This is a genomic window from Paenibacillus pectinilyticus, from assembly GCF_001700435.1.
Classification (GTDB): Bacteria; Bacillota; Bacilli; order Paenibacillales; family NBRC-103111; genus Paenibacillus_E; species Paenibacillus_E pectinilyticus.
In genome coordinates this window covers 95,862-153,532 of record NZ_LYPC01000025.1, presented here as the reverse complement: position 1 = coordinate 153,532, position 57,671 = coordinate 95,862, and the positions used below count along the sequence as shown (strand labels likewise).

The following is a 57,671-nucleotide window of genomic DNA, read 5'->3' as shown; positions in this document are numbered from 1 at the left end:
GTAGAAGGGCGTCATCTTCGATTCTACCCATTGATTGTAATATAGCAGTCCTTCATGCAAAACAATGCTTAGAAGCGCCCCTAGGAGCACAAGCGGCGTCCAGTAGTGGGTAGCGACCGCTGCCCCCAACAAGATCAGTCCGTACTCGTAAAGCAAATTAGCACTGAAGCGCGCTTGCTTCTTCGGCAGCTTAGACATCGTCAGCTCCGTGAAACCGATCATCGCCGGGAACGCTAGCAGCGTCCAGCCTGCCGTGAAATCGGTGTTGAACAAGGTTTGCCACGGTAAACCCAGATCACTGCCACCCGACATCGGCACTAATAGGAACAACGGAACAGGCCAAAAGCCTTGCAGTTGCTGCCCGCCAATCATTTGGCCGCGCTTCCCCTCAAGGAATAATGGCGTAGCCATGCGAGCTCCTTGGAATCCAACCAACACGCCTTCCAAGAGATGCAGCACTGCAACAATAACAAGGAGCGATGGGATATCCGCAGTTGCTATGGTGTTGATAATGCTATAGGACTCCCGCAGGCTTGCATCGTTTGGCAGCCAAGCAAGTATCACTTGCGCAATCCCTAGAATGCCTACCGCATAAGCCAAACATAAAAACCGAATACGCAATATCATGAGAATAATCGTCACGACCCACAAGATCATCACAACATCCGCTTGTAACGTAACACCCACGAACAGGAGCAGCACAGAAGCTCCCAATCCGCCTACCCATCCCCAAAGCACGACACGCCAGGTTTCACTCAACAACGAATGCAGCCGCGTATGAAATAACTTCCGTTCCATTTGGATCTGCTTCCTGTAATGCAACACGATAAACAAAACACCTATATAGTAGAAAGGATTCGTAAACAGCTGTCCCACAGCTAACAGCCCTCTGTCCAAAAATTGAAACCACACATCCATACGAATCTAGGCTCCTTGAAATAGAAATAGGAAGGCCGCCTAAGCAACCTTCCTACACTATTTCGACTGCGGAAGCTTATTTCCTGCCGCTCCCGCACAATTTCCATTAACTTACGGTCGTTATTTCCCAAGTTGCTTCTGAATTTGATACACAGCTGCTTTCAGTTGGGAGTCATTCTTCGGATCACGAATTTGCGTTAAAATCGCTTTTTCGATTTTGGCCGCCGTATCCGTATCCACATCGCCTGTCACCGGAAGATCGTTCGTCCGTTGGAACGCCTTGACGGCTAATGTCGTTTTATCACTGAAGTATCCATCTGTACGCTCTGTATTGAAGCCAAGTCCAGTCAGCATCAGTTGCAAGTTCTTCACATCATCACTAGTCGTGTCTTGTTTCAATACATCTTTCTTCGTCAGCGGCGCAGCTTTGAAGTACGCAGGCTGCTCGACAGCAATATCTGGCGTAATCCCTTTTTTATGAATCCAGTTGCCATTTGGCGTCAGCCATTTGTACACCGTCATCTTAATGTTGCTGCCATCGCCCATTTCTTTCTCGAACGTGACTTGAACCGTCCCTTTGCCATAGGATGTTTCCCCAACAATTTTACTGCCTACAGCCTCTTGGAACGCACCTGCCAAAATCTCAGAGGCACTCGCGCTTCCTTTATTAATCAGCACCGTGACTGGATAGTTCTTGCCTTTCCCTGTCGAAGGTGTCGGCTCCCGCTTCCCGTCGCGATTCTCAACTTGAACGATTGGTGTCCCGCTCTTCACGAACGGATTGACGATATCGACAACGACATTCAGCAGACCGCCCGGATCATTACGTACGTCGATGACAAGTCCCTTCATCCCTTTGGCCTCCAGGTTTTTCAACTCTTCCGCAAAGCGGACAGCCGTATTCGAAGAGAATTGACGAATCTCAATTTTACCAATTTGATCCTGCAGCATCTCGCCATAGACCGTTTCTACATCGATATTATCTCTGACAACGATCACTTGCACCGGATCACCTGTGCCTTGGCGCAGTAAATCCAGCTTCGCTTGCGTACCCTTCGGACCGCGGATCTTCATCACCGCTTGATTCAGCGTGAGCCCGTCCAATTTGTCTCCGTTAACAGAAACGACGACATCTTTGGATTGAATGCCCGCTTTCTCAGCTGGTGAGCCTTTAATCGGAGAAACAATGATGAATTTGCCATCCTCAAGCGAAACCTCGGCACCAATCCCTTGAAAAGAGGATGAAATGCTTTCATCGAACTGCTTCGCTTCTTTTTGATCCATATATACGGAGAACGGATCTTCTAACGATTCCAACATCCCGTTAATCGCACCGTTCACCAGTTGATCATGATCAGGCTGTTTCAAATACTTACTCTCAATAAGTTGAAACGTTGTCGCGATTTTGCTCAAATCCTTGCTAGAAAGCCCAGATGTAGCAGATACTGACGTTGCCGAAGTACCCGAGGTCTGCTCCTTGCGCCCCCATGTGAAGGATGGATCAACCAGCGTGAGCGTAACAATACTACTCGCGAACATGGCTAACAAAACGAATACAATGACCGTACGACCTTTAAATTGCAAAGCGTGTTACACCACCTTTTTCCTAAAACCTAATTTGAGTCGGCCTGCTTATAGTATATGACAAGCCCTTCCTCTTTTATTACTAAGTTGTCCTATCGCAAGAACGGTTTAGGATCGGTAGGCACTTCATTTTTCCTGACTTCAAAATGCAAGTGATTGCCGGTTGCCTGACCTGTCGAGCCTACGCCGGCGATTTTATCACCGCGTTTCACGACATCACCGACTTTGACATAGATCCCGTCATTCATGATATGGCCGTACAGCGTCCAAAGCCCATTTCCATGGTCAATAATGACGCAGTTCCCGTAGCCATTCATCCAGGACGCATAGATGACGGAGCCATTCTCCGCCGCTAGAATCGGTGTTCCTTTGGGAGCACCTAAGTCGATACCTTTATGGTTCTCTGGTTTGCCCGTGACAGGGTTAATCCGGAAAACAAAATCCGACGTGATCGGCGCTTGCACCGTCAACGGATAGCCGAGCTTACCGCCTGCGTACGTAAACGGTGACTTCGTATTGCTCGCCGCCCGCTTCTTCGCTTGCAAATCCGCTTCTTGCTTCGCGAGCATCGTAATCTGCTTATCGCTCTCTTCCGAAATGTCTTCAAGCTCTCTCTCCTGCTTGGCCAGTGAAGCAATCTTCACTTCCTTCGCCTTTTCCTTCGCTTGCAGATCATCCCTTAGTGCATCCGCTTCCGCATAAAGCGCCTTCACACTATCAAGCTGCTTCTCTGTTTCGGCCTTCTTCTGCGTAACCATTTCTTTATCTTTTTTATTCGACTCTAGTATCTCTTTATCTTGATTCACGATCGATTTCAAAGCTTCAATCCGATTTAAAAAATCGGAGAAGCTTGTTGCGCTCAGCACCACGTCCATGTAGGACACAAATCCATTCATATACATCAAGCGAACACGTGATTTCAACATATTGTCGCGACTATCCACGCGTGCGGCAGCTTCATCCAATTGCTTCGCATTCGCTTCCAAATTATCGGACACTTGGTCAATTTGCTCGTTGAGCTGCGTTAGCTTTTTACTAGCTTCATTGACCTGATTAACAAGAGAATTCATGTCTTTGGTCGTCTGATCCTTCTCAGATTGCACCTTCGTGATCTGGTTCTGAGCATTATTCGCCTTCTGCTGCGCTTCTGCCTTTTGTTTCTTAAGCTGCGTCAACTGCTGATCGATCTTGTCCGTTGCCGACGCCGCGTAGCTCGCTGCATTAGGCACAGTAAGCGCCATCGCCATTCCGAGTGTCAACACTACTGGTAGAATCTTCTTCTTCAAGCATGTAGCCTCCCCATCTTCAACTGATGATGCCCCCATGTATGGTTTGAATCTATTACGTTCTATGTCTATAAATCTATGAATCTTTGAAAATGAAAAAATAAAAAGAAGATGAAAACGAGGCATAGGAACACTCTGCCCCAGTTTCATTCACTTCATATCTAAGCTGGTTATACAAGTTTCCTCTATACGCGAAGGAATTTCCTTACCGAAATGAGGGAACCCCATACCCCTATTACAATGCCCAAGCCGATAAGGAGAACCGTCATCGTTGGGGCAATATGTTCGAACGGCGTAAGCTGAATCATCATCAAATTCAAGTTTAACGAGCTGATATGGAGCAATTTCCAATAGCCCGCAAGAATAATCGCTGTTGGGACAGCCGAGCCAATAAATCCGAGCAGCGCACCTTCAATGAAGAATGGCCAACGGATGAAAGAATTCGTCGCTCCGACGAGCTTCATAATTGAAATTTCACGTTTTCTAGCTAAAATTGTAATCTTGATCGTATTCGCAATAAGGAATACCGCTGTAAAAGACAGCAAAACAACAATGCCAATGCCGATCCAGCGAGCAATCTTCGTCACTTTAAACAGGGCTTCAACTGTTCCCTTACCATAATTCACTTTGTAAATCGGCTTAGGATCCTTGCCCACATTTAACGCTGAGATCTGATCAGCTACAATCGCTACATTCCGCGGATCGTCTACTTCAACCGTAAACGCATCGTTCAGAGGATTGTTATCGCCTTCAAATCCATCTAAGAGCGCCTTTCCGCTATCGCCAAGCTTCTGACGTAAGTAGACTAGACCGTCGGCCTTCGAAACGAATTTAATCGTTTTGACCTCAGGGATCGCTTGTATCTGCGTTTGTAACTGGTCGATTTGGTCCTGTACGGTATTTACCTCAAGGTACACGTTGATCTCGACTTGCTGTTCAATTTGAGTAGCCACATCATTGACATTTAATGTAATAAGGACGAAAAGACCGAGAATAAACAAGGAGATAGCGATGGAGCTAATCGACGCGAACGTCATCCAGCCATTGCGCACGACATTTTTCAGACCTTCACGCAAATGCCGTGTAACTGTGCTAATCTTCATAGCCATATTCCCCCCGTAATTGATCGCGAGCAATAAGGCCGTTCTCAATCGCAATAACGCGCTTACGCATCGTATTTACGATTTCTTTGTTATGCGTAGCCATGACAATGGTCGTACCGCGGAAATTAATTTCCTCCATCAATTTCATAATTCCCCATGATGTTTCCGGATCCAAATTTCCTGTCGGTTCATCGGCGATAATGACGGATGGGTTGTTGATTATTGCCCGGGCAATAGCAACGCGCTGCTGTTCGCCCCCGGATAACTGCGACGGGAGTGAGTTAGCCTTATCTTTTAGCTTAACGAGCTCGAGCACTTCCATGGTCCGTTTCTTGATTTGCTTCTTCGGAGCTTCAATAACTTCCATAGCAAATGCGATATTTTCAAAAATAGTTAATTTCGGAAGTAAACGATAATCTTGGAAAATAACACCGATATTTCGACGCACGTAGGGAATTTTACGTTGTTTGAGCTTTTCTAAATTGAAACCATTTACGAAAATCTGACCTTTGGTTGGTCGTTCTTCTCTATACATCAACTTCATGAAAGTAGATTTCCCTGCGCCGGAAGGTCCAACAACATAGACAAATTCATTACGGTCCACTTTTACATTAATTCCTCTTAATGCATGCGTTCCGTTGGCGTATGTTTTCCATACGTCCTGCATTTCGATCACAATATCACATCCTAATTATATAGATAGCCTATATCCATTCGACACAAAAGGTGAAATTCCTGCTAAATCCTCTTTGAAAATCGTGGAGAATACCGTCATTATACCATGGTTCGTACATTTTTTAGCCGAAAAAGGATTATGTACTAAATTGGCAGGGAACTTGATACATATAAGGAGACAGGCCGTATCTCATTCGTATGTAAAGGAGTGGCTGTTCATGACACGCCCATTCAAGAACCTAATCCTCTCATCTTCGGTCGTACTCGGCCTGTTGGGCACGTGCGGTATTGCCCTCTATATGTACGGGATGCAGACCACTTTTTCGCCTAATGTGACCATTGGGGGTTGGCGAGTCGGCGGCATGTCCTATGCCACATTTCAGACCGAATTGGAGCAACGGTTGCAGCAGCTCTCTGCTTTTCCCATTCTGATGCAAACCTCCTATGCTGAAATTCCAAACAAACAGCTACCCTTGGGGCAGCTAGGTGTTCGTTATGACAAGGATGCTCTCAACCAATCACTTGCACCGCTGACTAGTGGCTCCCCCTTCGAGCGGATAAAAGCACGCTGGGAGCTTCGCAATGCTCATATTCCATTGAACGTTTCCGTAGACCCGAACAAGTTAACGGCCACGGTAAAAACAACCTGGAACGATCTCTACGCGAAACAACCCGTTGCCGCGAAGCGACTCCTTAAACAGGATCAGGTCACCTACGAACCCGAGAAGAATGCCTTACGGATTGATACCGTGCATCTGCAGGAGCAACTGCAAGGTGTCGCGCCTACACTGGGTACCCTCACACATGCCGCGCCTATTCATTTGTCCCTACCTGTGTTCGAGCAGAGTCCGACTGTTACAATGGCAACCTTGAAGCAGCAAGGCATCGATGGCAAAATTTCTGAATTTACGACCTCGTTCCCTTCATCTGGGGAAGGACGGGTTCACAATATACGCGTAACGGCTTCCACCATTCAAGACTATTTAATGGCACCAGGTGACACTTTCGATTACAGTAAAATCATCGAGCAAACCGAAGCCAAGTTCGGCTATAAGGAAGCACCTGTTATTCTAAATGGCACCCTCGTTCCCGGGATCGGCGGCGGCATCTGCCAAGTGTCTACGACGCTGTATAACGCTGTCCTGCGCAGCGGTCTGGAAATTGTCGAACGGCGGAATCACTCGCTTCCTGTGAGTTATGTGCCGCTCGGACAGGATGCGACTTTCGCGAACGGCTACATTAACTTCAAATTCCGTAATACAACAGGAAGCTATGTGTGGATTCAGACGATCACAACGGATTCTGCAGTGACGGTGAAGCTTTTTGGGCATCAGACCCCTGCCATTACCTATGATGTGAACTCCAACATTGTGGAAACTATTCAACCACCTGTTACCTATGTGAACAATCCAAGCCTGCGCCTAGGCACAGAGCGCCCGATCAGCAAGGGCAAGGTTGGGTATAAAGTCGAAACCTATAGAACGAAACGAGAGAACGGGATCATCGTCAGCCGAGAATTAATCTCCAAGGACCAATATTCGCCGGTGCCTACCGTCATTGCCGCCAACCGCAGCGATATCAAATCTCCTGCTCCTGCACCAAAGCAGCCCATGGTCGAAGATGGCGTGAGTACACTAGCTGCCCAATGATACCTGATAAATGTGATGAAAAAGTGAAGGTCATGTGACTGTAGTTACTACGTCATTATGACTTTTTTCTTTTATGATAAGACTATCAAAAGAGCAATGAAGGAGGCACAACGATGAGTAAAGCGGATTATTTCAACGAATTAAACTATCGCCTGCGCGGACTTCCTGAAAAGGAACGCCAAAATATACTAAAAGTTTACGAAGAATTATTTCAAAAAGCCGTTGAAAATGGGAAGCATGAAGACGAGGTTGCCCTCTCTCTTGGCTACCCGCGGGTACCGAACTGGGATGCACAGAAAGAAACTCCCTCCGCACCACCTGTACCACCTGCACCTCCCGTGCAAGAGAAAGCTTTTAAAAGCACACCAAACCTAATGAAAGAAGACTCAAAACCACCTACGGGTGCGGCTAGTGATCTTCATGTCGATACGGAAGAAGAAGTGCCAGTGAACACGTACGTTAAGCAGCCTGAGCCCTCCATGGGGCCCAAGATTCCTGCACCAGCTCCTGACGCGTGGGAACCGCCAACTTATACGCAAGCGCCAAACCCGAATTACCCGCCTGTGTATAACGCACCCTATCCCAACCCTTATCCCACTAAGCCTGACACGGGAATTAAAGCGATTATTATCTCCATTATGCTAGGTTTCTTTAATCTCTTGTTCGTCCTCGGGCCTTGGTTAGGTATTTGCGCGGCTTTAATTGGCTTCTTCGTAGCAGGCTTCGCGCTTCTGATCGCCCCTGTTATTGGCGTGCTTACTAGTCTAGCCGGAACGACGGGCAGTGACTTTCAGTTCATCTCCTTTTCCCTGCTAGCCTGCTTCGGCTTAGGGATCATTATAACGACGCTTAGCTCGTGGTTGCTCAAAATGTTTTTCAAACTCAGCCGGGCGTACATCCAATTCAATGCCAAGCTGATTAAGGGGGTTTAAGCCATGCAACGTAAAGTGAAATTCTTCTTGGTAACTGGCTTTATCTGCCTTGCTGTTGGCTTGATTGGTGCTGCCGTTTCCTTCCAATCCTTGGATTTGGACGCAGGCGCTGCGAACATTGATATTGAGAAAAAGATTGCCGCCGCCAGTATCGATACCCTGATCATTGAAAATGATATTTCTGGTGTTACGTTCGTTCGAAGCGATTCCGATGAAATTAGCGTGCATTTGAAAGGTGCCTCCCTCGACAAGGATGCGAAGAACTGCACCGTCGAAGCAACGACAGAAGGATCTAATGTGTGGCGAGTCGATGTGTGCAAGAACAATAAAAATCGCGTCCATTTTGGCTTTGATCTTACTCAGCTAAAAAGCTTACTAAGCGGTCAACGTTTCGGTCTGCGTACGGAAGTTAGCCTCCCAGATAAGCTGTTTAAGGCGGTTACGGTTTCGACAGATACAGGAGGCATTACCTTCAAAGATGTGAAAGCTGAAAAGCTCACCGCAACGACGGATACGGGTAGTATCACAATTGACCATTATGAAGGCAAGCAACTCACACTTCAAACCGACACTGGCGGCGTACACGTAAACGATGGGCAAGGTAATATAAAAATCAAAACCGATACAGGTGGTATCACGGCATCTCTTCGTGATGTTGGTGATACAGTTTCACTGCAAGCCGACACAGGCAGCATTCGCCTTCAGGTAGACCCTTCTATTACGGATACCAGCTTTGATCTAAGCTCAGATACAGGAAGCGCCAGCCTTCAAATCCCAGGCGTGACGGTTGAAAAGACAGGTCATAATTCGGCTAAAGGCTCCATCGGCACTGGCAGCAAAAAAATCACAGCACGCACAGATACAGGTTATGTCGAGGTGAAAACGCGCTAGAGAAACTAGTTCGTGAGGATCTCAAAAGAAAAAACGGCTTCATTCGCATCGTTGCGAGTGAGCCGTTTTGCTATGTCAAAAAGGTCTGAATTTTATCCAGCAGCCGATTCCAATCGATCGGTTTCGTATCGAAATCATCGCATCCTGCCTCGAAGGCCATCTGCCGATCTGTTGCCATCGCATGAGCCGTGAGCGCGATAATCGGAATACCGCGCGTCTCTGGCGCTGCTTTAAGCAAACGGGTGGCCTGCCACCCGTCCATAACAGGCAAGCTCATATCCATAAGGATAAGGCTCGGCGCTTCCAATCTGGCTGCATCGACGCCTTGCTGACCGTCCACAGCCATGATGACTTCAAAGCCTTTACGCAATAAACGGCGGGATAACATGTCGCGGTTCATTTCGTTATCTTCGACCAATAAAATCTTATGCATCCTCGTTCGCTTCCTCTTTGCTCCGGATATAAGCCTGCCCTTCGTGGCTCGTGTCATGCAGTGAACCTGCCATCAGGCTGCGGATTTCTTGCAGCAGCGTCTCTCGCTTAAAGCTTCCTTTTTGGATAATGTTTTTCACATAGCCGTTCAGCCGCAAACGATCCTCTGACGAAATGTCCTTCGCCGTCACGACAACAATCGGAATCCATCGCCATGCTTCGCGCTTACGCAGCTCCGTCACGAACTCGAAGCCATCCATACCCGGCATCATTAAATCAAGCAGGATCAATTGCGGCAGCGCTTGTGACATCGTGTTCAAGGCTGCGCGCCCATCCTTTGCTTTGGTAACCTTAAAGCCTTCTCTCTCCAACATTTGGGTCATCATATGACTGGTTGTCAGATCATCTTCAATGACGAGGACCGCGTTATTTTGCCGTTCAGGGATGTGCTTATCCAACACAGAAATCAACTTCTCGATATACACCGGCTTTGTCAAAAACTCTGCCGCACCAAGAGAATAACCCATATTCTTATCATCGGTCATCGACATCATGATAACGGGAATGCCGGAGAGCACCGGATCATTCTTGAGCGTGGTCAGAACAGCCCAGCCGTCCATACCCGGCATGAGTACATCCAAAGAGATCAATGTCGGGCGCAGCTCTCTGGCGAGTCGAATGCCTTCTTCCCCATTTTGAGCCAGAGCAACGGTACAGCCTTCTTTACTCAGGAAACGCTGCATTAACTGCAGCACAGCAGGGTCATCATCAATGACCAAAACCGTACGGTTCATCTCTACTGTGGCTGGATCACTTTCCATGGGAGCCGTGTCATTGCTCTCCTCTGTTCGTTGTTCCTGCAAGGGTAACCATGCCGTAAACGTGGTACCTTTCCCATAGACACTATCGACAGTTATATGACCGCCCATCATTTGACACAGCCTCTGAGAGATCGCAAGTCCAAGCCCTGTGCCGCCGTACTTCCTCGTGGTTGAAGAATCCGCCTGCTTAAACGCTTGAAACAAATGAGCCATTTGCTCAGATGTCATACCGATACCGGTATCGCGAATGCTAAAGCTAATGCCAGATTGCCGATTGACCATTTCATAGCCAGCGGTAAGCCAGATCGTTCCATCTTTCGTAAACTTGCCAGCATTGCTCAACAAATTGAACAGCACCTGCATCAGCTTCGTAATGTCCGTTCTTATCTCTCCCTCAGGGAAGACGAGCTCCAAACGATTACCCCCAGACTCCACGAGTGGAGTGACCGTCGTCAGTACATCGCGAATCAACGTTGGAATATCACACACTTCCAAATATAGATCCATCTTACCCGCTTCGATCTTAGACAGATCCAGAATGTCATTGATCAGGGTTAATAGATGCTTGCCAGCGTTATGAATCTTACTCAAATCGTCTGCAAAAGCCGGCTCATTCATATCTTCCGCATCTTCCTTGAGCATCTCGCTATATCCAATGATGGCGTTCAGCGGTGTTCGCAGCTCATGGCTCATATTCGCAAGAAACTGGCTTTTGATCTGGTTGGCTTCAATCGCTTCATCGCGCGCTTTGGATAGCTCTGCCGTCCGTTCTTTCACTAATTCTTCCAGCCCATCGTTTAACTGTCGCAGCTCTTGATTCACGTAATATATTTCCCGCGTTTTCTGCTCGGCAATTAATTCGGCTTCCTTCCGCGCCTTCTTCTCCCGTGCCAGCTGCCTGCGAAGTACATCTATTTCTTGCACTTCTTCCATCTATTTCACGTCCGCACTCGTTAGGATAAACCGGGCTGCGGTTCCTTCCTCCAAATTCTCGCGCACCATGGTAATTGGCTCGCCATAATACTGAATGCACCCATTGATCAGCCCTTCAGCCAGATCTGCAAAAGGCCGTGAAGACCGATACGTCATGATGAGCGTTCCAGCTACCGATGTATCATATTCGAATGCAGGCAGCTCCGCGCCAGGGTAAAGTTTACGAACCTCTACGTGAATGTAACTGTCTACTTTTTTCAAAAAGCTGAATACTGTGCTGTTCTCTTGCAGAAATTGCGGGTGGAGTTCAATGAGCTGTGTGAATAAATATTCACCGAAAGTAATGATCAAGTCTGTCACGGGAATGCTTGTCCGTTGGCTTAGCTGTACGATGAGCTGAATCATTTCATGATGATCATAGGTACCTACTGAGGTATAACTACCGCCTGAAGGCAGGTCAGAGCTTTCTATGATGTGATCCACAACACCAAGAGAAAATTTATTTTCGACCATTTCGAGAAAAGAGGTAAATACCATGCCTTTCATACCAACACGCTCCCATTTCTATTTTGAAATCATGTTCTCTTGAATGATATTCAGGAAAGCATCCACAACTCGGGGGTCAAAATGAAGGCCCCGCTGCTTCTGAATTTCCGTCAACGCTTCCTCTGTCGTCCACGCTCGTTTATAAGGCCGTTCATGCGTCAACGCATCATAGAAGTCAGCGATGGCCACAATGCGACCTGCCAGTGGAATATCTTCGCCACTCAGTCCGTTCGGGTACCCGGTGCCATCCCATTTCTCATGGTGTGTCAAAGCAATCGTATGCGCCAATTGTAGATCAGGGAACTGACTCCCTTCAAGAATGCTAGCCCCGATCGTGGTGTGCGTCTTCATGTGCTCGAATTCTTCTGGCGTGAACCTGCCCGGTTTCAATAAAATATCATCCGGAATGCCGAGCTTCCCCAAATCATGTAAAGGCGTGGCCCGCTCGATGAGCTCTGCCTCATGCTCTGGCAGCCCTAGTGACACAGCAATTGCCTTCGCCATTTGACCTACACGCTGCGTGTGCTGTCCCGTCTGATCATCTCGAAATTCAGAGGTACGCCCCAGTAATTGCAAGATTTCCAGCTTGGCCTTCTCCAGCTTAGCTGTCCGTTCCTGTACGCGCTGCTCTAAGAGTTGATTCTGCTCTTGCATCTGCTTGTGATAGAAGCGTGTCTTCAGTAAGTTATTGATTCGTAACACGACTTCCGATTTATCCAAAGGCTTCGTAAGAAAATCATGCGCGCCCAGATGCAGCGCTTCCTTCTTAGCCTCCTGCGTGACATCGGCTGTTAGTACTAAGATCGGTAGAAAGTGACTCTCCTCCACCCGCTCCCGGAGCAGCTTCAGCGCTGCGAATCCATCCATTTCAGGCATATGTAAATCTAGTAAAATGATATCCGGCTTAACCTCGTAAAAAAGCGACTCTAGTTGTTTGGGATCCGTTGTGCAGGTTAAATTCACAAAACCCGCACGACTCAGTATTCGCTCTAACAAGCTGATATTGTATTCTTGATCGTCGATAATTAGAAAATTAGCGCTTTGCAGCCAACCTTTTTCCATCTCTGCACCTCATTCCAATCCTTGCTCTTAACGCGTCTTGTATATGTAGTATTTTACCATATATATCATGCTGCGTGATGTTGAAATGTCGATTTGCGGTAATAAAATAGACGAAAACAAACGTAATCTTACTTAAATTGTAATATTTTGTCGAACGCACCCGAATACGACAAAAAAGCTCTACCCACACATCTTAGAGATGATGGGAAGAGCTTCTTCTTGGAGTAATTATCTATGCCAATATCATATAACCTATTTACTTTTTTCTAAAAAGTCCTGCAGCCACGCCTGCGATTCTGCCAGCACTTGCTCCGCACGGCCTATGGCCTCGCTCACTTGATTGCTCGCTGTACCGCCGTAGACATTACGCGCATTCACGACTTGCTCAGGTTGAAGTACCGCATAAATATCGGACTCGAACAGCGTGGAGAACGTTTTGAACTCCTCGATGCTCATATCGAGCAGGTATTTTTTGTTCTGGATGCAATACAGAACCGTCTTGCCGATGACTTCGTGCGCTTGGCGGAACGGAAGACCTTTGTTCACCAGGTAGTCCGCGATATCCGTCGCGTTCGAGAAATCCTGGTTCACGGCTTGGCGCATGCGCTCCGTGTTCACTTTCATCGTGGACACCATCGGTGCAAACAATTGCAGCGCACCTTGCAGGGTACGGACCGTATCAAACATGCCTTCTTTGTCTTCCTGCATGTCCTTGTTGTACGCCAACGGCAGCGACTTAAGTACGGTCATCAGACCGAACAAGTTGCCATAGACGCGGCCTGTCTTACCACGGACGAGCTCCGCTACGTCCGGGTTCTTCTTCTGCGGCATGATCGAGCTGCCGGTACAGAACGCATCATCGAGTTCGATGAACGCGAACTCGGTCGAAGACCAGAGCACCATTTCCTCGCTGAAGCGAGAAAGGTGCATCATGATCATGGACGCGTTCGAGAGGAACTCCAGGATGAAATCGCGGTCGCTGACCGCGTCTAAGGAGTTCTCGTACACGCGTCCGAACCCGAGCTGCTCCGCCACGAAATGGCGGTCGATCGGGAAGGTCGTGCCCGCGAGCGCGCCAGCGCCGAGCGGCAGCATGTCTACGCGCTTGTAGCTGTCCTGCAAGCGCTCAAGGTCACGCTGGAACATGCTGACGTAGGCCATCAGATGGTGCGCGAACAAGATTGGCTGTGCACGCTGCAGATGCGTATACCCTGGGATAATCGTATCGAGATTAGCCTTTGCCTTCTCAAGCAGCGCTTCTTGCAGCTTGATCAGCAAGCCAACGAACTCAACCACGCGCTTGCGCAGGTAGAGATGCATGTCTGTCGCTACCTGATCGTTACGGCTGCGACCCGTGTGCAGCTTACCGCCAACAGGTCCGATCAGGTCAATCAGGGTTTTCTCGATATTCATATGAATATCTTCATTCTGAATCGTGTACTCTAGCTCGCCACGGCGAATCATAGCTTGTACTTGCAGCAAGCCGTCTTTAATTTTCTCCACATCATCTGCAGGAAGAATCCCACATTTGCCCAGCATCGTCACGTGCGCCAAGCTGCCTTCAATATCTTCCTCGGCAAGCTCTTTGTCGAATGTAATGGATGCGGTATATTCTTCGACCAATTGGTCGGTTTGTTTTGTGAAACGTCCACCCCAAAGCTTAGACACCGTGCATGACCCCTCTCGTATTAACCTACCTCACAGCTGTCGACTATAAGTCAGGCTTATGAGCAAATAAACACTTTCAACATGCTTATCAGACACCTCAACCACACAGATAAAACAAATTCTCTGCCGTCCTTCTTGAACGGACCCTTTTGTCCAGCTATATAGTGACGTATCCTGTGAAACATCTTTATTCTTTATTTGGACAGCCCAAAGGCTTTCCACGAAGGGAAAGCCCACGGCTGAGCAGCTATACAATTACTTTTTCGCGTTTTGTTCCACGCCGGAACCGACTTTCAAGCGCAGCGCATTCAAGCGGATAAAGCCTGTTGCATCGCCTTGATCGTAAGCCTTCGTTGGATCAGCTTCCATTGTTGCGATATCCGGGTTGTATAGGGATACTGGGCTTTTCACGCCAGCGCCCATTACGTTACCTTTGTACAGTTTCAAACGAACCGTACCCGATACGTTCTTTTGGCTCTCGGACACAAGCGCTTGAATTGCTAGACGCTCAGGCGCAAACCAGAAGCCGTTGTATACAAGGGATGCATATTTCGTGATTAAAGAATCACGAAGGTGCATAACGTCGCGGTCCATCGTGAGGGATTCCATTTTACGGTGAGCGGTGAAAAGAATTGTACCGCCCGGAGTCTCGTACACGCCGCGGCTCTTCATGCCGACGAAACGGTTCTCAACCATGTCTACACGGCCAATCCCGTGTTTGCCACCGATCTCGTTCAATGTTTCCATCACTTCTAGTGGGGAAAGCTTCGTTCCGTTGATCGCTACGCAATCACCAGCCGCGAACTCAAGCTCGATGTACTCCGCTTGATCTGGTGCATCTTCTGGCGCAACGCTCAGCACGTACATGCCTTTGTTGTCGTCAGCTGCTGCATCGAACCAAGGATCTTCCAACATGCCGCTCTCGAAGGAGATATGCAGCAAGTTGCGGTCAGTCGAATAAGGCTTCGCTGCGGATGCCGTTACCGGAATGTTATGCTTCTCCGCGTAAGCGATCATCTCTGCGCGCCCTGGGAACTCCTCGCGGAACTGCTCCAAACGCCAAGGCGCGATTACGGACAGCTCAGGCGCAAGCGCCGCTGCTGTAAGTTCGAAACGCACTTGGTCGTTCCCTTTACCCGTTGCACCGTGTGCAATGGCTGTTGCGCCTTCAGCGCGAGCGATCTCAACCATACGCTTCGCGATCAAAGGACGCGCAATGCTCGTGCCGAGCAGGTATTGCCCTTCATAGAGCGCACCCGCTTGGAACATCGGGTTGATGAAATCTTTCGCGAACTCAGCGCGAAGGTCGTCGATGTAGATTTTGGAAGCGCCGGTTGCAAGGGCTTTTTCTTCCAAGCCGTCCAACTCATCCTTTTGCCCAATATCCGCTGTGAATGCAATGATTTCTGCGTCGTAAGTTTCTTTTAACCATTTGAGGATAACTGATGTATCCAAGCCGCCTGAATAAGCGAGTACGATTTTTTCCTTAGCCATGTCTACTCTTCGCTCCGTTTCTACACTCTCAATTGAAATTTATATCATTGTCGCGGCCATGATGGCCTTTTGCGCATGAAGACGATTCTCTGCTTGGTCGAAAATAATGGAATGCGCGCCGTCTATGACGCCTTCGCTCACTTCTTCCCCGCGGTGTGCAGGCAAGCAGTGCATGAATAGGTAATCCTGCTTCGCATATTTCACCAAAGCTTCATTGACTTGATAGTTTTTGAACGCGATTTCCCGCTCTTTCTGCTCCGCTTCTTGCCCCATGCTCGCCCATACATCGGTATAGATGATGTCGGCATTTTCAATCGCTTCGCGCGGATCACGCGTAACAAGCAGGCTTCCGCCTGTTTCAGCCGCATTTTCCTTGGATTGACGAATCACTTCTTTCCCAGCCTCATAGCCCTCTGGCGAAGCAATCGCGAAATCCATCCCAAGCTTGCTAGCTCCCATCATCAGGGAGTGTACCATGTTGTTGCCATCGCCGATATAAGCGACTTTGATGCCTTTCAAGCGGCCTTTTTTCTCCAAAACGGTCTGATAATCAGCCATTACTTGGCAAGGGTGTGCATGGTCAGTCAAGCCGTTAATGACAGGCACTGTCGCTCCGCGCGCCAAGTCGATCACCTTGCGGTGCTCGTAAGTACGAATCATGATTCCGTCTAAGTAACGGGAAAGGGTTTGAGCGGTATCCCATACCGTCTCTCCGCGGCCCAGCTGTAAATCATTTTTGCTCAGGAACAGCGCTTGCCCGCCTAATTGGTACATCCCCACTTCGAAGGAAACACGCGTACGCGTGGAGGACTTCTCGAAAATCATGCCCAGCGTTTTGCCCGCTAGCACAGCATGCGGCTCTCTCGCCTTCTGCTTGCGTTTCAACTCAATCGCATATTGAATCAGGTATTCCAATTCTTCTGCTGTATAATCAACCAAAGCAAGAAAATCCTTGCCCTTCAACTGGGCAGCCAGTTCTTCCTTGACCGTGCTATTCATGTGATCCAACCTCTCTACTGTTAACTTCGGTTAGACGCCGCTGATCGTGGATGCCTTCTGGGAGAGGACACCGCACACGACTTCTAACGCCTGATCCAAATCTTCTTGCGGTATCGTTAACGCCGGCACCAAACGAATCACGTTAGGTCCTGCTGGAATAACTAACACGCCTTGCTTGTGGATCTCGCTAATGATTTCGGCACTTGGCTGTGCACATTCAATACCAATGAGCAGGCCAATGCCACGAATGCTTTTCACTAACGGATTGCCCGCCAGCTTGCTTTCCAACTTCTTAACCGTGTACTCACCAAGCTCAGCCGCACGTTCCGATAAGTGGTTATCAAGAATGGTGCTTAACGTCGCATGAGCCGCTGCGGTTGCAATCGGAGTCCCACCGAACGTTGAACCGTGACTGCCTGCGCTGAACGCTTCAGCCAAGTAGCCTTTGCTCAGCATAGCACCAATCGGGAAGCCACCGCCAAGACCTTTGGCCAATGTGAAAATGTCCGGCTCTACGCCATAATGCTCGTAGGCAAATAGTTTACCCGTACGGCCTACACCCGTCTGGATTTCATCCGCGATCAAGAGCAGATTATGCTCTTTGCACAGCTCAGCAAGCTGCTTCACGAATGTTGGATCCGCCGGCAATACACCGCCTTCGCCTTGTACGAATTCCAGCATAACGGCACACGTACGATCGTTCACGAGGCTGCGAACGGACTCGATATCGTTATAGTCCGCATATACGAAGCCTTCAGGAAGCGGAAGGAAACCTTCCTTTACTTTGTCCTGACCGGTAGCGGTTAATGTAGCAATCGTGCGCCCATGGAAGGACATGTTGAACGTGATAATCTCGTAGCGCCCGTTGTTCAGCACTTTTTGCGAGTAGCGGCGTGCGATTTTGATCGCCGCCTCATTCGCTTCCGCACCTGTGGAACAGAAAAACACAGCATCCGCACAGCTATTGTCTGTCAACAAACCAGCCAACTTTTCCTGATTCGGAATATGAAATAAGTTACCCACATGCCAAAGTTGATCCAATTGCTCGATCAATTTCTCTTTAACTCCTTGTGGTGCATGCCCAAGCGCTGCTACAGCGATTCCGCTCATCATGTCGATGTATTCCTTGCCTGTGTCATCCCACAGTCGGCTGCCTTCACCTTTCACTAGCGTAATCGGATATCTGGCGTAGGTTGGAAACAACGAGCTTTTTCCTTGTTCTGTCATGTACATTCCCGTTGCCAAGAACTTATAAAAAGGTATAAAACAAATATTAGATTATAAGTTTTGTTTGCTTCCTGTTTCAATGTGTCCGATTTTGCCAAAGCTACTCTCGTTTGGTATGACACTCCACAGGCGTAAATTCGGATGCAACGCGTCCTACATATTAGCGTTAACAAGTAAGTGTTAGATCGCTAATTGTAACCCGTAATTCGCAAGATTGATCGAAGCATTCAAGTCCCTATCTATACGTAATCCACAAGAGCAGTTGTAAGTTCGCTCAGATAGTTTTAAGTTTTTCTTCAATGCTCCACAACGGGAACATAATTTAGAAGAAGGATACCACCTATCAGCTTCCACAAGTTCAATTCCATACTTCTCACACTTGTAGAATAACTTTACTTTAAAGTCATGCAACTTCTGCTCTGCTATAGCTTTAGATAGATGCTTGTTCTTCATCATTCCGCTTACATTCAAATTTTCAATAACTACCTTCAACGGTTTGGTTTTCACTATTGAATTTGTTACTTGGTGAATTTGATTGTTACGAATGTTAGCTAACTTCCGATGTAGCAAACGTATTTGTTTTTCCTGTTTTATAATGTTGCTCGTCTTGACGAAACGGCTTCCCTCCTTATTATTCTGATATTTACGGGAAACGCTCCGTTGCAACCTGCCAAGGCGTTTCTTTGTCTTGCGTACTGTCTTGGTCTTATTTATGTTTTCATGCTTGATACCATCTGAGCGAACGGCAAATTCCTTTACACCAACGTCAATGCCAAGTACTACATTCGTAAGTTCAACCTTAGTAAGCCTCTCTTCAAATCCCACAGACAAGTACCAGTACTTTCCATCAAAGCTCACTCGCGGCTGAGTGTAATTTGTGTTCATTGGAAGTGATTCCACCGTTTCTACCCAGCCTACTTTCTCAATCAACACAAGATCATCTTTGATTTTCAATTTTACATTGTCATTGTAAAAAGCAGGTTTAGACTTTCGTTTACTCTTAAACTGTGGGAAACTCGCTTGTTTCTTGAAAAAACGTTTAAACGCATCACATGCATCTTTTACTGCTTGCTTTACAACATTATTAGACACTTCATATAGCCAAAAATATTCTTCTGTCTGCTTTAAGACTGTTAGTTCTTTTCTCAATTCTCCATCAAATAAGAATTTTCCACTTTTCTCATAATTTTCTCGCTGTCTTGATAAGGTCCAGTTGTAAGCCCACCTTGCCGTACCAACGGATTTCCAAAGTTGATGCTGTTGTTCTGGCGTTGGCAACAGCCTAACTTTCTTCGCTAGAATCATCAACAAGCAACTCCTTTATGGGGGATTACCGTACAATGCGCGTGCCAATGCCCTCGCCTTTCAAAACCTTGCTCAACACGTTCGGTTCCGAACCATTCACGATAACCACTTCTTGCACTTGCCCTTGTATACAAGCAATCGCTGCACGAACCTTCGGGATCATGCCGCCATAGATGTCGCCACTTGTGATCATTTCTTCAATCTCTGCTACGCTGACGACAGGGAGCACTTGCTTCTCGCCATCCACGACCTTCATGATGCCGGGAACGTCTGTCACAACAACCATCTGCTCCACACCGAGGAGGTGAGAAGCTACAGCGCCAGCCGCCGTATCGGCGTTAATATTGTACCGTTGTCCGCCATCTGCGCCAAGACCAACCGGCGCAATAACCGGAATGTAGCCCATGCCAACAATGCCTTGAATCAGCTCCGCGTTCACCTTCGTCACATCGCCTACAAGACCAACTTCATGACTGTTTGCTACAGGCTTCGCTTCGATCAAATGTCCATCCACACCGGACAAACCAAGTGCTTTCGCACCCGTTAGCTGAATCCGGCGTACGATTTCTTTATTAATCTGACCGGATAGCACCATCTCGACCACGTCGAGCACCGCCTCCGAAGTTACGCGCAAGCCATTCACGAAACCAGACTCAATGCCTAACTTCCCTAACGTGTCCGATATCGCAGGACCGCCGCCATGCACGATCACGGTGACGATGCCTTCCTCCTGAAGCTGACGCATATCTTCAAAAAAACTTGTGGGCAGCGCCGCAAGCGTGCTGCCTCCGCATTTCATCACAAAGCAATTGTTCTTCACTGCTGTTTTCCCCCTTACGTCCGATATGCCGCATTGATGCGCACATAATCATAGGTCAAATCGCAGCCCCAGCCCGTTGCTTTGCCTTCGCCCATATGTAAATTCACGTGAATTTGAATCGTATCTGTTTTCAAATAAGCCAGTGCCGCTTCCTCGTCGAACTTCACGGGACGCGACTGCTCCAAAACTGCGATATCGCCCAGGCGAATATCGACCGTGTTCACGTTCACCGGCTGCCCGGAGTAACCGACAGCCGCAATGATCCGGCCCCAGTTCGCGTCAGCACCGTATACAGCTGATTTCACGAGGCTCGATCCGATGATCGACTTCACGATCTTACGCGCTGCATCGTCGCTCTCCGCGCCGATAACCGTCGTCTCGATCAGCTTCGTCGCGCCTTCGCCGTCGCGAGCAATCGCTTTGGCGAGGTATTCGCCAACGTATTGGAACCCTGCCGCGAAAGCTTCCCAATCCGGGTGCCCCGGATGCAAGGATTCGCCGCCAGCAAGCCCGCTTGCCATCACCACGACCATGTCGTTGGTGCTTGTATCTCCGTCAACAGTGATCATGTTGAACGTGTTATCTGTAATCCTGCTTAGCAACAACTGCAGGTATTCGCTCTCAATCGCAACGTCGGTTGTCATGAAACCGAGCATCGTCGCCATGTTCGGGTGAATCATCCCCGAACCTTTGGCCGCTCCGGCAATGTGCACCTCTTTGCCGCCAACTACAACACGGACGCACGTCATCTTCTGCACGAGATCCGTTGTCAGGATCGACTGGCAGAAGTCTTCGCCGCCGTCCAGCTTTAACTTCGCAGGCAGTTGCTCGATGCCGCTCAGCACTTTGCCCATCGGCAGAAGCTCGCCGATGACGCCTGTGCTCGTCACGCCGACGTGGTGCTCTTCCACGCCAAGTGCCTTCGCACTTGCCGCGCGCATCGCGCGAGCGTCGTCTTCGCCTTGCTGGCCCGTGCACGCGTTGGCGTTGCCGCTGTTCACGATCATCGCCTGCAGCTTGCCGCTGTGGGCGATGCTTTCTTGCGTCACGCGCAGTGGCGCCGCTTGGAACGCATTCAGCGTGTACACGCCTGCCGCTGATGCTGGTACATCACAAAGGATCGCGCCAAGATCGTAGCGCTCCGTTTTCTTTAATCCGCAGTGCAGTCCGCCTGCACGAAAGCCCTTCGGTGTTGTTACTGTGCCCTCTGGCACAACAGTAAAGCTAACTTGATCCGACATGGTCGTTCTCTCACCTATCCTTATCTTCTAATTATGGATATACCGGTGCGAACAACAAACCTGTCGTCTCGTCCCAGCCTTGCATAATATTTAAATTCTGAATCGCTTGGCCTGCAGCGCCTTTCACGACATTGTCGATGACCGACACGATCGTTACACGCTTTGTGCGCTCATCCACAGCGAAGCCGATATCGCAGTAATTCGAGCCTGTTACTTCTTTCGTTGAAGGATATTTCCCTAGCGGGCGAATCCGCACGAATTTGCGGCCTTCATAGTACTGGCGATACTTCTCGATGAACTCCTCAGCCGTATGCTCACCCGTTAGCGTTGCATACATCGTCGCCATAATCCCACGCGTCATTGGCACAAGGTGCGTCGTGAACGTCGTCACAACCGGTTTCCCTGCAATGCGGCTCAGCGCTTGCTCAATTTCCGGGATGTGTTGGTGCTTATTTATTTTGTAAGCCGAGAAATTCTCATTCACTTCGGAGTAGTGCGCGCCTAAGCTCAAACCACGACCCGAACCGGATACACCGGATTTGGCATCAATAATAATCGTCGACGGATCGATCCATCCCGCTTCAACCGCAGGAATAAGACCTAGCAACGATGCTGTTGGATAACAGCCTGGGTTAGCGATCAGATCGCTGCCCTTTACTTCGTCGCCGAACACTTCGGAAAGACCATAGATCGAACGAGCCAAAGCTTCTTCCGAAGCGGCAGGTTTTTTGTACCATTTTTCATAGTCGCTAGCGGACTTCAATCTCAAATCCCCCGAAATATCAATAACTTTCAGGCCCGCAGCCAATAGCTTAGGTGAAAGTTCTGCACTTACGCCAGCTGGTGTTGCCAAGAACACAACGTCTGCTTTGCCAGCAATCAGCTCAACATCGAGGACATCAAGGATATCCACAACGATTTCCTGCAAATGTGGAAAATGCTCCGCCAAAGGCGCTCCCGCATTCGATGTTGATATCACGGATGTGATGTGAACGAGTGGATGCGCCTGCAAAAGACGAATCAACTCCGCACCACCGTATCCTGTAGCTCCAATAATAGCCGCTCTTATACTTTGATTCATATCCATGCCCTCCCGATGTTCCGAAAATATATGTATTATTATACATTCGTATACATAATAATTCAACGAATTTTTTTGCAAGTCGCGTGCGGCCAAAATCGCTTCCCAGCAAGTCATTTCAAGGCTTTTATCCGCATAAATCGACGAATTTATAGTTATCTGAATAGTCAGACTACATTGTCTTATATACACAATATGCATCAATTTTACGCAAGACGTGCATAAAAGTGTAGTAAGCACTTCCGCATCCACTTCAGCTCAACTTCATCATTATCCCAAATTCAAGAGTGCGAAGGCAAATTCTGTTAGTACCTTTCTAGTTATGCACATACGAATGTGCGCAGTGTGGATAAATTAGGAGATTATGCACACTTTGCCAACAACTTATCCACAATTTGAAAAACCATCAGGAAAAAGTGCTCCCAATGGTCTTATAAGTTCTTCTGATTTTGGATTCTCACTAACCAATCCCAGCCGCTCGTGCCCCTAACTTCTGACTCCTTGCCCCTGCTCTTAAAAACTCCAACCAACCCGTATCACGCGTGACGCTTGAACCCTTCGCCCAACACCTCATTCGTTTCGCTCAAAATAACAAAAGCCTGCGGATCCACCGATTGCACCAGTGTTTTCAACCGACTAACTTCATTCTGCTTCACGACCACCATCATGACGGTACGAGATTCCCCCGTAAACCCGCCAGATCCGCTAAGTTCCGTTAAGCCGCGATCCAAATCGTATAAAATCGCCTTACGAATGGCATCCGTATGATCTGAAATAATAAAGGCCACCTTCGCATAATTGAAGCCGAGCTGTACGATATCGATGGTCTTCGTCGTGACAAATAAGCCGATCATCCCGTATAGGGCATTCTCTGGTGTGAACACCAGTGCGGATGAGATAATCACCAACCCGTCGAACACGGCTACAGAGAAGCCAAGACTCAAGCCCGAATACTTGTGCAGCAACTGAGCAGCAAGCCCTAATCCACCTGTGGATCCCCGCCCTTTGAAGACGACACCTAGACCGAGGCCAACGCCCATTCCCCCATATACAGCAGCTAGCAGTGGATTATGGGTAGGTACGCCCAAGTGGCTGGTGACCAATACACAGAATGGGAAAATAATCGACCCCACAATGGCCTTAATGCCAAATTTCCCTCCGAGCAGCCACAACGCTAATAGTAAAATCGGAATGTTCAGCGCCCACTGCGTGTACGCTGGCGTTATTTTCGCCACTTGCTGCACGATCGTGGATATCCCTGAAACACCGCCCGTCGCAATTTGGTTCGGGTTCAAAAAACTATTAAAACTTGCTGCCATGATCAGCGATCCGACCAGCAGCAATATGTATTCGAATACGGTATGTGTCGGGCTTCCGATCCGTATGCGTGGTTCTTTTCTGGACACGAGTGGTCCTCCTTCGTTCGTTTACATGAAAAATCCTACACCCATTAGGTGTAGGATCAACGTTTATGACGTGATACATGCATGGGGCCTGCAAATCAGCTTGCCCGGCATGCATGATTTCGTTGGTAGTATAAGCTAACGTTACTCAGGCTTACGAATTTGGTGACGCAGATACGCATCAATGAAGGTGTCGAGGTCGCCGTCCATGACGGCTCCAACGTTCCCCGTCTCCGCCGAAGTTCTATGATCCTTCACCATGCTGTAAGGATGGAAAACGTAGGAGCGAATCTGGCTGCCCCACGCAATATCAGACTGCTCGCCGCGAATCTCGGCCAGGTGCTTCAATTGCTCTTCGATCTTCCGCTCATAGAGCTTGGAGCGAAGCATCTTCATCGCTTTCTCGCGGTTCTTGATCTGCGAGCGCTCTTGCTGACAGCTCACCACGACACCAGTCGGAATGTGCGTAATCCGCACAGCCGAGTCCGTGGTGTTGATGTGCTGACCGCCGGCGCCGCTCGCGCGGTACGTATCGATCTTGAGATCCTCGGAGCGGATCTCACCTACGTCAGTGTCGTCTTCGATCTCTGGCATGACGTCACATGATGCAAAAGACGTGTGACGACGGCCAGAGGCGTCGAACGGCGAGATCCGAACGAGTCGATGCACGCCCTTCTCGGCCTTCAAATAGCCATAGGCATTGAAGCCTGTGATCTGCAGCGTGACACTCTTCACGCCGGCTTCGTCGCCCGGCAAATAGTCGAGCACCTCGACTTTGTAGCCCCGCTTCTCCGCCCAGCGGCGGTACATGCGCAGCAGCATCTCGGCCCAGTCCTGCGACTCAGTGCCGCCAGCACCTGGGTGCAGCTCAAGGATCGCATTCAGCCGGTCATACGGCTGATTAAGCAATAGACCCAGCTCGAAGGACTCGAGCTTCTTCACTAGAGCCGCAATGCCGGTCTCGATGTCTTTCACGAGTTCCGCATCGTTCTCCTCTTCCTCGAGCTCAACCATGACCTGAAGGTCATCGAATGCGTTCGAGAAGCCTTGGAACTCCTCAACGACGCTCTTAATGACGTTGAGGTCCGCGATCGTCTTCTGGGCGCGTTCGTTATCGTCCCAGAAGTCCGGCGCTCCCATTTTTTCCTCGAAGTCGCCAATCGCTTCTAGCTTATGATCTAAGTCAAAGAGACCCCCGTAATTCGGTTAGTCGCTTTGCTGTTTCTCTTAAGTCTTGCTTTACTTCTGGTTCTAGCATGTCTTACACCTCTTTATTCTGCTTGTACCTAGACCCTGAGCTGTTAAGCGATCTTACATCCCTTGTCCGTGGCACTGCTTGAATTTCTTCCCGCTGCCGCATGGGCATGGGTCGTTACGTCCGATACGCTGCTCATCGCCGCGTACGACCGGCTTTTTACCGCCTGCTTCATTCTTCGTGTCGACAGCCTGACCTTCCGCCACCGCTTGGCGCTCCAGGTTGCTCTGTACATGTGCTTTCATGATGTACATCGCTACTTCTTCACGAATGTTATCGATCATCTCTTGGAACATCTCGAAGCCTTCGAATTGGTACTCACGAAGCGGATCTGTACCGCCGTATGCACGAAGGTGAATACCTTGGCGCAGTTGGTCCATCGCATCGATGTGATCCATCCATTTGCTATCAACCGCACGAAGAGCTACGACTTTTTCAAATTCACGCATGAATTCTGTGCTAATCTCGGATTCACGCTCGTCGTAACGTTTGCTCACCAGCTCTTTGATCTGCTCGATGATCTCATCTTGCTCTTTGCCCCACAGATCTTGATCCGTGATTTGAGCTTCCTCATGCAACAAATTGTTGTTCACGAAGTTAGCCACTTCATGCAGTTCCCACTCTTCCGGAATTTGTTCTTCTGGACAGTGTGCTTTCACAATGCGCTCGATTACGGCACTGATCATACCCTCAATCACTTCACGGATATTCTCAGACTCCAGCAGCTCGCGGCGCTGTTTATATATAATTTCACGTTGTTGATTCATAACATCATCATATTGCAGGACGACTTTACGCACGTCAAAGTTGTTACCCTCAACGCGTTTTTGTGCGGATTCCACAGCACGAGAAATCAACTTACTTTCAATCGGCTGATCCTCTTCCATACCAAGACGGTCCATCATCGCCATAATATTTTCAGCGCCAAAACGTTTCATCAATTCGTCCTCTAAAGAGAGGTAGAACTGGGAGGAACCAGGGTCACCTTGACGTCCTGCACGCCCGCGCAGCTGATTATCAATCCGTCTGCTTTCGTGACGTTCTGTACCTATGATATGCAAACCGCCCGCATCATGTACGCCTTCGCCGAGTACGATGTCCGTACCACGACCTGCCATATTCGTTGCAATCGTCACCGATCCAGGCTGACCTGCACGAGAAACGATTTCCGCTTCTTCCGCATGATACTTGGCATTCAATACTTTATGTTGAACGCCTTTCTTCTTCAACAACTCTGAAAGCCGCTCTGAGTTCTCAATCGATACGGTACCGACCAGAACAGGCTGATTCAGCTTATGACGCTCTACGATTTGCTCAACGACCGCTCTGAACTTACCGTTCTCCGACTTGTACACAACATCCGGCAAATCCTTACGGATCATTGGACGGTTCGTAGGTACGATAATAACTTCAAGGCCGTAAATTTTCTTAAGCTCTTCCTCTTCCGTCTTCGCCGTTCCTGTCATACCCGCCAGCTTGCGGTACATCCGGAAGTAGTTCTGGAACGTAATCGTAGCAAGTGTCATGCTCTCATTCTGAACTTCTAATTGCTCTTTGGCCTCAATAGCTTGGTGCAACCCATCACTATAGCGACGACCTGTCATAATACGGCCTGTAAATTCATCAACGATCATAACTTCTTCATCTTGAACTACGTAATCCACATCACGTTTCATAATGCAACGCGCTTTGAGCGCTTGTGTGATGTGATGGTTGATCGTTACATTTTGATGATCAAATAAGTTCTCAATACCAAAAGCTCGCTCAGCCTTCGCAACGCCTTCTTCTGTCAGCGCCACGGATCGTACTTTAATATCAATCGTGTAGTCTTCTTCTTCCGTCAGCTTCGCCACAAAGCGGTCTGCTGAGAAGTAAAGATCTGTCGATTTCGCAGCTTGTCCTGAAATAATCAATGGAGTTCTTGCTTCATCGACTAGAATGGAGTCAACCTCATCGATAACTGCATAGTAAAGCGGACGTTGAACCATCTGCTCTTTGTACAACACCATGTTGTCACGCAGGTAGTCAAACCCGTACTCATTGTTCGTGCCATACGTAATATCGCAAGCGTAAGCCGCTTGTTTCTCTTCATGCGATAAATCATGCAAGTTAACACCAACCGTCAAGCCGAGGAACTGATAAATTTGACCCATTTCAGCACTATCCCGTTGAGCCAAATAGTCATTGACCGTTACGACGTGCACGCCTCTACCTAGCAAGGCATTCAAATAAACAGGGAGTGTTCCAACGAGTGTTTTCCCTTCCCCTGTTCTCATTTCCGCGATACGGCCTTCGTGCAGCACCATACCCCCAATGAGTTGAACGTCGTAATGACGTTTGCCTAATACACGGATCCCCGCTTCTCTGACAACTGCAAAAGCCTCAGGCAATAAATCATCGATTTCTTCGCCTTTCTCAAGACGTTCTCTGAACTCGATTGTTTTCCCTCTTAACTCTTCATCGGACAGCGGCTTAATGCTTGCTTCTAGCTCGTTGATGTAGTCAACGGCCTTGAGCATCCGTTTAATCTCCCGTTCATTGGAATCACCAAAAATTTTCTTCACTAGTCCTAGCATCGGTGAACCCCTTTCCATTGCTTTCGTATCCTTAAATTGTACCACTTATGACAGTCTTGTCGCAACAAACGAGCGATCTCTTCCTCTTAAAACCAATGGAAATAGGACTTAGCAACCATGTATTCCTGTATTTCTTAGTATGAAAAGGATACGCCTCTAACATGCATACGAGATCCTTAACTTTGTCTGCTATAGGAAAAAGCTTAATTCGATGAAATCGAATTAAGCTCTTGATCATTTTTTGTATAGGAATGTTAATGAATTTGCTAGGCTTATGGGGTATAAGGGCACCTTACATGGCCGGTTCGATCAAACCATACTTGCCGTCATCCCGTTTGTACACGACGTTGACCGTGTCTGTGTCCATATTGGAGAATACGAAGAAGTTATGACCTACCATATTCATTTGGAGAATGGCTTCCTCCACGTCCATCGGCTTCAAATTAAAGCGTTTGTTTCGAACGAGCTCGAAATCCTCTTCTTCTTCCATGTAGCTGGCTGCCGCGGCTTCTACTTTGAATAGATCACGCTTGCCGCCTTCTTGGCGAATCTTACGGTTCGTTCTTGTTTTGTGCTTACGAATTTGACGCTCTAATTTGTCCACAACCAAATCGATGGATGCGTACATGTCTGTGTTGCGTTCCTCTGCTCTCAGCAGCACGCCTGTTAAAGGGATGCTGACCTCAATGGCTTGAAGACCTTTAACCACACTTAGCTTTACTTGTACATCAGATGTAAGGGGAGCTTCAAAATACCTCTCTAGTCTATTCAACTTCTTGTCGACGTAGTCTCTGAGGGCTTCAGTAACTTCAAGGTGTTCTCCGCGAATGCTAATATCCATAGTTAAACATCTCCCTTCCTTCTTACATTATACTACATTCCACTCCATCTTCATAATTCCTTTAAATTCCGAGCTTCTTTTTCGTTACAAAAAAACACCCCAGGAACGATTCCCGAGGTGTGTCTCATTCATTGTGTATGCGATCGGCACAGTTCCCCGTGCCAAATAATTATAGTCTGCTTACGTTAGCAGCTTGTGGTCCGCGAGCGCCTTCCACGATGTCGAATTCAACGGCTTGACCTTCGTCCAGCGTTTTGAATCCTTCGGATTGGATTGCTGAGAAATGTACGAAAACATCCCCGCCATCTTCACGCTCAATGAAACCATAGCCTTTTTCTGCGTTGAACCATTTAACTTTACCTTGCATAACGTACACATTCCTTTCGTTTTAAAAAATATAAATATGAGTCCAAAACAAAATGTAAGCCCTTACTTTTTGACTATAACACCTCTCCGCTTGGCCTGTCAAATTCAAACTTTAAGTAAAATGAATATTTAGAAAATTCACGTATATACAAGCCGTGGATAAGTGCGGAATTTGTAGAATCCTGTCATGACGGGCTTTTTTACATTTTATTAACAAAGTTGTCCACAGGTTTATGCACATTGTCCACAGGTCTGTTGTGGGGTTTTCGGGATAACTCGAAGAGTGCCTTGCTGTTTATTCACATCTGGGTTCCATAACAGATTGTTTATCCACGGAATCCTGTTCTCGCCTGCAGATAACCTGGGATAAATGAAAAAACCTTCTGCCGCGGCAAAAGGTTTCTGTGGATAGAACTATTTCTTCTTATCAAAAAAGTAGCTGTCAGCCGCATACGTGGGGTCATAGGCCGATTTTTGGATACGTGCACGATCCATCTTCTCCATACCGACCGACGCTTCATCCTTCAGCATCTGCATGCGCGCTACAATCCTATCGTCATGCTGAAGAATTTCTTTGATCTGTATCTTTTGCTGATCTGTATATCTCAGGTCCAGTGACTGTAATTGACTAGTTATCTTGCCTCTGCGTTCAACAAAGTCTTCCATCTGGTCGTAGCCCAAGGAATCCAATCGTTCGATCACGTCTAGCGTCATTTGGTGCAATTCATCTAACAAGTTATCCATGAGTAGCGCCAACGGACAGCTTGGCAGCCTGTAGCCACGTTTCCTTCAACTCTTGCAAATAGCCCAGTACTTCCTCTGCCGGTTCCGCTTGCTTCTTCGTGTTGGCTTCCACGAGGCGAAATAAGAAATAGTCATATAAAGGTAGAAGTTGGTCTGCTACAGCTGCTTTCTTATCCAATGTGATAACAAACTCTTGGATAATATCTTGCACCTTAACAAGAAAATGATTCGCATCCTGATAATTCTTCTGGTGGATTGCCTCGATGGCTTGTTTACAAAAACGAATCGCACCATCCGATAGCATGATGAGCAGCTGAGCTGGGCTCGCTGTTTGGATTGAATTTTGCACATATTTATTCTGCTGCGCCGAAATCATTTAAATTACCCCCTAATAATAGCCTTTACTCCATCTAAATCGACTTACGCGCGTTCGTCTACCATAGCCCCAGCAGTTTCCCATACCTTGGCCAAGAAATCAAGTGACTTTTCATTCGGAATTTCGCGGATAACATTACCAGTGTCTTTATCTAATACTTTAACAATAATGTGCTTTGTTGCTTGGTGTATGGAAAAATCTAGCGTAGTAGAGGTTCCTTCCACAGCTTTAATTGCACGTTCAATTGCTTTGACTAGCTGCTGTTCACTGATCGGGATATTCTGACCCTGCGCTTGTGCTTGCTTCAAATCCTTGACACTCTGAATGCTTTCCGAACTTGCCGAACCTGAGACTTTGGGCGTTACAGGAGCCTCGATATTAGTAGGCTTGGGAATATTCCCGACGGGTTGGTTCATACTCAAGTTAATGACCTCCATATTATATACTAGAATCAGAGTGAACTCGAATTATTGACTAGAAGAGTTTTGTGTGAGATAGGCACTTTGTGAATTATATTTATTCATTGCAGTTTCCATAGCAGTAAACTTGGCATAATAGTTCTTCTCTTTGGCATTTAAGCGATCTGTTTCTGTGGATATAAACGTGTTGGTTTGAGTAAGAAGCTTTCCTACAAAACTCTGATCAGTAGGGGCATTAGAGGAAGACCCTGCTTTACTCACTAACTTGGTCATCGCAGATTGAAAATCGTCATACAGCCTAGAAACGACCCCTTGTTTGGCATTCGATGTCGTATCGGTCGAAGTTTGTGAGAACAAGGATTTCACAGCGTCTGGATCAGCCTGAATTGCTGCACGGAGCTTTGTTTCATCAACGTACAATTTACCTTTATCCGCATAACTCGTTGAATTTATACCAATGGATGCTAGTGAATTATAAGTACTTCCATTGTCAACCTTAGATGTCATGTCATTTCTAATTTTGGTAGCTAATTGCTTAAGAATACTGTCATTATTGAATAAACCACTCTTTGCTTTCGTTTCCCATGCTGTAATTTGCGTTTCAGACATGGCTGTTCTTTGGTCATCTGTTAATGGTTGATAATCTTTATAGACGGTCTCGTTAACAGCCGTATTGATTTTAGACAGCATGTCATTATACTTGCTTACAAAATCGGTGATATTTTTAACTTCAGCGTCAATGTCCTTTGTTATGGTAACAGTTTGAGCTGTGGCATTAACATTCTTGAGGGTGTAGTTTACGCCCAGAATTTTTAAACTGTTCGAGGTTGATGTAAGATTTGTACCGTTAAAATTTATTTTGGCATCCTGCGCCACATTGGGATTATTTGGATCTGTAACACCAGTACCTACGAAATTCCCTAAATCTGTTGCCGCGTGTGAAGCTATATCAACTGAGAAAAGGTTTGCTACAGCATCCTTCAATGTTCCTGTACCAGCACTGATCGCGATTGAGCTGGAAGGTCCAGTTGATTTAGACTTGAAACTAATGTCAGTACCATTTGTAGAAATATCGACCAAGTCGGAAAGTTTTGTAGTACCACTCGTAACACTTTTAAGACTGTTTACAACATCGGTTAGCGACTTACCGGTCCAATCTTTCTGTAGTGCTGCTGCAATATTAAAGGCTGTGCCGTCAACCGTAATACTTGCTCCGTCTGTGGCATCACTTGGAGTGTTCATTTTAACTAAACCACTGGACCCTTTAACATAATTAGGATTCGTTGTAACGTTAGTGTCTGGCACACGAGTTGCACTTGTTCTTTGCACTGTTACATAAGCCGCAGAAACCTTACTAAATCCATTTGAATAATCTCCGTCTGCCGAGTTATTAAAACCAAGTGTACTATCCAAAAGGGCTTGGCCTGCTACAAAAGATGCAGTGGATTCAGGTGTAGGCGGAACTTTATCTGGCGTTGCATTAATTGTTAACTTCGTCAAGGAACCTGTGTCTTTCGTTTTCACGATAAATTGCTTAAGAGAAGAATCGTAGACCGCTTTTACCCCAAGGCTATTGCCCGAACTATCTTTTGCCGAGTTTATTTTAGCTAATACGTCTGTGATGGTATCTGTCTTGGCCACAGCAATATCGGCCGAAACTTGGGTACCCGTCGAATTAGTAGCTTTGATAGTAATGGATGTAGCCGTGTCCGTTAAAGCTTTGGTCGTATCAATGTCAACATTAGACTTCATCGTAGCAGACTGTGCAAGATTTGTGACCTTATAACTATAGGTTCCTTCTATAACATCTGACGAAGCTATTCCGCTTAAAGAATTAGAATCCGAAGTAGTGGTTGCAAAGGTATCATAGGATTTCGATAGTTTCATATTAAATAATGTGTTCGTCCGGAACGAAAACATATCTGTATTCCATTGGCGATAGCCATCGCTTTGCCAGGTTAAGGTTTGTAACTTTTGCTTTGACTTAATTAAATTGACACTTTCAGCCGCCATCAACTTCTTCACTAGCGAGTCGGTATCTAACCCCGATACCATGCCACTTATCCGATTTACCGATGTTGTACTCATAGCTCATTCCTCCACTTTCCTCATAAAAATAACAAACTTCCCCGAAAAAGAAATCTCTACTCTATATATCGGATGCAGTAACCCTATTCTTAATAGGGAATCTATAAAGATAACTCCCGTAGTGTCAAAATAAAAAAGTGACTCCTACATTCAGGAGCCACCTTTATTTTAAAATCTTTATTAAACCTTCAGATCGATGCTACCGCCAAGATGCGGCTGTACAAACTGCTGCAGAGCACTCTGGCTAAGCATTTCCGTCATGTTAGTTGCATTTGTTTGAGCCGAATCCATAGCCAACTTCAATACAGACAAACTTGCATTTTGCGCTAGGCTAGATTGGCTCATTACCATTGACATTGCTGCGATATCCATGATGTCTCCTCCTTTCTTCGTAAATCTTCCTTTTAATTTAGCACATCCAACAATAAAAAAGAGACCCTAGATAAACTAGAGTCTCCTTTCTGAAAAAGATTAGCCACGTAGCAATTGAAGTACGCCTTGTGGTTGTTGATTTGCTTGTGCTAACATAGCTTGAGCAGCTTGAGCCAAGATGCCGGACTTGGATTGGTTCATCATTTCTTTCGCCATGTCCACGTCACGGATACGTGATTCGGCAGCTGTCAAGTTTTCATTCGAAGTGTTCAAGTTGTTGATCGTGTGTTCCAAACGGTTTTGCAGAGCACCCAGCTTAGCGCGCTCGGAGGACACGCTCTTAGTTGCATTGTCTATTGCTGTAATTGCATTTTGTGCACCAGCAGCAGTAGAAATGTCTAAACCGGAAATTCCTAGTGCAGCAGAACGCATGTCATTGATACCGAAAGTCAATGTTTGATTTTTATTAGCACCGATTTGGAACGTAATACCGCCGTTTCCAGCTGCAGAAGTTTGAGCATTGCTCAATCCCAAATCAGAAACAGCCGTTTTACCAGTTTGATCTGCCAACGCGATATCACCCGATGGGCTGCTGATACTAAAGCGACCATCATCTGATGCAGATACTGTTACTGCCTGAACAAAACCATCTTGACCTGCCGTTTTACCAGTACTGGTATTGTAAGAAGTAATAGCTGCATTAATTGATGTTTGTAAGGCTGTAGCAGCAGTAGCCATCGTAGCACCGTTTGCAACTGTCAATGCACCGGATTGACCAATCAGTTGACCGCCTAAGGATACATCGAATTTTGTAGCAGCAATAGCTGTACCATTGTATTTGCTAGTACCTACATTAGCTGCTGCTGAAACAGCACCCGCAGTGTCAGATAGGAATGTTGCTCCGACAGAAGTCGCGGCAGCTGCAGTTGTAAGAGTTACCTCAGATTTAGTTCCTGTCGTACCGCTAGTTAAAACCATTTTGTTAGATGAATCCGCATATCCAGTGACATGAGCAATGCTCTTACCGGACTGATCAATAGCTGTATTAACAGCATTTACAATTGTGTCACTAATATGTTTGATTGTATCAGCTGTTGCACCACTTAAATCAGATTGCATCAGAGCTTGATCTGATTTACTCAACAATGTATCCCAGTTAACATCAATTTTTTGACCATCAACTGTAAGTGTATCAATACCCATTGTTGTAGCAGACATATCAGTATTAATTGCTGTACCAGAAGTCATAGCACCTGCAGTCAGTTTAGCTACAATAGAACCAGTTGTGCTATTTAGACCAACAGCTGCACCTGAAGATTTTTGGGAACCATCAAGCAGGTTCTTTGTATTGAATTGAGTCGTATTACCGATACGATCAATTTCATCTTTAAGTTGGCTTACTTCACCTTGCATTGCTTTACGATCATCATCAGTGTTCGTTGCGTTGCCAGATTGTACAGAAAGTTCACGCATGCGTTGCAGAATGTCATGAGTTTCATTCAAAGCACCCTCAGCTGTTTGGATCATGGAGATACCATCTTGAGCGTTACGGGAAGCTTGATCTAAACCGCGGATTTGGCCGCGCATTTTTTCGGAGATTGCTAGACCAGCTGCATCGTCACCTGCACGGTTGATGCGAAGACCGGAAGACAATTTCTCAATGGATTTAGATTGGTTGTCCGTGTTTGTGGACAATTGACGGTAAGTGTTCAAAGCTGTTACGTTGTGATTAATTCTCATTTAAAATTCCTCCTTGAATTGTGTGTTATCCACTTCCATGTGGATTAGCGCTTCTTCCAGGTCGGCCGCCCTTGGAATCGCCTATACTTATATATCGTCAGGCTACTCTTTTTTATGAAGTCCTAATTTACCGAAATTTCGACATATTTCACTTATAACATCATAAAAACGAGCTATTTCTCTGCTATATGGCTTGTTTTCTCTATTTTTCTCATTTTTTGAATAATTCATTGAGATCTTTAAAGTTCGATGCACTACCTAAGGCTTCCTTATTCGCTTGTTGAATCGATAGATAGACCTCTTTACGATACACTTCTACTTGCTTAGGCGCAGAAATCCCAAGACGGATTGTATCTCCTTCTATCCCTAGTACCACAAGTTCAATATGATCGCCAATCATGATGACTTCACCTTTTTTACGCGTAAGAACGAGCATGCCTGTCACCCCTTATTTAGCTTCGGAGGTATCCGAAGGCGCTATTTTATGTTTCGCATGGTACGAAGAATTATGAAGGATGACTTGCTTTCCTACTCTCGTGTTTACGTTTACGATAATAGGAGCTAATAAATTAACGCTGGTATCTTGAATATTTTTATTCACAGTAACAACCGACCAGACAGCCACATCGTCCGTACTTTCAATCTCCATTTCTGTAATGACGCCTTCTGGAATTTCAAAGTCATAATCCGGAAAGAACATAAATGGATTGGTCACGACAAGTGCAATATCGCCATCATCTACGCTTTGTAAAAAGAAAAATGCTGACTCAGCATCAGGTTGTATAAACATATACCTCAGATTGTCCTCGAACCCTGGAATGCCCTGATGGAATGTGAAAATTTCCTGCTCTTCAACTGTTAATTCACCGAATTGTAATGTCGTTAGCAACATATTCTGGCAACTCCCATCCCGTCTTCGTTTTACATACACAAAAAAACTATAGATTATTCAATCTACAGTTCTGACTATACCGCAATTTGCTTAACATTTAAACTTTGGTATCAATTTCTGGCGGAATCATCTCCGCTTTAGGATACTGCTGTACATAGAAAGACACCTTACCAGGCGTATACGAAATTTCCGGGAAATGCGGGGTCACTTCTATGCTAACATGACCTGGGTTAACCTCGATTTCAACCTTATGAGGCGTATAATCCAAATCAACGTTATCATACGAAGCTTCGCCGAGATAGTTCATACTGCTAGGCTCGAATGCTCGCTCCGCCGCCATATCGGCGATCGGATTGCCTCCTTTTTCAATGGCTGCAAGCCGATTACCTTTCGCTACAATACTCGCGATACCCTGTAAAGCAATATCCTTAGATTGGCTATAGATACGATTCATGAAGGTTATATTACTTCCGATTCCTAATGCATCCCATGCCCTGCTTTGATCAATATGAATTTCCCCCTGCGGGGAGCTCATCTCTATCGTCGTGGGCGTTGTATGCATCTCCATCGTCGGCTGGGGCTGGCGAATATCCCACTGTCCGCGCTGAATATCGATCCCCATTTTCGCAGGTTGAATATCAAGTCTAATTGGTGGAATGGCAGACATGATCTAAACCTCCTTATTTGAGGAAATCAACAAGACTTGGACGAATAATCTGAGAGCCCACAGACAAGGAAGCCTCGTACACATTCTGTGCCGTTTTCAGGTTGGTCATCGTTTCCGCAACGTCAGCGTCTTCCACTTTCGTTTGAAGGGACTGGAGGTTAGAGTTGATATCCTCGAGACGGCTTTTCGATAAATCTACACGATTCATCTTGGCGCCAACATCCGAACGAATGCTCAGAAATTTGTCCATTCTTGAATCCAATTGCCCTAAACTATTACTAATTCCTGTAAAGTCACTTGTACTAATCGCCCCAATAAGATCTTGCATAACTTTAAATACATTATCACTCTCCGTCGAGCTACCAAACACCTGAGTCCCCGTCACATTGACAGGCAGTTTCACACCTGCACCAATCTCGAATTGAACAGATGCGTCATCAACATCCACTTGACTCGCATTTGCTTCTGTATAGGGAGCGACATCTGTCATCTGACCATTGAACACGTGCTTGCCATTAAATTCGCTATTACCGAGACTTACTAACTGACTATATAATTGTTTCATTTCACTATTGATAGAGTCTTCAGCTGTTTGAGGATTTGTTCCATTAGCCGCTTGTACGGTTAACTCACGTACTCTCTGAAGAACCTCATTTGTCTTATCTAATGTAGAGTCTGTGTAACTTAACCATGAGGTCGCAGATTCCGTGTTCGCTTGATACTGATCATTCGCCGATAACTCACTGCGATATCTCATAGCAAAGCTAAGTCCAACCGGATCATCCGACGGCTTATTGATTCTTCTTCCTGTTGCAAGCTGATTCTGATAATTATCCATCCGGTTGAGATTCGTACCCAGGTTGCGAAGCATCTGCGTATTAATCATCGTCTGAGTAATTCTAGTTGCCATATCTCCCTCTACCACCTTTCACTCGAAAAATATTATCTACCGACTGTGCCCATGCTGTTAATCACTTTATCTAGCATTTCATCAAAAGTGGTTAGCGCTCTGGCTGCAGCATTATAAGATTGTTGGAATTTAATCATGTTGGCCATCTCTTCATCCAAAGATACGCCGCTAACAGACTGTCTTCTCGAATCTACTTGATCGACTAGCGCTTGTTGATTCGTCGTTTGTCTAGTAGCCTCCTGGGATTGAACCCCAAGTTGTCCAACAATCGCACGTAGGAATTCATCGAATGTACCGTTCGTTAAAAGCGGTGTTCCGTTGGCATTAGGATCAAAGTCAAACTTCTGATTTTGCATACCAGCTAATGCTAAAGCAATATCGTTGTTCCCTCTGACTACTTTAGTCTTGCCATCTGTGTCCACATAGGTACGAGAGGAAGCCGCGATATTGGCTACTTTCTTCACAATGTCAGGATTGACGGTAATACTGTCTGCCGTAAAGTCCGTAGCTCCTTCTTTTAGAGTAAAGAAAGGAATGCCGCTTTTCGGAGGATCTTCGAGTGTATACCCTAATTGGTGCATCCCATTGATGCCGTTCACGATTACTTTGGTATCGGCAGCTAATGTGCCCGAATACGAATTTCCATCTGCGCCTGTGAGTGTCGTACCTGGTGGAATCACTGAGCCTGCAGGCAGCGTAACAGGTACAGCACCTTGTACGAGTGATTTGACCATAGAATCAAATTGGAACTTGTAGCTCGCCACATATTGATCGCGGGAAACAAACATGCCGTAGATCTCACCGCTTTGCAAATCTCCCGAACCCAAACTAGCGCTGAGAGAATCTGGGGTAAGCTCTGTTGACACATTAATTCCGTTTACCAATTCGGTGCTTCCCATCTTCAGCGTATATCCACCACTCGTTTCTGTCGCTGAGACGTTCACAATTTTGGATATATTATCTACGAGCAGATCCCGCTGATCTCTTAGGTCATTGGCGTTATTGCCCAAACCTTCTGTTCGGAAAATCTCTCTATTCAGATTCGCCACTTGCGTCAGCATCGTGTTCACTGAACCAACTTCAACAGAAATATTATCTGTAAGATCATTCTTTAGATCATCCAGTTGTTTCCCTGTATGGTTGAGTGCATCCGTCATCGCCAGAGCCTTCTCCTTAAGAGCAGCACGGGCTGTCAGATTATCCGGCTCCTTACTCACATCCTGCCAAGCACTCCAGAACCCTTCGATAACTTGTCTAACACCCGTATCTGAAGGTTCATTCACGATAGCTTCTAACTTCTCTAACGTATCTTTGCGAGTGTTCCACTCACCTAATGTTTTGTTCTCATCATAAAACTGCGTATCCATAAATTTCTCACGTACACGCTTAATTTGATCAAACTCTACACCTTGCCCCATTTGACCGGGTACGGTGCTTCGTTGCATGCTTGGAGCTTCTAAAGGTGCCGACGCCACGAAGTTTACAACTTGTCTGGAATAGCCTTGTGTATTCGCATTCGAAATATTATGTCCTGTCGTTTGCAGCGCGGCTTGCTGTGCAAACAGACTTCGTTTCGATATTTCGATCCCCGTAAATGTTGATGTCATTTGGAATCTCCCCCATTCTTACTCTGTGCCTCATACTAAGCCCTAGTATCAAAAATCCCTGAACGTATGTCACTCTTTTGCTGCGCAGGATTGCGGTATACGATACTATCATCCGAAGGTCCGAGGACCAGATCGATCGTATAATCAATAAAAGAAAGGGATTGATTGATCAGCTGTTGATTTGTTTTATTCACATCGTGCAATTGACGCAAGACCGGCATTAAGCGGTTATGCGCTTGCAGGAGAGCTTGTTTCTCCTCTGCTTTAAAAATAAGTTTAATAAGATCGCTTACTGTTATCTTAGGATTCGGATTATATCCCCGAGATATTAAGTAGTTGCTTATTTCCAAAAGTCGCTGTTGGTCAAGTTCGACAACTTTCCTTACCAGCTTACTTTCTTTATTTACAATTAAGTTCAGTTTCTCAACATCATTTTTCACAAGTAATTGCGTCTTTTCCTCAGAAAGTACCAATAAGGACTCATGGGTCTCAAGCAGTTGCTCCATGATGTGAATTAGCTCTTGAATTGACACCAGCAGTCACCCTCGTTTTCGTGATTTCGTTCATTACTTTAAATAAGGCAGTAACTTCTCAGCAATTTTCCCAGCTGCCACATGATACGTTCCTGACGCGACAGATGCTTTCAATTGTTCGATGCGTTGGGACTGCTCTTCCGTACGAATGCCTTGAGCACCTAATAATTCCTTCGCTTCAACCGAGATTTCAACTTGATCCTTTGCCTTACCCTTCTTCGCAGCAGCTTGCGCGAAAGTGGCGTCGCCTGTTTTCTTGTACGGATTCACAGCGCCTATGCGCCCATTATCATTAATTTTCATACCGATACACTCCTATGTTCACTGACCTAAAAATAAAAAGCCGATAATCGTTAGAACTATTATCGGCAACTTCTATATGAAACTTTATATCTCTCTAGACCTAATTCGAATTATCGCTTATTTTTGAGTCGATCATGAATGTTATAGGTAACTTTTCCGTCCTGCTGTCTACGTTCTTCATCTCGACGCTCATCTTCCTCGTTATTCCGAACATCCTTAACGAGCTTCTGACGACAAGACTCACAAATCGTGTTCTCACGAATCAACGTCCCACACATCTCACAAGGATAGGACATATTCGGTGCATTATAGATGGAAATACGCCCTTCTCGAATGAACTTAGAGATCTGCTTAATCCCTACTCCCGTCGCTTCGCTTAGTTCATTGATGTTGACTCCCTTATTCTCACGCAGGTACTTCACACATTTCTCGTAATGCAGTTCCTGCTCCTTCATACAATTCGGACAAAGTTCTACGAAGCCCTTTACGAATATCTTCCCACAACGTGGACAATTCGCCACATTCATACCCATTGTATGGCCCCCTTTAGAGTATTCCCAGTTTCCACTTTTTAATTCCAGTTTACCGCAATTCGACAGGTTTTGCCTATCCTTATTTTTAGGGTAATAGCAGGCTAGACCTAATCACCTTGCCCACGTCAGTCCATAAATTTCGACAGGTATCGACATATGCTTTTTTAACGTCATCGCGCATTGATTCATCGTGCTCCCAGTTGTGTACACATCGTCAACGATATAAATGAGTACTTTTGCCCCTAGAGCATCTAAATTGCGTTGCCCTTTGGTATCCATTTCAAAAACGTCAGCAAGATCATCGATCCGTTCATTTCGTTTCTTAAAGCTCTGTTTATCCGTGTGCTTTGCGCGATTCAATAAGTGTACAACCGGGAGACCAACACGCCCGCCTAACTCTATAGCCATTTGCTCCGCTTGATTGAATCCCCGCTCTTGCATGCGACGCTCACTTACAGGCACATAGGTGATGCAGGCTCTCACTTGCTCTAAACCCGCTTGTGATGCTGCTTTCTCCAACTGCAAAAGCTGAAATGCGTGTACCAGCATATGGCCTAAGACTCTCTTCAACCGCTCATCTCCGCGATATTTGTAACGCGCCAAAAGTTCCTTCATCGTATCCTCGTAATGGACGGCACTACGGCTTCTAGTAAAGTGGGTATGCGGCTTCCGCCTGCAATCTGGACAATACGCCCCTCGCCCGCAAAATGCACAGTGCACCCTCCGAATCCAAGGTATTCGTGAATAACAAGCATGACATAGACCCAGCTCACCACGCGCTAGGCTGCTCATCTGATTACATAATAGACATGCTTCTCGCTTCGGACTTAGCAATGCGAATACGGCATCACTAACGCCCTTCCACCATGAGCTCACGAAACTCCTCCTTGTAAAAAACCTTGTTTACGCGCAATGCGATTCATCGTTCGAATCTGTCGAACTGCTTCTTTTTGTGATTTCGTAATTTCTGCTGCGGCCAAATATACTTTTCCAAACGGATCATCCTTGGATCTGCCTGCACGTCCTGCCATTTGGACAAGTGCTGCTTCATCAAACAACTTGGAGTCCGCATCTAAAATGAAAACATCAGACTGGGGCACCGTCACCCCTCGTTCTAGGATAGTTGTCGTGACAAGTATTCGGATGTCACGATTGCGAAAAAGCTGCACCTTCTCTGTACGCGATGAGTCCTTAGAGGAAGTACCTTCTACACGGATTGCAGTCATCTGATTTTCATGTAGTTTGTTTCTCAATAATGAGACCATCGGCTCAACGAGCTGGATATTTGGGACAAACAGAAAGACCTGGGCTCCACGTTCTATGGAAACGAATAAGCGAGATTTAATGGATAAGGGAATGGTTTGTGTTGTGATGAACTTTCGGACTGTAGGGGTAGAAATCAATTGGGGAACAGGAAGTGGATGTTTGTGATACCGCACGGGGACGCGCACATGGGGCAGACGCCCACGTTCAGCGGCACGCCGGATCGCGGTTGGCGGTGTAGCTGACAGCAGGATGTTCGTCCCGCTTGGCTTACACACTTGCTCAGCCGCATAGCTGAGCATGGGGTTGTTATGATACGGGAAAGCATCAATTTCATCGATGATGACGAGGTCGAAGGCTTGATGAAAGCGCAACAATTGGTGCGTTGTTGCGATCGTGATCTGCCCCTGCTCCCAGCGCTGCTCGCTTCCCCCATACAGCGTGACCACGCTGTAACCTGCGAACGCCCGCTGGATGCGCGGCTGCAGCTCCAACACCACGTCCTTGCGTGGTGTGGCAATAAGCACCCGCCCGCCACGGGCGGCGGTGTAGTGAATGAACGGGAAGATCATTTCGGTCTTCCCGGCGCCAGTAACCGCCCAGATCAAGAACTTTCGCGGACTGGGCGGACTGCTCTGGATATAGGTCAGCCCCTCAAGCGAAGCTTGGGTCTGAGCATCACTCAGTCCCCACGGTTCGATATAACCGCTCAAATCTTCAACGCCATCGGATGCCACTTCGCCCGTGCCTCCTACCACAAGCAAAGAGCATGAACGGACACGTCCCAGCGTGAGACACTCCTCGCAGTAAGGACAGGCTTGTCCGCAGGACAAGCAATCTGTCCAGAACATTCGTTCTCCCCCGCTGCCACAGCGCTTGCACGTGTAGCGTTCCACCCTCCTGAACCCTCGGCGCCACTCCCGATGCTCACGAATGCGTAAGCCATTCGTCAATGACACATCGCCGTTGAGGTGAGCAAGCTGAAGATACGCTGGCCACAATACGTCCACGCCCACAAGATCATCTCCGACTGCTTCAATTAACTGCTGAAGCTCCTCTACCAGTAAAGCTCGTCCGCGACAAGCTTCCACAAGCTTGATATAGACGCCTGTGTGCAGCTTCAAACCAGGCACCTTAGTGCGACACCAATCCTCATAGGTAAACGTGGTCGTCCGTGGGTCAGTGATGTTCGCTAGGCCGTAACTAGCTGCCGCACGCTGGAGTTGCACAAGCAAATGACTCTCATTCACATTGGCACCCGCGTTAACTGGCTTCTTCCTAAGCTCTTCGAGCAATCGTGTTCCTTGCCCTAAAGAAATAAAAGGTTCGAACAGTACGAGGCCGGCGTCGGCTGCGTAATGTTCGAACCAATATTGACGATCGATTTGGGCGTGTACCGTTAATCGCCATTCCCAAACTTGTTTCTTCCGAACGGCATAGATCTGAATCTTCATTCCTCACCGTACTCTCTTCCTAACATGATTTGCTTTCCAAAGCATTTACCCTTAGATGACAGGAACTTTCACAAAATCCTCCCTGTTACTAAGATGAACAATCACGACGGGATCTTCGTCATGTTGACTTAGAAAACGGTCAACCGCATCATAATCAGACTGCACGCGCAGCTCAAGCGAATATGTTTGAGATAAACGCTCGATGATGGCTCTCGTATCGTCGGACGACCCCTCGTCAATAACCGTTGCCGTGACGTGGCTGCCTTTTACACGTGAAAAGAAAAACAACGAGCGGATGATCCACTCAATCTGATTTTGATTATTTTTGGTAACGAGCAAAATAGAAGCCGGTTTCTTTGCATTCCCTTTTCGGGAACCAAATAAGAGATGCAGCATGATAATGCTCACGCCATAGCAACCTAAGATACAGAGCAATCCAATCCACATAGCGGGTCCCTCCCTTACCTGCAGTGTATGCGGCAGAGCAAAGGGGGGTTCCTATTCACATGACCATGAGAGCTTCCAACCTTACAGGGTTACCCAACCATTTTTGATAGCAATAATAACGGCTTGCGTACGGTCATCAACTTCCATTTTTTGGAGAATGCTGCTGACGTGGTTTTTCACCGTTTTCTCACTGATGTAGAGGAATTCGCCAATTAACTTGTTGCTTTTCCCTTCAGCCATTAGGCGAAGCACTTCTGCTTCCCGTTTAGTGAGAGGGCTATTTGCATTATGTATATATTTCAGACCCGTATCCTTGACGCCCTGGCCTGTACCGACTACACCAACATCGTCCAGATACGTCATACGTCTTAGTTGATTAATCAGCTTACCTGTTACTTTCGGATGAATATAAGCGTGACCTGCAACAACGGAACGAATCGCATTAATCAGCGACTCCGCTTCCATATCCTTAAGTAAATAACCAGAAGCTCCTTTGCGAAGTGTCTCGAACACATAGCTCTCATCATCATGAATGGAGAGAATGATGACCTTGATTTCGGGAAAGATTAGCTTAAGGCGTTCTGTTGCAATCACACCGTTCTCAAGGGGCATGTTAATGTCCATAAGAACGATATCTGGCGTGATCTGATTACACAGTTCAATAACCTGAATGCCATCGCCACACTCACCGATAACTTCCATGTCATCTTCCATATTAATGATTCGTTTAACACCTTCGCGAAAAAGCTGATGGTCGTCTGCAATGACTATATGTACATTGCGTTTATGACTCGCCGTGTTGTCCATTCTGATTTTCCTCCTTGTTCTCTCCAACGCCGCCGATAGGGATGAGCATCGTGATTTTTGTCCCTGAATCTTTCTCGGACTCCAGAACCATAGTCCCTTCTAGCAACTCCACACGCTCACGCATTCCCAGTAAACCAAAGTTATTGCCCTTGGCTATTCTTAGCTCTGTTAGCGGCACATCAAAGCCGATCCCGTTATCTACAACGTAGATTTGCACCTGATCCGGCTCTAACGTAAGTTCAACAGACAAGAAGGTTGCTTTGGCATGCTTATTCACATTTGATAAAGCCTCCTGCACCAAGCGGAAAATAGCAATTTCAAGCCCAGATGGTATGCGAGTCTCTTTCCCAACTAAATTGAATTGTGTGTGGATTCGATATTTTTCTTCAAAATCCTGCACATATTTCCGTAATGTAGGTACAATCCCTAAATCATCGAGCGCCATTGGCCGAAGGTTGAAAATAATTTTCCGAACCTCCTCAAGGCCACCTCTGACTTGTCCCTTCAGATCGACTAACTCATCTTTCACAGCAGTCATATCTTCCTTTTGCAGCATGCGTTGGGCAATTTCTGTCCGCAACACGACATTCGCTAAGGTCTGGGCCATGCCATCATGAATTTCTCTTGCGATTCGTTTCCGCTCTTCCTCCTGGGCCAAAATAATTTTCAACCCTAGGAGTTGGCGGTTCTTAGCGGACTCAAGAATGCGTGTTACCTGATTGAGATCCCCTGATAAGTATTCCAAAGCAACATTCATCTGTGAGACAATCGTCTCGGCACGCTCTACCTGCTTGCCCACATTCTTCATGCGAACCTGCAGGTCATTGCGGCGGATCTTGAGATTATTCTCTTTTTCCCGCGCAACCGTTAGCTGTAATTGAAAAGCGATAGCGGCTTCATAAGCAATCTTGATATCTTCCTCACGATACTTGTTGAAATCACGACTGACTTCCGTGAGTCGGATCCGCGACCTCTTGTATTCTTTTTCTAGCATATCCACGAGATCAATCGTAACACCCGTCTCATGCTTAATCTCATTCAGCTCTCGAGCAAGGGACTCTTTCTCTAAGCGTGACGACTCAGCAATTTCAAATAATTGATATTTGCTGCTTTCCATGACGTTAATGGCGTTGGTAATGACACGGTCTATAGCGTCTGGTTGCACATGAAACGAGCTCCTTTTATTAAAACCATAGTAGTAATTAGTCTACCCCATATTGTAGCATAGTTCTTGCCGTTTGCCGTGTACTTCTAGTACTATTTATTCAATAGAAATCCCGTAATTCTGGGGATCCCAGCCTACTTTGAAGCCCAATCTCTCAGAAATGAGCCGTAATGGGACCATGGTCACATTATTCATGATGGCTGGCGACACCTCCGCCGTGACACGATCACCATTTACAAGCAGATCCGCGTTTCCAATCCATAGGTCAATTAACTTGTCACCACGTAGAACAGTTACCTTCCGTTCTTTGTCGTCCCACTTCACACTACCACCCAAAGCCTCCGTGATAAAACGAATTGGAACCAACGTATTACCGTTCACGATCGTAGGCGCTTGCTCGAGTGTCATCGGTTTACTGTTCAATGTTGCTTGCTTATTGTTGACTGTTAGTTTAATCGCATTTTTCGGTAAAGTCGGAAGTTGTCCTTTATAAATGAATGAAATGTCATCAATATTAATTTTCCCTTTGGCGGCTCTTTCATCCTGTCCGTTGGCTGGATTAGCGACATAAACACTTTTCACAGAAATCGGAGACTTCAGACCCGACACATCCGCCGTCACTTTGCGCCAGCCTGTCCAATTCATATTTTCTGTAAAACTTACTAAATTCAACTTTCCGTCCCCATCAATCACTTCCGCACGCACCCAGTTGAAGCTGCCATCACCGAATACTTTCGCCGTGATAAATTGCGGTTCACCTGCGATTGGGGCCCCATTGCCATTGTTAAAACGCGCATAAGCCGCTTTGGTACCCATCCCTTTTGTGAAATCATAAGCGATTTCGAGGTTCTTGTTCCCATTATTTTGAGCGATATTTACGGAAGAAACAACCTCAGCAGGATAACGATCTCCCGTTGTCATTACCGCATAGCTATCTAAATCATACCAAACTTTTTCCTGTCCGACTGGCAAAGTTACCATCGTGCTGTAACCATCATATCTGGCAATAACCTGAGCTGATTGCGATCCCGCGGCACTATCGACATGCAGGACACCATTCGTAATCGACCCTTTAACCCCGCTAAGTTCCCATGTTGCTGAGGATGCAGGCAAGTCTCGTGTTGCTCCACTACGCGTTGTAACCGAAATCGGCAATTTGAAATCGCCACCCTCTATCACCGAAAATGGCCCCGAGCTGAAAGCCATCGACGTAATTTGATCTCGTCCGACAACTTCCACATCCATAGTCGCAGAACCCTTGCCTGATTTGGCCACGATCTGCGTTTTACCTGTCATTGTTGGTGTATATATATTGCCATTGAAGGAGCCATTCGCCATCGTGCTGCTCCATTGTGGAACAATACCATTTGTACTAATCGGATTATAATAATCATCATAAGCTTTAAATTGATAAGTGCTGGATTCATTCATGAATAATAAGGTTTGCCCTTGTAAAATAAGACCTTTCAACTCGCCTTTTGGTGCTGTAGAATAGACGCCCAATCCATTTGCAACCGCGCGCTGATTGCCATTCTGCGTTTTGTTCACAAGCTTAGGGTCCACATCGCCTAACGGTCTAGACACCATCTGTGTCGAGCCGCCGCCATCCAATACCATGCCGCGCCAAACGCCTGCATCAATCATGAACTGTTGAAGCTCTGGGAGCGTCATACCGCTGCTTGCTCCACTGCGATCGGCTGTAATAATATAGGCCTTCTTCAAATCCTTCGAATACCCAACAGCTGTCCGGGAAAGCGGACTATATCCGTTAAAATCATTAATATTCCGCGTAAAATAGCTCGGTTTTGCTTCATCAACCAGCAAAGTGCTGCCGCCGATGAGCATTTTGAAGTTTTTCCAATCATACGTCTTGGAAGCATCATGAGGAATCATGTCATATTTGGTCGTAATCTTATCTCCAACCTTAAGGTGATTCACAATAAATTCACGGGCCAAACCAGAACCTCTAAGAATATATCCATCTGCTGGAGCTATCATTTTCACATTCGTATCTACCTGAATTTCCTTCACGATATCATTCTGAATAAGCGCCTCAGTCGGAACATGTGTACCGTCAACCGCACGCTGTGTCATTGCCCAGGCACTCGTATAAAGAAACAGGCCATCCGCGATCATCGGCACATCATTGTCATCCCAGTAGAACGTTTTGTTCACGCCACCTAGTTCGAACGAAGTCCCATCCTTAGCCGTTACCTTACCCTGAAAATCGAAAATATCAATAATTGGCTGATTCGTCTTCGTTATCGCAAAAGAATATAATCCCGATATCTTTGCTGGCGTTGCCATCACCTGGCCATTCGTGATTTGCGCACCTTCAGGTACACCCTCTGCCTGCGTGTTATAGAAGTCGCCATTCACACCAGCTACAGCGCCTGTATCCTTCACCATGCCAAGGACACTCTGGTTCTTCGTAAACTGGTTGTTCGTTCCGGCCATCGCGTCTATCTTCACGTTCGGGTTCGTCAAATCTACCTCAATGACGTTGGCATTCACCGAAACTTCTTTATTGCTTCTCGTCGTTGTCCATACATAATTCTTCATAATTGCGCCTGATGTAATGATATCTTGCGAGCTCAGCGTTAGCTTCGTTCCCGCGGCATTTACCGTCGTTCCTGCCACTAGCTGCCACACCAAAGCGCAAGCCAGCGCAGCTGCTGCTACCTGCTTCTGAACCGTCATGCTGCTTGTCCACTCCTCTTTTTTCATCTAAGTCTAGTATCTATCTTTAAGGCGATAACTATATAGACTCTTAAACTATGGAAAAAGTTACGATATTGCCCATGTTGTATTCATACGTCGCTAAATAACCCCCGCTGGACTGCAAACGAAAAAAGAGCAAAACCCGACCGGGGTCTGCTCTCTGCTTGAGATGCTTGGGATCTATTTATTATATAAACACTTAGATAATTTTCTTTAATTTCGCCTCTTGTTCAATCGAGCGGGCCGAGAGAAGCTCAATAATCCGATGTTGTTGCTCTTGAACATTTTCCAGTCGCTTCACGATTTCATTCGTTTCTAGCACAGCTTGTTTAATTTGGGTTTGTTCTAATTCTAGTCTGTATAATCGAGAGTCCATCGCATCTAATCGCGAATCCACTCCACCTAACCGAGAATCAATGCCATCTAACCGAGAATCGATTCCATCTAACCTTACAAAAACTGGTGATAATTCTGCTCTCAGTAACGCGGCCATTGATTCCTTCATTGCATTATCCAAAATATCGCTCTCCCTTCGTATACCGACGCAGAACATATCTAAGACTTATCATAGCATAATTCCCTATGAATTAGCATCAGTTGACATATACTTATTCTACCATAGTATATATGCAAAAGAAAACAAAAATAATTACTAAAGTAAAATTAGTGAGTAAAATAAAAAAAGCCGCCCACAAAGGACGGCCTATCTATTTTAATGCTTAAGCTCTAAAGCTTGAGCTTTCAATGCTTCTGCTTTATCTGTACGTTCCCAAGGAACATCTAGATCGTTACGGCCGAAGTGACCATAAGCCGCTGTTTGACGATAGATTGGACGACGAAGATCAAGCTCTTTAATGATACCCGCTGGACGAAGGTCAAAGTTTTTGTGAATAAGCTCAACAAGTTTCTCTTCACTCACTTTAGCCGTACCAAATGTATCCACAGCAATGGACACAGGACGAGCAACACCAATGGCATAAGCCAATTGAACTTCACATTTCTCAGCAAGGCCAGCTGCTACGATGTTCTTCGCAACATAACGCGCCGCGTATGCACCGGAACGGTCAACTTTTGTCGGATCTTTACCGGAGAATGCGCCGCCGCCATGACGAGCGTAACCGCCGTACGTATCAACGATAATCTTACGACCAGTCAAACCAGCATCCCCTTGAGGTCCACCGATAACGAAACGGCCTGTTGGGTTGATGAAATAGTTTGTGTTCGCATCCAGCAAGTGAGCTGGAACGATTGGATTAATGACGTGTTCTTTAATATCCTTTTGGATTTGCTCCAAAGTTGTGTTCTCATCGTGCTGTGTGGATACAACGATCGCATCTACACGAACTGGTTTATCGTCGATGTACTCAACAGTAACTTGTGTTTTACCATCCGGACGTAGGTATGGAAGAGTTCCATTCTTACGAACTTCTGTCAAACGACGAGCTAGTTGGTGAGAAATCGAGATTGGAAGAGGCATAAGTTCAGGCGTTTCATTAACTGCAAATCCGAACATTAAACCTTGGTCACCTGCACCGATTGCTTCGATTTCTTCATCCGACATGGAACCTTCTCTTGCTTCAAGGGCTCTGTCAACACCTTGTGCAATGTCAGGGGATTGCTCGTTCAAGGAAACGAGAACCGCACATGTTTGGGAGTCAAAACCATATTTCGCGCGTGTGTAACCAATTTCTTTAATTGTTTGTCTTGCGATCGCTTGAATATCAACATATTCAGACTTCGAAGTAATTTCGCCAATTACCAAAACCAAACCAGTTGCTACCGATACCTCACATGCTACACGAGCATTCGGATCATTGGCAAGAAATGCATCCAATACCGAGTCAGAAATTTGGTCACAAATTTTATCTGGATGACCTTCTGTTACGGATTCGGATGTAAATAAACGACGTCCACGTACTTGCGCCATATCATTCATCCTCCTACTTATTCACTTAGTATGTTTGAAAAGCTTTTACTCGATGCCTCATATGATAAAAAAATTGGGCCCGGCTTTAGCGGCAGCTTTTCACGCCAAACGGAATCCCTCTTTTGCGCTCAAGCGCTGTAAGGATGTATGAATTCCGTAAAAAAAATGAACCTTTCCCGGTTGGAAAAGGTTAAATGAAAGATTGACCTTCAATTTATTATCTTACTTCATTTGTCGTCTAGTGTCAATTGATCTACCGTTAAATTCATTCAGAAATCTTTCAGAAAACCCTCAGAATTCTTTCAGGATTCTTTCAGGTTTCATTCATTTTTTATTCATGGTTATTTTATAAAATTAAAAAATCTAATACACCACTTAAATAAGAAACGATAAATTAAAGACTGAACAGGGTTTCCTCGGCCTTCTGGATCAAGCGTTGTGTGATTCGCCCACCAACAGCTCCTGCATCCCTAGAAGTGATGTGTCCCCAGTAGTCTTCTTTGACTGAGGAAGAATGAATAGCTCCTAGCTCTGTAGCAAACTCGGTGTCAGCATTTAGCGACATCTGTTTGCCTACGGGCAAACCTAATTCAGCAGCAATCTCATACTTAAGCATATCCAATGCTTTCTTGGATTCTGGAACCACTTTACTTCTAGCCATAACCAAACGCCTCCCCAGAGTTTTAGTTGTGATCATGTACGTGTCAGTAGCTGCCCTGCGTGCTAGGTACATCGATTAGTATGGCTAGAATAAAGAAGACAACACGCATAAGATGTTGTCAGTTTGGGTAAAATTATGGAGTAGAGTTAACTATACTTACCTTCTACATATGACATTATTGTGACACTTTACTACCGTCTGCGTTCAAAATTAAATAACCACCGCGAACCATGACATAGATAGCCGCATCATTTTTTGTCGAAGGCTTTATCCCGCGACCTTCTGTCGGGAAAATTAAAAGATGATTCAGCGCAACTTCCATTCCCGCTGCCAGGTCTTTGCCTCCCGTTACGTCCGGGATGCCGTTCTCATCGTTACTCACGGCAAGCACTTTGCCGGTTCGCACGATAAATTCCGCGCCAGCGCCGGCGTATAGGGTTTGTCCATTTTGCAATTGGACAACTTTCATAGTTGCATCTGCCGTTGGGGTAGTACCTGTGCCTCCGTTGCTCCCGCTATTCGCGATCGCGGCGGCCACAATTTCTTTCACCTTCGCTTCGCTTAAGGTGTTTTGCTCAAAATAGCTCTGCGTGATCACCGGATCGGTTCCCGATCCTGCCGCCGGCGCTTCCGCTTGCGACGTTGAAATAGCTGTGCTTATTAAAATGGTTAGAAGAAGTGCAGCAGGAAATGTTTTTCTGATTTTCATAGGTGTCTCTCCTTTTTATTTTTTTTCATTATAACGGTAGAAAGAAATAAAGAGAAGGAATAAAAAAAGAAGACCCCGGAGGGTCCTCTTTAATTATGAATTACTATTATTGCACGATATTTACTGCAACAGTTGTAGTGCCGGATCCGGATGCAACTGTGATTGTGAAGCTATCACCAAGCTCAACGCCAGTAATCGTTGCATCTTTAGTACCATTTTGAGAGATAGTTGGAGTAGCTGAACCACCTGCATTAGTCAATTTGGAGATAGTCAATGATGGTGTAGCTGATGTTCCATTTGCAAATGTAATTACACCAGCAGTTGAAATAAAGCTTTTTGTTGGTAGTGGATTAGCAGTGCTTACAACATATGACTTACCGTACTGGTCAACAGCACTTAGTAATGAACCAATTGTAGCAAGACTGAATGTTCCACCAACTGTACCATTTTTAAGTTCAAGATTTGTTGTAGCAGCGCCACCAACTGATTTAAGTACTGTAAGAGTCTTAACGGATGGTGCACCTGTTACTGCATTGTAAGCTTTAGTGATAACATCACCAGTTTCATTGATTGTTGCCGTAAAGGTACCTGCTTTTGTTGTAAGTGTTGGTGCGCCTGTTACAGTGAAATCTACAGCAGATGTATCAATTTTACCAGTTGCTTGATCCCATGAACCTAGGCTCGCACTTCCATTATAAAGGCTAACTGGAAGGGAAACTTTCTTACCATCAGCTGTTACACCAGATACTGTAACTGCAGTTGCATAATCTGTGGATTTGAAAACATCTGTAATGTCATTAACAGTATAAGAAGTAAACTCGCTCTTAGCTACACCACGGAATGTAGGTGTGAAGTCGCTACCACTAACTGCTTTCCATGCACCTGCTGGTGCTGGTGATGGATTCACAGCATTAGCGTCCCATTTCTCAAGAGAGAACGATACCGTTTCAGTACCTTTATAAACTGCTTTTACAACAGAAGTATCTGAAGCACTTGTTAAAGCTGTTCCTGTCAAATTAACTGGTGATGTAGTTGCTGTATTTCCTTCTGATACTTTTACTCTGTAAGTAGTTGATCCAAGATTTCCAGTAAAAGCACTACTTGACATAGTACGACCATATTGATCTTGTACCACTAAGTAACCAGGTGTAACATTTTGAGTTCCTGCTACGACTGGAGTAGTTGCAGATGCTAGCAAGATATTTGGATTTACATCAGAAGTGAATCCAGTGATTACTGCTGGAACCGCATTGTCTTTAATTGTAATGGATTTGGAAGCAACTTTATTGTTAGCAGTAATAGCTGTTAGTACAACTGTTTGAGCTGCTGTTACAGTAGCATGGAAATCATATACATATACTACTTTACCATCAACTTTTGTAAAGCCACCTGCTACCCCACCAATTTTGATCCCTTTAGTAGCTGAGTTAAGTACAGTCAAATCAGTAATTTCATTACCAGCTTTATCTGTAACTGTAACTGGAACATTAACTGAACCATCATTTAGTGCAACTGTATTATCAATGCTTCCAAAAGTGATGTTATCCGCTACAACACCATCAGCAACGTTAACTGTAAATGTTGTAGAAGCACCTGTTGATGCAGAGATCAATGTAACCACAGTAGTACCAGAAGTTGGTGTACCAGCAAGTTTCAATACAGATACATTAGAACCATCGATAGTATCAGTATCCCAATCAGCTTTATTGCTTGAAAGGTTCTTCACGCTTGCAACTGTTGTATTGGAGACCGAAACTAATACTTGTTGTTTCAAAGCAGCTGTATCAGAAATTGTGCTACCATATTGGTCTACTGCCTTAACAACTAATTCAAATGCTGAGATATCAGAAGTGTCAGCAGATAAGGTGCTACCAGCTGCATTATATAGCTTGGAAACAGTTACATTAGCAACTTGTGCTGCTGGGGATACTATCAATGCTGCAGTTGCACTAATACCCGCATCAGGTTGTACCAATGTCAATACTACAGTTTGGCCTAAAGTCCACTGCGTTGCACTTGTAATTTTAGCTGTGCCAGCTGTTCCAATATCTACACCTGTGCCGCTAGTTGAAGCTTGTAGGGACGTGATGCTAGTGATTTCTTCACCATATTGGTTAAGTACTTTGTATCCGACTTTTACTGTTTTACCAGTTGTATCAGATGCATCTAGAGCAGCTTTATCGGAAGAAATTGTAATTTTAGTTGCTTTCTCATCAGTTGCTGTTACTTTACCAGTCAAAGCTGCAGTTGTAAGACCAGCAACGGATACTGTGTACTCACCAGCAAACAGTTTCGCGGAAGTTGCGATTGTTGCTGTTGTTTTATCATCAGACCAAGTTACACCAGCAGTTGTTACTGCGCTAGTACCACGAGCAACAGTGATGGAAGTTACTTTACTTGCATCAATTGCTTTGTTGAATTTAACTTCAATTTTCTTAGCGCCTGTAGCTGTTACGCTTGAAATGCTTGCAGCATTCAAAGAGGAAACTGCAACGTCAGCTGCATAAGAACCGACAACGAGGTCACCACGAGTTGCAAGTTTTGCACCGTCAGTACCCAAATCTACACCAGCTGCTTTAGCAACATCTAGGTAACCTTGGTACCAAGGCGTAGTTGTTTGAACAGTTGAACCTTTACCAAAACCTTTTACAAGCAAAGTAGCAAGTTGACCAATTGTTACGTTATCTTTTGGAGCAAAAGTAGTATCAGTCATACCATCGATGATTCCAGCTTTTTTAGCTGCTTCGATGAAAGGAATAGCCCATGCTTGGGAAGCGTCAGTTCCATCAACATCTTTGAAAGAAGAAGTTGTTTCAGTACCAACAGTAAGGTTGAAGATTTTTGCAACAAGTTTAGCTGCTTCTGCACGAGTCATGTTACCAGTAACGTCAAAAGTTGTAGCTGTTTTGCCGTCCATGTAACCTTTAGCAAGCAATGCGTCAACTTTTGCAAGAAGAGCTGCATCAAGACCAGCCAAATCTGTGAAATCCTTGGAAGTTTTAACTGTAGTTGTAGCTGCAGTTGTTGTTGTTGCAGGTGTTGTAGTCGTTGTGTCAGCCATTGCCACCGATGCAAACATGGAGAATGCTAGTGTAGCTGTTGCTAGTACTTTTAAACTTTTTTTCATAACCTTTTTTTCTCCTCCTTGAATATCGTGAGTTTTATTTTTTAAGTTAGATCTTACCATATTTGAGCTCGATTCACTCATTGTCTTGTTCACCCCCTTCCCAGAGTTAGAGCATAATATAACTAAGTTCGCTTGTAGCCCTGGTGGCCACATTTGAAACTAGTAAAATTTTTGTGAAAAAATAGGAACCTAGACCAATTTACATTATACATTGATCATTCTGAGTCGTAAAGAAGAATTTTGTATGAACGATTCCGTCTGATCTGCAATATTAAATTTATTGGGTGTTTCAAAGTATTAAACGCATATAAAATATAAAAGTTGCGAATCCTAAAAAAATAATTCGAAAACTTTATATCCAAACATCTATCTTTTCGTCTATAGGGTCAGTATACGTGAGAATTCGCACTTTTTCATTGCCAAGTATTTTCCATGACTCTAATTTACTTTTTTATGCACAAAAAAAAGACCCCGAAGGGTCTTCTTTTTGTAATCAATGATTACTCATTATTGCACGATGGATACTAGTACAGTTGTTGTTCCAACTGTTACTGTGAATGTATCGCCAACGTTAACGTTATTGATCGCTGCAGTGCTTGTTCCGTTATTTACGATTGAAGGAACATCTGTGTTTGAAGTGTTACCATCAACAAGTTTGGAGATTGTCATGCTAGGTGTAGTCGTTGTGTGATCAGCAAAAGTAATTAGACCGTTAGCATCAATACCAGTACCTAATTTGTACTCAACACCGTATTGATCCAAAGCATCAAGTTGAGCTGCGATTGTACCAAGGTTAAACGTACCACCAATTGTATTTCTGCTTAGCTCAAGATTAGTTACTGCAGTACCATTAGCATTCAACACTTTTAGAGTTTTAACCGAAGGAGCAGCTGTAACTGCGTTGAATGTTTTTGTGATTACATCACCAGTATCGTTAACCGTTACTGTTAATGTTATTGCTTTAGAAGTAGAAGTCGGTGCACCTACATTTGTGAAGTCGATATCTCCAGGATTAACCACAGGTGTAGCAGATACTGCTTTGAATGTTCCACCAGTGATACTACCAGCACTCACAGATGCTGTATACATACCAGCAGGGATAGCAACTTTCTTGCCATCAGCTGTAACACCAGATACAGTGATCGCTTTTTGGTAAGCGGAAATTGCACTTGTTGGTGCATATACATCTGCAATATCATCTACAGTGTAAGACGAAAGCTCACTCTTATCTACTGAGCGCAATGTAGTTGTAAAATCACTACCATTAACTGGTTTAAACGCCATCGCAGTTGTATCGTATTTCTCAAGAGAAACTGTCAAGGACTCAGTTCCTTTGTAAACCGCATCAGCAACTGTTCCTGTCGCGCTTGTTAGAGTAACTACTCCAGTAGGTGAAGCTCCTTCTAATGCAATTGGTGATGTAGTTGCAGTGTTACCTTCAGTAACTACTACATGGTAAGGAGTCGGTTGCAAACCACTAGGAGTCGCACCTAATGTACCTACGAATGTGTTAGAATCCATTGTACGACCATATTGATCTTGTACCACTAGGTAGGACGGTTGAATAGTTTGTTTGCCTGGTGTTGTATCAATTTTATTTAAGATATTTGTGTTAACATCGGATGTAAATCCAGTGATTACTGTCGGTACAGCAGCATCTTTAACTGTGATTGTTTTGGAAGCTACTTTGTTGTTTGCAGTGATCGCAGTTAACACAACTGTTTGTGCTGTTGTTGGTACAGTGTATTGGTAAACAACTTTACCGTCTACTTTTGTAAAGCCAGTTGCACTGTTTCCAATTTTAACACCTTTTGTAGCATTGTTTAGAACATTTAGATCTGTGATTTCATTTCCGTTTTTGTCAGTAATAGTTACTGGGATGTTTAGCGTACCATCATTTGCAGCTACAACATTATCAATGCTTCCAAAATTGATGCTATCAGCAATAACGCCATCAGCAACATTAACTGTAAAGGATGTTGATGCACCTGTTGAAGATGAAATGAATGTTACTACTGAAGTGCCAGCTGATGGAGTTACGTTTGTACCTGCAACAAGTTTAAGAACTGGTACGTTAGCACCATCAATTGTATCTGTAGTCCAAGCTGTTGTTTTATTGTTGCTCAATCCATCAACACTAGCAACTAGTGTGTTTGATACGGACACAAGCACTTGGCCCTCTAAAAGTCTAGGATCTGTCACTGCGTTGCCGTATTGGTCAACTGCATTTACTACTAGCTCGTAGGAGCTGAAGTCCGAATCAGCAGACAACGTACTTCCAGCTGCGTTATACAATTTAGTTACAGATACATTAGCAACTTGTGCTGTAGGGGATACTGTTAAAGATGCTGTTGCGCTGATTCCTGCATCCGGTTGTACTAGTGTTAATACTACCGTTTGACCTAGTGTGAATGCTGTAGTAGTTGATGTAATTGTAGCCGTGCTGCTACCTAGATCAACTCTACCGCCACTGGATGATGTTTGAAGATCAGTGATGCTTGTGATGTCTTCGCCGTATTGGTTCAATACTTTGTAGGACACTTTAACGCTCATGTTTGTTGCATCAACCAAAGCTGCTTTATCAGAACCGATTGTAATTTTAGTTGCTTTTTCGTCAGTTGCAGTTGTTGTGCTAGTCAATGCTTTATCAGAAAGACCAGTTACGGATACTGTGTAGTCACCTGCGAACAATTTAGCGGAAGTGTTGATTGTTGCTACTGTTTTGTCAGTGTTCCAAGTGATATCGGAAGTTGTAACAGCGTTAGTACCGCGAGCTACTGCGAAAACTGCTTTAGTTGTATCAACTGCACGGTTAAAAGTAACTTCTAATTTTTTAGCACCGGATGCTTTAACACCGGAAAGTGTTACTGCTTTGCTAGCGTTGAAAGCAACGTCAGCCGCGTATGAACCACTTACTAGGTCAGCACGGGTTGCTGCTACGGAACCGTCAGTTCCAAGATCAACACCGTTTGCTTTTGCTACATCCATGTAACCTTGGTACCAAGGGGATGTTGTTTTAACGTCAGCCGCTTTACCAAGACCTTTAACGAACATTGTAGCCAATTGACCGATTGTTACGTTGTCTTTAGGAGCGAAAG

51 protein-coding genes (2 of these 51 cut by a window edge) are annotated in these 57,671 nt (G+C 45.7%); 3 read left to right on the top strand and 48 right to left on the bottom strand.

The features are described from left to right. The 5 genes from A8709_RS20580 to ftsE form a co-directional block, all read right to left on the bottom strand. Positions 1 to 918, bottom strand: the 5' portion of a protein-coding gene (locus A8709_RS20580) for a PDZ domain-containing protein (RefSeq protein WP_065854629.1). It extends 366 nt beyond the left edge of the window; 918 of the gene's 1,284 nt are visible here — the first part of the coding sequence; it begins with the start codon at positions 916 to 918; its stop codon lies off the left edge, out of view. 120 nt (positions 919 to 1,038) lie between these two features. Further along, positions 1,039 to 2,502 (bottom strand): S41 family peptidase, encoded by a 1,464-nt coding sequence (locus A8709_RS20575; RefSeq protein ID WP_065854627.1) that lies wholly within the window; start codon positions 2,500 to 2,502, stop codon positions 1,039 to 1,041. A 92-nt stretch (positions 2,503 to 2,594) separates the two neighbouring features. Continuing rightward, positions 2,595 to 3,788 carry a murein hydrolase activator EnvC family protein gene (locus A8709_RS20570; protein ID WP_065854625.1) on the bottom strand — a complete coding sequence of 398 codons (1,194 nt, stop codon included), beginning with the start codon at positions 3,786 to 3,788 and terminating at the stop codon, positions 2,595 to 2,597. A 185-nt stretch (positions 3,789 to 3,973) separates the two neighbouring features. Beyond that, positions 3,974 to 4,891, bottom strand: coding sequence for a permease-like cell division protein FtsX (gene ftsX, locus A8709_RS20565; protein ID WP_065854623.1), 918 nt, complete (start codon positions 4,889 to 4,891; stop codon positions 3,974 to 3,976). Beyond that, positions 4,881 to 5,567 (bottom strand): cell division ATP-binding protein FtsE, encoded by a 687-nt coding sequence (gene ftsE, locus A8709_RS20560; RefSeq protein ID WP_065854621.1) that lies wholly within the window; start codon positions 5,565 to 5,567, stop codon positions 4,881 to 4,883. The genes ftsX and ftsE overlap by 11 nt, the downstream gene beginning before the upstream one ends. Before the next feature lie 217 nt (positions 5,568 to 5,784). Between ftsE and A8709_RS20555 the strand changes: the two genes are divergently transcribed. The 3 genes from A8709_RS20555 to A8709_RS20545 all read left to right on the top strand — a co-directional run bounded on the left by A8709_RS20555 (position 5,785) and on the right by A8709_RS20545 (position 9,038). After that, a complete protein-coding gene (locus A8709_RS20555) occupies positions 5,785 to 7,215 on the top strand; it encodes a VanW family protein (protein WP_065854619.1) in 1,431 nt (476 codons plus the stop codon). A gap of 113 nt (positions 7,216 to 7,328) precedes the next feature. After that, complete coding sequence (locus A8709_RS20550; protein WP_065854617.1) at positions 7,329 to 8,147, top strand: HAAS signaling domain-containing protein; 819 nt, start codon at positions 7,329 to 7,331, stop codon at positions 8,145 to 8,147. 3 nt (positions 8,148 to 8,150) lie between these two features. Further along, positions 8,151 to 9,038 (top strand): DUF4097 family beta strand repeat-containing protein, encoded by an 888-nt coding sequence (locus A8709_RS20545; protein ID WP_065854615.1) that lies wholly within the window; start codon positions 8,151 to 8,153, stop codon positions 9,036 to 9,038. A 70-nt stretch (positions 9,039 to 9,108) separates the two neighbouring features. Here A8709_RS20545 and A8709_RS20540 read toward each other — a convergent pair whose 3' ends face one another. The 43 genes from A8709_RS20540 to A8709_RS20330 form a co-directional block, all read right to left on the bottom strand. Next, entirely contained in the window at positions 9,109 to 9,471 is a 363-nt protein-coding gene (locus A8709_RS20540) for a response regulator (RefSeq protein WP_065854613.1), read from the bottom strand. After that, positions 9,464 to 11,224 carry an ATP-binding response regulator gene (locus A8709_RS20535; protein ID WP_065854611.1) on the bottom strand — a complete coding sequence of 587 codons (1,761 nt, stop codon included), beginning with the start codon at positions 11,222 to 11,224 and terminating at the stop codon, positions 9,464 to 9,466. The genes A8709_RS20540 and A8709_RS20535 overlap by 8 nt, the downstream gene beginning before the upstream one ends. After that, entirely contained in the window at positions 11,225 to 11,761 is a 537-nt protein-coding gene (locus A8709_RS20530; RefSeq protein ID WP_279615887.1) for a heme NO-binding domain-containing protein, read from the bottom strand. Positions 11,762 to 11,788: 27 nt separating this feature from the next. Then, on the bottom strand, positions 11,789 to 12,832 hold the full coding sequence (locus A8709_RS20525) for an HD domain-containing phosphohydrolase (protein ID WP_065854606.1): 1,044 nt from the start codon (positions 12,830 to 12,832) through the stop codon (positions 11,789 to 11,791). A gap of 252 nt (positions 12,833 to 13,084) precedes the next feature. After that, positions 13,085 to 14,500 carry an argininosuccinate lyase gene (argH, locus tag A8709_RS20520; RefSeq protein WP_065854604.1) on the bottom strand — a complete coding sequence of 472 codons (1,416 nt, stop codon included), beginning with the start codon at positions 14,498 to 14,500 and terminating at the stop codon, positions 13,085 to 13,087. A gap of 255 nt (positions 14,501 to 14,755) precedes the next feature. Then, positions 14,756 to 15,994 carry an argininosuccinate synthase gene (locus A8709_RS20515; RefSeq protein ID WP_065854602.1) on the bottom strand — a complete coding sequence of 413 codons (1,239 nt, stop codon included), beginning with the start codon at positions 15,992 to 15,994 and terminating at the stop codon, positions 14,756 to 14,758. A 39-nt stretch (positions 15,995 to 16,033) separates the two neighbouring features. Beyond that, the gene (gene argF / locus A8709_RS20510; RefSeq protein WP_065854600.1) at positions 16,034 to 16,993 is read right to left on the bottom strand and encodes an ornithine carbamoyltransferase; all 960 of its coding nucleotides are present in this window, start codon (positions 16,991 to 16,993) and stop codon (positions 16,034 to 16,036) included. Between the two features lie 30 nt (positions 16,994 to 17,023). Then, positions 17,024 to 18,220: an acetylornithine transaminase gene (locus A8709_RS20505; RefSeq protein WP_065854598.1), complete on the bottom strand. Its 1,197-nt coding sequence runs from the start codon at positions 18,218 to 18,220 to the stop codon at positions 17,024 to 17,026. A gap of 180 nt (positions 18,221 to 18,400) precedes the next feature. Beyond that, a complete protein-coding gene (locus tag A8709_RS20500; protein ID WP_065854596.1) occupies positions 18,401 to 19,525 on the bottom strand; it encodes an RNA-guided endonuclease InsQ/TnpB family protein in 1,125 nt (374 codons plus the stop codon). Between the two features lie 25 nt (positions 19,526 to 19,550). Next, on the bottom strand, positions 19,551 to 20,324 hold the full coding sequence (gene argB / locus A8709_RS20495) for an acetylglutamate kinase (protein WP_065854693.1): 774 nt from the start codon (positions 20,322 to 20,324) through the stop codon (positions 19,551 to 19,553). Positions 20,325 to 20,359: 35 nt separating this feature from the next. Continuing rightward, positions 20,360 to 21,586, bottom strand: coding sequence for a bifunctional glutamate N-acetyltransferase/amino-acid acetyltransferase ArgJ (argJ, locus tag A8709_RS20490; protein WP_065854594.1), 1,227 nt, complete (start codon positions 21,584 to 21,586; stop codon positions 20,360 to 20,362). 31 nt (positions 21,587 to 21,617) lie between these two features. Further along, a complete protein-coding gene (argC, locus tag A8709_RS20485; protein ID WP_065854592.1) occupies positions 21,618 to 22,667 on the bottom strand; it encodes an N-acetyl-gamma-glutamyl-phosphate reductase in 1,050 nt (349 codons plus the stop codon). Positions 22,668 to 23,203: 536 nt separating this feature from the next. Continuing rightward, entirely contained in the window at positions 23,204 to 24,073 is an 870-nt protein-coding gene (locus tag A8709_RS20480) for a YitT family protein (protein WP_065854590.1), read from the bottom strand. 141 nt (positions 24,074 to 24,214) lie between these two features. Then, positions 24,215 to 25,328 (bottom strand): peptide chain release factor 2 gene (prfB, locus tag A8709_RS20475; protein ID WP_141692602.1). Its coding sequence is split into 2 segments (ribosomal slippage): positions 24,215 to 25,255 and positions 25,257 to 25,328, totalling 1,113 coding nucleotides; the frame shifts between segments, so codons are not numbered across the junction. A gap of 53 nt (positions 25,329 to 25,381) precedes the next feature. Next, the gene (secA, locus tag A8709_RS20470) at positions 25,382 to 27,901 is read right to left on the bottom strand and encodes a preprotein translocase subunit SecA (RefSeq protein WP_065854587.1); all 2,520 of its coding nucleotides are present in this window, start codon (positions 27,899 to 27,901) and stop codon (positions 25,382 to 25,384) included. 292 nt (positions 27,902 to 28,193) lie between these two features. Further along, the gene (gene hpf / locus A8709_RS20465; protein ID WP_065854585.1) at positions 28,194 to 28,742 is read right to left on the bottom strand and encodes a ribosome hibernation-promoting factor, HPF/YfiA family; all 549 of its coding nucleotides are present in this window, start codon (positions 28,740 to 28,742) and stop codon (positions 28,194 to 28,196) included. A gap of 169 nt (positions 28,743 to 28,911) precedes the next feature. Further along, complete coding sequence (locus tag A8709_RS20460) at positions 28,912 to 29,109, bottom strand: cold shock domain-containing protein (protein ID WP_028556842.1); 198 nt, start codon at positions 29,107 to 29,109, stop codon at positions 28,912 to 28,914. Positions 29,110 to 29,522: 413 nt separating this feature from the next. Continuing rightward, complete coding sequence (gene fliT / locus A8709_RS20455) at positions 29,523 to 29,852, bottom strand: flagellar protein FliT (protein WP_065854583.1); 330 nt, start codon at positions 29,850 to 29,852, stop codon at positions 29,523 to 29,525. Continuing rightward, positions 29,845 to 30,228, bottom strand: a complete 384-nt coding sequence (gene fliS / locus A8709_RS20450) for a flagellar export chaperone FliS (protein WP_065854581.1) — start codon at positions 30,226 to 30,228, stop codon at positions 29,845 to 29,847. The genes fliT and fliS overlap by 8 nt, the downstream gene beginning before the upstream one ends. A 44-nt stretch (positions 30,229 to 30,272) precedes the next feature. Continuing rightward, entirely contained in the window at positions 30,273 to 30,644 is a 372-nt protein-coding gene (locus A8709_RS20445; protein WP_065854692.1) for a flagellar protein FlaG, read from the bottom strand. Between the two features lie 51 nt (positions 30,645 to 30,695). After that, complete coding sequence (gene fliD, locus A8709_RS20440; protein WP_065854579.1) at positions 30,696 to 32,735, bottom strand: flagellar filament capping protein FliD; 2,040 nt, start codon at positions 32,733 to 32,735, stop codon at positions 30,696 to 30,698. A gap of 180 nt (positions 32,736 to 32,915) precedes the next feature. Next, entirely contained in the window at positions 32,916 to 33,107 is a 192-nt protein-coding gene (locus tag A8709_RS20435) for a YjfB family protein (protein ID WP_065854577.1), read from the bottom strand. Positions 33,108 to 33,206: 99 nt separating this feature from the next. Then, positions 33,207 to 34,847, bottom strand: coding sequence for a flagellin N-terminal helical domain-containing protein (locus A8709_RS20430; RefSeq protein WP_065854575.1), 1,641 nt, complete (start codon positions 34,845 to 34,847; stop codon positions 33,207 to 33,209). Between the two features lie 211 nt (positions 34,848 to 35,058). Next, positions 35,059 to 35,283: a carbon storage regulator CsrA gene (csrA, locus tag A8709_RS20425; protein WP_065854573.1), complete on the bottom strand. Its 225-nt coding sequence runs from the start codon at positions 35,281 to 35,283 to the stop codon at positions 35,059 to 35,061. Positions 35,284 to 35,295: 12 nt separating this feature from the next. After that, on the bottom strand, positions 35,296 to 35,739 hold the full coding sequence (gene fliW, locus A8709_RS20420; RefSeq protein WP_065854571.1) for a flagellar assembly protein FliW: 444 nt from the start codon (positions 35,737 to 35,739) through the stop codon (positions 35,296 to 35,298). A 97-nt stretch (positions 35,740 to 35,836) separates the two neighbouring features. Next, entirely contained in the window at positions 35,837 to 36,406 is a 570-nt protein-coding gene (locus A8709_RS20415) for a DUF6470 family protein (protein ID WP_065854569.1), read from the bottom strand. A gap of 13 nt (positions 36,407 to 36,419) precedes the next feature. Beyond that, positions 36,420 to 37,316 (bottom strand): flagellar hook-associated protein FlgL, encoded by an 897-nt coding sequence (flgL, locus tag A8709_RS20410; protein ID WP_065854567.1) that lies wholly within the window; start codon positions 37,314 to 37,316, stop codon positions 36,420 to 36,422. Between the two features lie 32 nt (positions 37,317 to 37,348). Further along, entirely contained in the window at positions 37,349 to 38,923 is a 1,575-nt protein-coding gene (gene flgK / locus A8709_RS20405; RefSeq protein WP_065854565.1) for a flagellar hook-associated protein FlgK, read from the bottom strand. Between the two features lie 35 nt (positions 38,924 to 38,958). Next, positions 38,959 to 39,456, bottom strand: a complete 498-nt coding sequence (locus tag A8709_RS20400) for a flagellar protein FlgN (RefSeq protein WP_065854563.1) — start codon at positions 39,454 to 39,456, stop codon at positions 38,959 to 38,961. A 33-nt stretch (positions 39,457 to 39,489) separates the two neighbouring features. After that, positions 39,490 to 39,759, bottom strand: coding sequence for a flagellar biosynthesis anti-sigma factor FlgM (flgM, locus tag A8709_RS20395; protein WP_065854561.1), 270 nt, complete (start codon positions 39,757 to 39,759; stop codon positions 39,490 to 39,492). A 110-nt stretch (positions 39,760 to 39,869) separates the two neighbouring features. Beyond that, a complete protein-coding gene (locus tag A8709_RS20390; protein ID WP_065854690.1) occupies positions 39,870 to 40,286 on the bottom strand; it encodes a TIGR03826 family flagellar region protein in 417 nt (138 codons plus the stop codon). Between the two features lie 117 nt (positions 40,287 to 40,403). Next, positions 40,404 to 41,168: a ComF family protein gene (locus A8709_RS20385; RefSeq protein ID WP_065854559.1), complete on the bottom strand. Its 765-nt coding sequence runs from the start codon at positions 41,166 to 41,168 to the stop codon at positions 40,404 to 40,406. After that, positions 41,165 to 43,009, bottom strand: coding sequence for an ATP-dependent helicase ComFA (locus A8709_RS20380; protein WP_065854557.1), 1,845 nt, complete (start codon positions 43,007 to 43,009; stop codon positions 41,165 to 41,167). Before A8709_RS20380 ends, A8709_RS20385 begins: the two co-directional genes overlap by 4 nt. A gap of 51 nt (positions 43,010 to 43,060) precedes the next feature. Beyond that, positions 43,061 to 43,456, bottom strand: coding sequence for a glycosyltransferase family 2 protein (locus A8709_RS20375; protein WP_065854555.1), 396 nt, complete (start codon positions 43,454 to 43,456; stop codon positions 43,061 to 43,063). Positions 43,457 to 43,537: 81 nt separating this feature from the next. Continuing rightward, complete coding sequence (locus tag A8709_RS20370) at positions 43,538 to 44,263, bottom strand: response regulator (protein ID WP_065854553.1); 726 nt, start codon at positions 44,261 to 44,263, stop codon at positions 43,538 to 43,540. Continuing rightward, complete coding sequence (locus A8709_RS20365) at positions 44,241 to 45,428, bottom strand: sensor histidine kinase (protein WP_084225207.1); 1,188 nt, start codon at positions 45,426 to 45,428, stop codon at positions 44,241 to 44,243. Before A8709_RS20365 ends, A8709_RS20370 begins: the two co-directional genes overlap by 23 nt. Before the next feature lie 96 nt (positions 45,429 to 45,524). After that, positions 45,525 to 48,155: a stalk domain-containing protein gene (locus A8709_RS20360; RefSeq protein ID WP_244163267.1), complete on the bottom strand. Its 2,631-nt coding sequence runs from the start codon at positions 48,153 to 48,155 to the stop codon at positions 45,525 to 45,527. A 193-nt stretch (positions 48,156 to 48,348) separates the two neighbouring features. Further along, positions 48,349 to 48,666: a hypothetical protein gene (locus tag A8709_RS20355; RefSeq protein WP_065854549.1), complete on the bottom strand. Its 318-nt coding sequence runs from the start codon at positions 48,664 to 48,666 to the stop codon at positions 48,349 to 48,351. A gap of 195 nt (positions 48,667 to 48,861) precedes the next feature. Beyond that, the gene (gene metK, locus A8709_RS20350; RefSeq protein WP_065854547.1) at positions 48,862 to 50,076 is read right to left on the bottom strand and encodes a methionine adenosyltransferase; all 1,215 of its coding nucleotides are present in this window, start codon (positions 50,074 to 50,076) and stop codon (positions 48,862 to 48,864) included. Positions 50,077 to 50,470: 394 nt separating this feature from the next. After that, on the bottom strand, positions 50,471 to 50,737 hold the full coding sequence (locus A8709_RS20345) for an alpha/beta-type small acid-soluble spore protein (RefSeq protein ID WP_065854545.1): 267 nt from the start codon (positions 50,735 to 50,737) through the stop codon (positions 50,471 to 50,473). Positions 50,738 to 50,912: 175 nt separating this feature from the next. Then, on the bottom strand, positions 50,913 to 51,446 hold the full coding sequence (locus tag A8709_RS20340) for a hypothetical protein (RefSeq protein ID WP_065854543.1): 534 nt from the start codon (positions 51,444 to 51,446) through the stop codon (positions 50,913 to 50,915). A gap of 106 nt (positions 51,447 to 51,552) precedes the next feature. Continuing rightward, positions 51,553 to 54,654 (bottom strand): S-layer homology domain-containing protein, encoded by a 3,102-nt coding sequence (locus A8709_RS20335; RefSeq protein WP_065854541.1) that lies wholly within the window; start codon positions 54,652 to 54,654, stop codon positions 51,553 to 51,555. Positions 54,655 to 55,080: 426 nt separating this feature from the next. Next, positions 55,081 to 57,671, bottom strand: partial view of an S-layer homology domain-containing protein gene (locus tag A8709_RS20330; RefSeq protein ID WP_065854539.1) — the 3' portion only. 436 nt of this gene lie beyond the right edge of the window; 2,591 of the gene's 3,027 nt are visible here — the last part of the coding sequence; the start codon falls outside the window, past its right edge; its stop codon occupies positions 55,081 to 55,083.

Excerpts from the sequence above, each read along its gene's own strand:
- ftsX (WP_065854623.1), bottom strand. The coding sequence starts at position 4,891 with ATGAAGATTAGCACAGTTACACGGCATTTGCGTGAAGGTCTGAAAAAT.
- A8709_RS20555 (WP_065854619.1), top strand. The coding sequence starts at position 5,785 with ATGACACGCCCATTCAAGAACCTAATCCTCTCATCTTCGGTCGTACTC.
- A8709_RS20550 (WP_065854617.1), top strand. The coding sequence starts at position 7,329 with ATGAGTAAAGCGGATTATTTCAACGAATTAAACTATCGCCTGCGCGGA.
- A8709_RS20545 (WP_065854615.1), top strand. The coding sequence starts at position 8,151 with ATGCAACGTAAAGTGAAATTCTTCTTGGTAACTGGCTTTATCTGCCTT.
- A8709_RS20540 (WP_065854613.1), bottom strand. The coding sequence starts at position 9,471 with ATGCATAAGATTTTATTGGTCGAAGATAACGAAATGAACCGCGACATG.
- A8709_RS20535 (WP_065854611.1), bottom strand. The coding sequence starts at position 11,224 with ATGGAAGAAGTGCAAGAAATAGATGTACTTCGCAGGCAGCTGGCACGG.
- A8709_RS20530 (WP_279615887.1), bottom strand. The coding sequence starts at position 11,761 with ATGGTATTTACCTCTTTTCTCGAAATGGTCGAAAATAAATTTTCTCTT.
- A8709_RS20525 (WP_065854606.1), bottom strand. The coding sequence starts at position 12,832 with ATGGAAAAAGGTTGGCTGCAAAGCGCTAATTTTCTAATTATCGACGAT.
- A8709_RS20515 (WP_065854602.1), bottom strand. The coding sequence starts at position 15,994 with ATGGCTAAGGAAAAAATCGTACTCGCTTATTCAGGCGGCTTGGATACA.
- argF (WP_065854600.1), bottom strand. The coding sequence starts at position 16,993 with ATGAATAGCACGGTCAAGGAAGAACTGGCTGCCCAGTTGAAGGGCAAG.
- A8709_RS20505 (WP_065854598.1), bottom strand. The coding sequence starts at position 18,220 with ATGACAGAACAAGGAAAAAGCTCGTTGTTTCCAACCTACGCCAGATAT.
- A8709_RS20500 (WP_065854596.1), bottom strand. The coding sequence starts at position 19,525 with ATGATTCTAGCGAAGAAAGTTAGGCTGTTGCCAACGCCAGAACAACAG.
- argB (WP_065854693.1), bottom strand. The coding sequence starts at position 20,324 with ATGAAATGCGGAGGCAGCACGCTTGCGGCGCTGCCCACAAGTTTTTTT.
- argJ (WP_065854594.1), bottom strand. The coding sequence starts at position 21,586 with ATGTCGGATCAAGTTAGCTTTACTGTTGTGCCAGAGGGCACAGTAACA.
- argC (WP_065854592.1), bottom strand. The coding sequence starts at position 22,667 with ATGAATCAAAGTATAAGAGCGGCTATTATTGGAGCTACAGGATACGGT.
- secA (WP_065854587.1), bottom strand. The coding sequence starts at position 27,901 with ATGCTAGGACTAGTGAAGAAAATTTTTGGTGATTCCAATGAACGGGAG.
- hpf (WP_065854585.1), bottom strand. The coding sequence starts at position 28,742 with ATGGATATTAGCATTCGCGGAGAACACCTTGAAGTTACTGAAGCCCTC.
- A8709_RS20460 (WP_028556842.1), bottom strand. The coding sequence starts at position 29,109 with ATGCAAGGTAAAGTTAAATGGTTCAACGCAGAAAAAGGCTATGGTTTC.
- fliT (WP_065854583.1), bottom strand. The coding sequence starts at position 29,852 with ATGGATAACTTGTTAGATGAATTGCACCAAATGACGCTAGACGTGATC.
- fliS (WP_065854581.1), bottom strand. The coding sequence starts at position 30,228 with ATGATTTCGGCGCAGCAGAATAAATATGTGCAAAATTCAATCCAAACA.
- A8709_RS20445 (WP_065854692.1), bottom strand. The coding sequence starts at position 30,644 with ATGAACCAACCCGTCGGGAATATTCCCAAGCCTACTAATATCGAGGCT.
- fliD (WP_065854579.1), bottom strand. The coding sequence starts at position 32,735 with ATGAGTACAACATCGGTAAATCGGATAAGTGGCATGGTATCGGGGTTA.
- A8709_RS20435 (WP_065854577.1), bottom strand. The coding sequence starts at position 33,107 with ATGGATATCGCAGCAATGTCAATGGTAATGAGCCAATCTAGCCTAGCG.
- A8709_RS20430 (WP_065854575.1), bottom strand. The coding sequence starts at position 34,847 with ATGAGAATTAATCACAACGTAACAGCTTTGAACACTTACCGTCAATTG.
- csrA (WP_065854573.1), bottom strand. The coding sequence starts at position 35,283 with ATGCTCGTTCTTACGCGTAAAAAAGGTGAAGTCATCATGATTGGCGAT.
- fliW (WP_065854571.1), bottom strand. The coding sequence starts at position 35,739 with ATGTTGCTAACGACATTACAATTCGGTGAATTAACAGTTGAAGAGCAG.
- A8709_RS20415 (WP_065854569.1), bottom strand. The coding sequence starts at position 36,406 with ATGTCTGCCATTCCACCAATTAGACTTGATATTCAACCTGCGAAAATG.
- flgL (WP_065854567.1), bottom strand. The coding sequence starts at position 37,316 with ATGGCAACTAGAATTACTCAGACGATGATTAATACGCAGATGCTTCGC.
- flgK (WP_065854565.1), bottom strand. The coding sequence starts at position 38,923 with ATGACATCAACATTTACGGGGATCGAAATATCGAAACGAAGTCTGTTT.
- flgM (WP_065854561.1), bottom strand. The coding sequence starts at position 39,759 with ATGAAAATTAATGATAATGGGCGCATAGGCGCTGTGAATCCGTACAAG.
- A8709_RS20390 (WP_065854690.1), bottom strand. The coding sequence starts at position 40,286 with ATGAATGTGGCGAATTGTCCACGTTGTGGGAAGATATTCGTAAAGGGC.
- A8709_RS20380 (WP_065854557.1), bottom strand. The coding sequence starts at position 43,009 with ATGAAGATTCAGATCTATGCCGTTCGGAAGAAACAAGTTTGGGAATGG.
- A8709_RS20375 (WP_065854555.1), bottom strand. The coding sequence starts at position 43,456 with ATGTGGATTGGATTGCTCTGTATCTTAGGTTGCTATGGCGTGAGCATT.
- A8709_RS20370 (WP_065854553.1), bottom strand. The coding sequence starts at position 44,263 with ATGGACAACACGGCGAGTCATAAACGCAATGTACATATAGTCATTGCA.
- A8709_RS20360 (WP_244163267.1), bottom strand. The coding sequence starts at position 48,155 with ATGAAAAAAGAGGAGTGGACAAGCAGCATGACGGTTCAGAAGCAGGTA.
- metK (WP_065854547.1), bottom strand. The coding sequence starts at position 50,076 with ATGGCGCAAGTACGTGGACGTCGTTTATTTACATCCGAATCCGTAACA.
- A8709_RS20345 (WP_065854545.1), bottom strand. The coding sequence starts at position 50,737 with ATGGCTAGAAGTAAAGTGGTTCCAGAATCCAAGAAAGCATTGGATATG.
- A8709_RS20340 (WP_065854543.1), bottom strand. The coding sequence starts at position 51,446 with ATGAAAATCAGAAAAACATTTCCTGCTGCACTTCTTCTAACCATTTTA.
- A8709_RS20335 (WP_065854541.1), bottom strand. The coding sequence starts at position 54,654 with ATGAGTGAATCGAGCTCAAATATGGTAAGATCTAACTTAAAAAATAAA.